A 50746-nucleotide genomic window follows, 5' to 3' on the forward strand; every position below is an offset into this window, starting at 1 on the left:
GGCAGGTGCCATCGGCGCCGGTGGACTCGGCGACTTCGCAATCAAGTACGGCTACCAACGATTCAACACCCCGGTGCTGTTCGTCGCTGTCGTGATCTTGATCGTGCTGGTGCAGGCAATCCAGTCGACCGGCGATCTCGTGGTTCGTTCAATGGCGCACAAGCGGTAACTGATCAGCTCGAGACCATCGCGATCGCTGTTCGCAGTCCGCGCCGCTTACCGGTCTGCGGATCGACGCCGAACACTTCCTTGATTCCGCCTCGGATGCGGAACTTCAACTCCGAGTGCGTCTCCGGAGCGTCGTCCTGGGAAGCGGAGAGAAACCTGTTGGGCAGCGACAACTTCCAGATGGTGCGCAGAGTCAATCCGTACTGCTTCCACAGCGGCCCGGTGGTGTACGGGAGGTCGTACTTGTCACACAGGTCGCGCAGCGGCACCGCGATTTCGGAGTACCGATTGCTTGGTAGGTCCGGGAAGCAGTGATGCTCGATCTGGTAGCAGAGGTTGCCGCTCATGAAGGCCATGACGGGACCGGCGTGAAAGTTGGCGGAGCCCAGCATCTGTCGTAGGTACCACTGAGCGCGGGATTCGTTCTCGAATTCCTCGAGCGTGAACTTCTCTGCACCGTCGGGAAAGTGCCCGCAGAAGATGACAGCGTAACTCCAGTAGTTTCGGATGAGGTTCGCAACGGCGTTGGCCGTCAACGTGGTCTTCCACGCCGGGCCGGTCAGGGCGGGGAACAGGATGTAATCCTTCGCCACCTGACGCGCGATCTTCTTACCGACGTCCTTGGCCATCTCCGATTTCTCGGACCACTTCACCTCACCCTTACGGAGTTTGTCCGTTTCGAGGTGATGCAGTGCCACTCCCCACTCGAAGAGGGTCGCGAGCACAAAATTCGTGATCGGTTGAAAGAGGTAGTCGGCGTGCCACTTTTGATCGCGCGTGACGCGCATGATTCCGTAGCCCACGTCGTTGTCCAGTCCGACGATGTTGGTGAACTTGTGATGGGTGAAGTTGTGCGAGTGCTTCCATCCCGAGGACGGGCAGGTGTTGTCCCACTCCCAGTTGCTCGAGTGAATCTCGGGATCGTTCATCCAGTCCCACTGGCCGTGGATGATGTTGTGGCCGAGTTCCATGTTCTCGATGATCTTGCCGACCCCCAGGAGCGCAGTCCCCAGAATCCAGGCAGGCTTCTTCTTGCTGGCGAACAAGACGATGCGGCCGGCCACCATCAGAGAGCGCTGAAACGCGATCGTCCGCTGGATGTATCGAGCATCGTGCGCGCCGCGCTTCTCTTCGATGTCGAGCCGAATGGCATCCAGCTCGCGCCCGAGTGCCTCGACGTCTTCCTCGGTGAGATGGGCATATTCCTTGATGTCGGTGATCGCCACAGTGTTTCTCCGTATCGGTTTTCTCCGTGCCGCAGGACTGGTCCGTCGGGCGGTACCCCTGGGAGCCGGTGCGGAAACGTCAGCCCCGATATTCATGTGCGTCTTCGTGCAATCTATGCCAGAGTCGATACACGTGAGCCCCGAAAACAAGATCACCATCCGCACCGCAACCGAGAGTGACTGGCCGGCTCTCCAACTACTCGACTCGGTGGGGTTCGGTTTTCACCCGTCTCCCGCGGTCAGCGAACTGACGAAGGCGCTCTACAAGCCCGAGGACATCATCCTTGCCGTCGACGGTGACCTACCCGTCGGCGTGGCCATCGAAATCGACATGGAATTCACCGTGCCCGGCGGACGCCAACTCCCCACGCGCGGAATCACCTGGGTATCCGTCGCCCCGACTCACCGTCGTCGTGGCGTCCTACGCTCGATGTTCACTGCGCTTCATGCCCACATCGAGTCGACCGGAGCACCGCTTGCCGCCCTGACGGCCAGCGAGGCCGGCATCTACAACCGCTTCGGATACGGCCCGGCCACCTTCAGCGAAGGCATCACCCTCGATCGCCGCTTCGCACGATTCCGCCCCGAGGTGCCCGACAATGGTGGCGTGTCCATCGTCGACATCAAAGCTGCCTCGACGCTTCTTCCCGAGATCTACGACCGCTGGCGACTGCAGACTCCCGGCGCGCAGGTCCGTCCGCAACCACTCTGGGACCACATGTTCGCCGACCCGTCCGAGGATCGTGACGGCGCCTCCGGACTGTTCTTTCTGACACACGCGGACGGATACATCGCTTACCGGCACACGAGCGAGGGCCGCGACAGCATCGCCCGGATCGACGAGTTCGTGACGATCACCGAAGATGCGCACGCGGCGCTGTGGCGCACGATCTGCGGCCTCGACCTCGTCACCCGGATCGAGACACGCCAGCATCCTGCCGATCCACTCCGGCTGATGCTCACGGACTACCGCCTTGCCCGGACGACGACGCGCTCCGATCGACTGTGGCTGCGCATCATGGACGTTCCCGCGGCTCTCGAGGCTCGTGAATATGCTGCTGACCTGGACACAGTCATCAAGGTCGAAGATCCGTTCCTGAAGGCCGGCGGAACTTTCGCACTTCAGGTCAAGGGCGGCAAGGCCACCTGTACGGCCACTGACGCGGTGCCTGCGATCACGATGCCCTCTGACGTCCTGAGCAGCTTGTACCTGGGCGAGCACCAGGCCAAGACCTTCGCGGCGGCGCACCGACTCCACGCGTCCGATCCGCGGGAGATCCGGAATTTCGACTTCGCTTTCAACGCAGAGAAGCCCGCAATTCTCGGGTACGGATTCTGATGATCTTGCCGACACGGGCATCGACGATTTGTGCCGTCGGTCGTATTCAGGGTTAGCCTCGAACAATGGCGTTTGTCGAAAAGATGGTCAATAGGCTTCCTGAGCGGGTTCTCGTGCGCGTCCTGCCGCACGCAGAAATGCTCAAGTTCCTGGTGGTCGGCGGCATCGCCTTCATCGTCACCACGGTGCTGTTCTTCGGCATCAAGTGGACGGTTCTGCCTCAGCACCCGGTGACGGCCAACATCCTTGCGGTCCTGATCGCGACGGTTCTGTCCTACGTCCTCAACCGCGAATGGTCGTTTGCTCAGCGCGGTGGTCGACAGCGCCATCACGAGGCCGCTCTGTTCTTCATCGTCGCGGGTATCGGTTTGGCCATCAACCAGGTACCACTCTGGACCTCCCGGTACGTGTTCCATCTGCGTCAACCCGAGGTGTCGGTGTTGATGGAAAACTTCGCGGACTTCATCAGCGGATCGATCATCGGGACCCTGCTGGCGACGGCCTTCCGCTGGTGGGCCATGCGTCGGTACGTCTTCCCCGAAGAAGCCACCGACAGCCAGGTCGTTCTCGACATCGAAGCGACTCCCGGCACCAAGACGCCGACAACCGACGCCACCGCCCTCGACTGACTTCCCGGATCGACGCACCCGATCGCTCGCGCTTCGATCAGAGTTCGTCGATTGCGATCAACCCGTCCTGCAGTGCCCGCGCAAGCAGTGCCATCTTTGTCGGGGCTGTCCGGCCCACTCCGTCGTACTTCCCTCGAATACGAGCGAGGTGCGTATTCACCGTTCCCTCCGCGATGTACAACTCACGCGAGACTTCAGCTTTCGAGTCGCATCGAATCCAGGTCAACAGCACCTGTACTTCACGCCTACTGAGGCTCGGTGATTCAGTAGTCTTCATCGCTCGTGTCCTTTACTTCCAGGCCTTGTTTGGCGCGGTCGAATTCCATGAAAACGGAGCGAGGTCGCCGGGTCACTCCATTTGTTGACTGGGGAAACTCTCGCGCGAGAGCAAACACTCTCAGAACAGCACCCACGCAGGCCTTGACCTCGATAAAGTCTTGTTTGCCCGTTATATGCGGGCGAGACTGCCGATCGACCGAAGGACTGACGATGACTGATCGCGACGCCACCACCGTGCTGCTCATCGACGCCGGCGTGACGTCGCTCGTCGAGGCCCCTCAGGACATTCTCGAACGCGGACTTCGGAGCGAACAGGTCGTCAACCAAGCCGGAGCGTCGCAGGCTACGTTCTTCCGCAAGTTCCGCACCAAATCCGAATTCATCGAGGCCGTGATCGCCAGCCTCACCGAATCGACCTTGCACAGCGCAGACACGGTGAAGCAGACCGTGCGCGCACAGCTGGCCGCAAACGACGACGCGCTTCGTCCGACGGTCACCACTCTCGTCAAAGAGGCATTCGACGCAATCGTCAGCGACGCGTCGACTACAAGAAGCCTTCTCTCGCACATTTTTGCGGGCTCACACCGGCGAACCTCCACCGCTCTGGAAAACGAATATCGTCGACGCGACGAGCTCGTGTCCGCTGCCTACGAGGCCCTTTTCGAGAAAACCGACGCAACACTCCGAAGGCCGTTCACCACCAAGACCTTCGCTGTCACCTTCAACGCGGTGATCGACGGTTTCCGCATTCGTAGCCGCATCGATTCCCGCTCCATCTCACCCGACATGATGTCCGACGCGCTGCTCGCCATGTTGGGCGCCGTCGTCGATATGTCTGGCCTTCACCAACACCTCGATGACGTTGTCGGTCCCATCGACCAGCCCGCTGAGCCACGTCCGCTGCCGCGTGATCCGCGAGCGGCGTTTCTCGCCGCTGCCCGTAGCGAATTCGGCAAGCGCGGATACTTCATGACGCAGATCAACGACATCGCCGACACTGCAGCAGTTCCCCGCACCGCCGCGAACAAACTGTTTCCCACCAAGCCCCACATCCTGGTGGCAGCCCTTCAGAGCCGCGTGGACTCGCTGCGAGAAACCGTTGCCGACGACATCCTGATCGGTCTCGGTGACGTCGCGATCATCGAGAACTTCCTACTCCGCTGCGCTCAACTAGCCTCAGACGAAACAGAGTTCATGGATGCACTGCTGGTTGCCGTTGCCCACGACACCTACGGCGAGCCCGAGAGCCTGCTGTCGCTCAAAGAGAAACTCAACATTCCCTCGATCATCGCGCCGATTGTGCAGCGGGGCCAGGACAACGGAGTCTTGTCGACCATCAGTGCTCCGATGGACATCGCCGCGGGAATCACCAACACCCTCCTATTGCGGTGCTTCACCCGCCGAGCCGACAGCCCGGCCGACAACGCAGCCTTCGTCGGCGCGATGCTCCTGAACGGGCTGGCCCATCCCTGATCAGACGGGGCGAATTACGCTACGAGCCCCAGCCGCTTCGAGCATTCGGCCATCTCGTCGATGATCAGTTCCAGCGACGTGCCACGACGACTGGCGGACAGCACGATTCGATCGGCTCCCAAGCCGCGTGCCCACTCGAGTTTCGCTTCGTCGAGCCTGGGCAGTGTCGCACCGAGTACCAGCGAGACGTCGGCAGGATCTCGATCTGCCTTCACCGCAGCAGCTTTCATCGCTGCTACGGCCTTGTCGAGATCTTCACCGGCCAGTCCCAGCGGCTGGAAACCGTCACCCAATCGGCCTGCTCGCCGAGCAGCAGCGAGACTGTGTCCACCGATGTAGAGCGGAACTCCCGACTCGCGGTGCGGCTTCGGCCAGCTGTATGCACCCTTGAACGAGAAGTAATCGCCGTCGAAATCGACCGCTTCCTTGCCCGCCCAGAGTGAGCGCATCACCGCGATGGCCTCATCGGCTACCTTGCCGCGGCGCTCGAAGTCACCGCCGCACGCCTCGATCTCTTCCTTCATCCACCCCAGGCCGAGGCAGATGCGCAATCGCCCACCGGAAAGGCGATCGAGCGTCGCCAATCGTTTGGCGAGCACTACCGGATTGTGATTGGGCAGCACCAGAACTCCAGTGGACAAGCCCAAGGTGGTTGTGGCACCCGCCACGAACGAAAGCAGTTCGAGCGGATCCGGGATGTCGCAGTCATCGGGAAGATGCGATTTGCCGGTCGGAGAATAGGGGTACTCGCTCTCGGTGTCGGCGATGACCACCGAGTGCTCCACTGCCGAGATCTCGTCGAAACCCAGCGACTCGGCCGCACGGGCGAATTGCAGAATCCAATCAGGGTCTCCGCTTCGACCCAGTTCGACCGGAACGACCACGCCGAGCTTCATACCGTTTCCTCCAGTGTCGCCATCAATTTCGGACCATCCACGACTCGACCGAGGTACCGGTCCGCATCGGGATCTGTTGCAAGCCACACCGCCGCTGCAGCGGGTACGGATGCCGGTGTGGCCGCAAATCCGGCGTCCACGATTGCGTCCGCGCCACCACGGGCTTTCCCTGATTCCGTGATGACAAATCCCGGACTCAGGTTGAACGCTTTGATTCCGGCGTCTCGGTACTCGGAGTTGATCGCTCCGGCAATACGTCCGAACGACGCCTTCGACGCGGCATACGACAGACCCCAACCACCCTCGCCGGGAGGCGCAGGCGGATCCATGGTCGCCGAGCCCGATGCCAGATTGACCACTACGCCGTTGCCGCTCTTGATCATCGACGGGAGTATCACCTGGACCAGAGCGAGTTGGTGCAGATAATTCCCGATCGCCATCGCCTGAGCGTCGTCGATCTCGATGTCGAGCACCCGGTCCATGTTTCCGACTGTCTGCGCATAGGCGTTGTTCACCAGCACGTCGACACGTCCCCACTCGGCCAGCACCCGTTCACCGGCGCCGCGGACGGACGCCAGATCGAGCAGGTTCATCGGAACCGCCAATGCGCGCACACCGAAGGACTCGATCTCGGCAACCGTCGTCTCCAGGCTGCCGGGCACCGGAATCACTTGCTCGCCTTGCCTCGTTCGCGGGGCTGCCCGTCCCTCTCCTTCACGAACGGTGCGAGCAGTGATTGCAACGTCGAATCCGGCGCGCGCGAATGCCAGCGCGCACTCTCGGCCGATCCCCCGGGAAGCGCCGGTGACCAGCGCAACTCCACTCACAGGAACCGCGTGCGGCCGTGCGTCTCGAACTCCTTCTCCAGGTTCACCACGTCAGCTTCGGTCATCAATGTGTATTCGGGAGTGCCTCGGCCCACCCAGTGGAACACTGGTTCGTCGGTCCGCCAGCGATCGGCTTGAAGTTCACGTTTGAGTACCTTGTTGGAGCCCGTGACGGGCAGATCGGTCGAAACGCGAACAAATCGTGGCGCTGCCTTGGTACCCAGATCCGCCTGCGCGGCAAGGTAGTCGGCGAACTCGACCGGATCGAAATCGGCGAGATCGGCGACCTCGATCGCAGCCATGACCTGATCACCCGAACGCGGATCCGGCACCGCGAAGACACCCGTGGCGATCACCTTGGGGTGCCGACGCAGGATGTGCTCGATCATCAAAGCCGAGGTGTTCTCACCGTCGACCCGGATCCAGTCGCCCTTGCGTCCCGCGAAGTAGATGAAGCCGGCCTCGTCGACGTAGCCGAGATCGCCTGTCCAGTACCAACCGTGGCGAATCTTCTCGGCAATTGCGTCTTCGTTCTTGTAGTACCCCTCGAACTTCTTCGATCCGGCCTTGTCGACCATCTCGCCAATGGATTCGTCGGGGTTCAGCACGTGACCGTGCTCGTCGAGAATTGCGCGGGGTCGCTCTTCGCGGGTATCGGGATCGACGATGACGATGTTCTCGCTCGCGGGACGGCCAAGCGCGCCGGCAGGTTGGTTCGGATCGAGCACCACCGAACCGGCACCTTCACTCGAACCGTATCCCTCGAAAAGCTGTGCACCGAAACGACGGATGAACTCTGCCTTGTCCCCCGGCGACGCCTCGGTCCCGAAGCCGTGGGTGAGGGTGTTCTCGATGTCGTCGGGCAGTTCCGGCGTCGCCATGAGATACCCCAAGGCCTTACCGACGTAGGTGAAATATGTTGCGCCGTAAAACCGAACGTCCGGCATGAATCCCGATGCGGTGAACTTACGAACGAGGCAGACCGTAGCTCCCTGCGAAAGGGCCGGCGCCCACAGAGCCATCAACGCGTTGCCGTGGAAGAGCGGCATGCAGCAGTAGCAGACGTCGTCGCGGTCGATGTCGTACTTGGCGCAGTTCGCGTAGGCCAACCGCGTCAGACGCCCCTGGCTGCACCGCACTGCCTTGGACATTCCGGTGGTGCCCGAGGTGAAGAGAAGCAAGAACAGCGTCGACGCGTCGACACCGAGGTCGATCTGAGGCGACTCGACGTGATGTGCTGCAATCTTGTCCGGGTACGACGCGTCGTCGACCAGGACGAAACGATCTTCGGTCAGCCCGAGGTCCAGGCCGGCAAGCTTCTCGTAGCCTGCTTTGTCGGTGACGATCAGCTGGCAGTCGACGTACCGGACCTCAGCCTCGAGTTCAGCTCCACGCCTGGTCGGATTGATGCCGACGATCGTGGCCCCGGTCAGGGCCGCGCCGCCGAGCCAGAACAGGAACTCCGGATCGTTCTCGAGAAGAACTCCGATGTGAAACGGTCCGGGCGCGCGAAGCGACTTCGCCAGCGAGCCGCGCGCTGCGCTCTCGCGCACCACCTCGTCCCAGCTCCAGTCCTGCGTCCGCGTCCGCAGACCCAGGTGCTGATCACCGAGACGGTCGATCAACATCTGCGCGACGTCCTCGCGCTGAGGAGCTGCAAGAGCTGCATTCGAAGATGCTTCGGTGGCGGTGTTCGTCATCGTGTCCTGTGTCCTAGTCGATATCGGAATGTCGATTACTCCAACTGCGATACGACTCGAACGTATCGACGCCTCAGAGCCGGAACGGTCCCAGTCTCGCTCAGTGGTAACCGCCGCCACAGATATGATTTTCTCGTGAGATTTTGTGACGTGAAAAGCGCCACAATACGAAAGGCCATTCCATGACTGCCCCCGCAGATCCGCAGTTGCTTCTGGACCAGGCGGTCTCACGCCTCACCGGTCCAGGTGGGCCATTCGAGATCGTCGAAGAAGAGGTTCTCGGCACCGTCATGCCTGTGATGAAGAACCGCGGTCACGCCATCGGTGAACTGATCTCGGCATCTCGCGCCTGGGGCGACGGCGACTATCTCGTCACCAGCGATCGTCGAATCTCGTTCACCGAGCATGCCGATTCCGTTGCCGCGCTGGCAACTGCTCTGCGGGACAAGTACGGAGTCCGCAAGGGCGACCGTGTGGGCATCCTCGCTGCCAACACTCCCGAATGGGTCATGACGTTCTTCGCGACGCAGGCGCTCGGCGCGATCGCAGTCGGTCTCAACGGTTGGTGGGTTCCGCGCGAGGTCACCCACGGGATCGAGCTCTCACGTCCGAAGGTTCTGGTCGTGGACGCCAAGCGCGGCGCCGCCCTCCCCGAACTACCGGCAGACATCACGGTCCTCTCCATGGAAGAGGATCTGCCCGCGCTCATCGCGGAATATGCAGGCTCCGACGTGCCGAGCACCGACATCGACGAGGACGACCCTGCCGTCATCTTGTTCACCAGTGGTACCAGCGGCCGCCCCAAGGGCGCACTCCATTCGCACCGCAACGTGATGGCCGTCGTCGACTACCACAAGTACAGCGACGCGATCGGCGCTGCATTCACCGGCCGCGAGTACGACGCTTCCAAGCCGAGCCCACTGCGTTATCTACTCACCTCCCCGCTCTTCCACATCGCCAGCCTGCACAATCTGGTGGTCCCCCGTCTCGCGACGGGCAGTGCCGTCATCCTGACCGAGGGCGGCTTCGACGTCGACAAGGTGCTCGGGTTGGTCGAACGCGAGCGCGTCACCAACTGGGGTGCTGTCCCCACGATGGCATCGCGGCTACTCGAGCACGGCAACATCGCCAAGTACGACGTCTCTTCGTTGACTGCATTCTCACTGGCATCCGCGCCGTCGTCGCCCGCGTTCAAGGAACGCCTCAAGGAGCAGGTGCCGTTCGCACGCAATGCTCTGGTCGACAGCTACGGCCTCACCGAATGCAGCACCGCCATTGCGGTCGCCGTCGGCGCCGAACTCGAAGAGTTCCCAGGCACTCTCGGGCGTCCGATCATCACCGTCTCGATGGAGATTCGCGATCCCTTCGGCGAATGGCTGCCGGACGGCATCGAAGGTGAAGTGTGCGTACGCAGCCCCTTCGTCATGCTCGGATACTGGGAGAACGACGAGGCGACCGAGTCGGCAATTGCACCCGGACGCTGGCTCCGCACCGGCGATTTCGGCGTCATCGAGAACGGGCGTCTCCGTCTCACCGGTCGCCGTTCCGACCTGATCCTGCGCGGCGGCGAGAACGTCTACCCCACCGAGATCGAGCAGACGCTCGACGAACACCCCGACGTGATCGAGTGCGCTGTCATCGGCATGCCGCACCCCGACCTCGGCCAGGAAGTGTCCGCCGTGGTCGTCCTGCGTCCCGGAGCCGCCACAACGGAGGCGGAGCTGCGTGATTACGCCGCCGAGCGACTGTCCTATTTCAAGGTGCCGTCGAAGTGGCGCATCACCAGCGATCTGCTGCCTCGCAATGCAACCGGCAAGATGGTTCGGCGCGAGATCACCGTATGACCGCGGAGCTGTCACGGATCGTCGCCGAGTCGGCGATCCGTGACCTGCTCTGCGAGTACACGCATCTGATCGATCAGGGCCGATTGCGTGAAGTCGCTGCATTGTTCGCCTCGTCCGACTACGGGCAGTGCGGGCCGGACGGGGTTGCCACCACGCTCATTTCGTCCGACGCCGACGCAGTGTTCGCAGCCTGCAGCGGCTTCATTCGAATGTACGGAGATCCGCCGGTTCCACGCACCAAACATCTGCTGACCAACACGCGAATCTCGGTCGACGGTGAATCAGCGACGGCGCTCTCGTACGTCACGGTCATACAAGGTACCGAAGATCTTGCTCTGCAACCTATTTTGTCGGGGCGCTACTTCGATCGCTTCAAGTGCATCGACGGGTCCTGGCAGTTCAGATCGAGGCTCTTCTGTCTGGACAACATGGGCGACATGTCCGCTCATGCCAAGCGGGCACTGTAGAGGAACGACTGTGGAAATCGGCGTCAACGTTTTGGGTCTCGAGGCCCTGTTCGACGGCAAGGTCCGCCCGGTCCTGGACTTCGCCGCGCGTGCTGACAGTGCCGGGATCGATCTGATCTGCACCGGCGACCACCTCGGCTTCAATGCCGACGCTCACGCTCAGCGGGTAGCCGAACACAACTTTCTGTTCCCGTTGGATCACCCTTGGTACGAACCGATTTCATTTCTGTCTTCGATCGCCGCGGTGACGGAACGAGCTCGCCTCGGAGTATCGGTTCTGATCGCCACTGTTCGCCCGGCGGCCCTGCTTGCAAAGCAGGTTGCCACTCTCGACTCATTGTCCGAAGGTCGAACTGTCATGGGTTTCGGCGTTGGATGGCAAGAAGCTGAATACACCGCCACCAACATGCCTTTCGACGCGCGATTCGGGCGCATGGAAGAGACCGTCGCAGCCTGCCGCGAACTGTGGACCAATGCACCGGCCACCTTCAAGGGACGCGACTTCGCTTTCGAGAACTACCACAGCCTCCCGCTGCCGATCCAAAATCGCGTACCGGTGCTCTTCGGTTTCGGACCAAGCCAGCGGAACTTCGACCGCATAGCACGCGTCGCCGACGGCTGGACCGTGAACCCGACCGACCTGGGAACGTTCACCGACAGTGTCACATTGCTGCGCAACACGTTCGAAGCCCACGACCGCGAGCCGGATACCGCACGTGTGCAAGTGTCTGCGGCGCCGGTTCGGCGCGACAATCGGTCCGTCGACCTCTCGGCAACCGTTGACAAGGTCCTGGACTGGTCCGACCGCGGCGCGTCTGCCGTGGTGCTTCGGCCTGCCGTATTCGATTGCGCTGCCGAAGAACTACCGGAATTACTCGACTGGATGACCAGCATCAAGGAGGCGTGACATGGACCAGGCACTGCAGGATCTCATCGACAAGCAGGCAATTCGTGAGGTGGTTCTGACGTACTGCCGCGGCATCGATCGCCTCGACTTCGATCTCGTCCGCAGCGCCTACCACCCGGACGCGATCGACCATCACACCGGATTCGACGGCACCATCGACGAGTACATCGCCTGGGCCACAACAAAACTCTCCGCGATCGGCGGCACGATGCACCACATCGGCAACCACCTGGTCGAACTGCACGGCGACCACGCGATCAGCGAGGCATACTCGATGTCCACACACTGGGGCGGGCCCGAAGACATCGGAATGATCAACTTCACCAGTGGTGCGCGGTTCATCGACCACATGGAGCGGCGCGACGGCCGTTGGGCGATCAAGGAGAGATGGGCCGTACGCGAGTGGACTCGCTCGGACGAGGGCCGCTTCGTCAACCCCGAAGGGCCTGGTCCGCGTGGGCGTCGAGATGCCTCGGATCCGCTCACCGCACTACGAAGGTCCCTTGAATAACTTGGGGTTCAGTCTTCGAGGTCGAATTCAACTCGCGCTCTCGCGAACAACATGCGGATATCCTTCCCGAACGTGACTGCTGCCGTTCCCAATGCATTGACCGCTGCGGTCAACGGGTCCGATTCGATCGCGTCGAAAATCGCATTGAGAGCGTAGGACGGGACATGAATATTCCCGTGATCGAACGGATTGGACTCCGGTTGCGGCGAATGGTCCACTATCTCGATCTTGACTTCCAACTCCACATTCTCGGTCCCCGCACCGAATTCCTCCTCGTGTAGGTGCTCGAATGCCGCTGTGCGATTTCCGAAGGGTTCCGGAAGTTGTTGTCCCACATGCATAGCGTTGAGGGCCGGACGAACCCAATCCCTGTCGGCTAATCCCGCATGCTCATACGCCTGCACAGCGGCCCAAAACGCGAGTCGACGAAGAGTCGCGACGTTCATGCGGACGACCGCTTCGACAAGTGGTCGGTCCATACGAGCTAGTTCTTTGCCGGACTGGAATCGTTCGAGTTCAGGCATCGGATCTCCTCCCCACTCCTGCCGCTCTCGTTCAGCAGCTTCGGCGCGGAGGTCACTGATTTGCACAACCCTGGACGGCTCGCCGTTCTCGCCGTAAATCGTTATCCATTTCGACTCGATGTCCCGTTGTGGACGAGGAATCGGTTCAGGTATCGGTTCGTCCACAGGAACGCCATATCCCGGCATGTCCCACTGCAGCGATGGCCGCACCTCGTCACCACCTGCAGGCCACATACGCACCCGCCAAACATCTCCGGGTTCCGTCGATCCGGGCCAGCCGTAGTTTACAAAACCGCGGCCGGCAATCTCGACCAGATATGACCCCTCGGGTACATCACAGACGATGAACTCCCCACCCGGAGGTGAATCAAAGCTGATTGACCCCTGCGGACCAACCGTCAGAAACGACTCACTGACCTGCTGCCATTTCTCGCGATCGGATGTGGGTCGGGAGGACCAGACTTCGACCGTTGTATGCATGTTGAAGTTGTTCTGGTGCGGGCTCAGGACAATCACAACTGTGCCGTCACTGTACGCAGGGCGCGAAGCCATCGCGAGTTCGAGCAGGTCCGTTTCCCTCCCGAAACCGTCATCGTCGCCGTATATGTAAAACTGTCCATAGTCCATGAAGAGCACAAGCGACTGTTCACTGAGTTTCACCGCGTTGTCTGCCACAAGCCGATACTTACACAGTGGCACGACAATCACGTTCGAGTTTCGAATGAACAGGATCCAAAACGCAAGCACAATAAGCATTTCGGCTGATTCGGACTATTCCGACTGATTTGAGGATTCAGTTCGCATCGAACACACATTCGAATAGAATGGATGCATGTTCAACCCGACAACAGAGCTCTTCGGTATCTCAGCACAGCTGACCGGTACCGAAACTGATTGTGCGCTGGTTGATCTCATGACCGATCTGCACGCATGCGAGGCGATGCTGGTCGAACGCAAGCTCGCTGTGATTGCCGAGTTCTTTTCGCGGCGAAGCTCGGAGCATGTCGCCAGTGGTGCGTGGTCGTCGACCGCACACGAGTTGGCGGAGTCGGAAGTCGGTGCGTCACTGACGATGGGTCGCGCGGCTGCCGGCAAGCTGATCGGGTTGGGGTTCTCGTTAAAGACTCGTCTGCATCGCACTCGAGCGGCGATGGCCCGTGGCGAGTTGGATCTGTACCGAGTTGGTTTGATCGATTCCGCGACCGCGAACGTGAAAGACGAATTGATCGACGAGGTGGAACGACTACTGCTCGAGCAGGTTCTCTCCCCACCAGTAGCAGGCGGAACGGGCTTGACGGGAAGGCGACTGACAGCGGCGATCGATCGGATCGTGGCGATGGTGGACCCGGAAGGTATGCGAGAACGCCGACGCCGTGCTCTCACCGATCGCTTCGTCGGGGTCAGCGCTGCCGAGGACGGGATGGCAAAGATCTTGGGAAGCGTTCCGGCAGAACAGGCTCGGGCATTCGACGGCCGACTACGCGAGTTGGCAATGTCGGTATGCCGAAACGACTCTCGAACGTACGAGCAGCGACGAGCCGACGCGCTCTTCGAGTTGACCAACGGATCACAATTCTTGCCGTGCAACTGTGGCCGAGCTGATTGCCCGCAGGATCGTAGCGGTGGTGTTGTCGTTCGTCGGCCCGTGGTTCACGTCGTGATGACTGATTCCACTCTGCACGGTGGCGGCGAGCCCGCCCACCTCGACGGGTACGGGGTGATCAGCGCTGAGCATGCTCGCGATATCGCCCGTGACGCCGTAATTCGAAACGTCCGAGCACCTGCTGATGACGTCGCAGAGCCGGTGCCTGCTTCGGCGCGCGTCTACCGACCGGGCGCCGTTCTCGATACCTGGTTACGGATCATCGCGGGCAGCTGCCAATGGCTGCATTGTGATGTCCCGGCCTGGAATTCCGATCTGGACCACAATGAACCGTTCCATCACGGCGACCCCGAATGCGGCGGTAAAACGGTCGCGTCGAATATGAGTGCGTTCTGCCGCAACCATCATCGCCTCAAGCATTCCGACCGGTGGCGGTTCACGTCGAACGTGGATCGGACCATGTCGCTGACGTCGCCGACCGGGCATTGTTACCGAACGCGACCCGCAGGATTGATGGCTGGATCGCACGAACCGACACCGCCCCAGGGCGGTCGAAATCGGCGGACCCAGGCGGAGAACAAAGCTGCCCGTATCCAGAGTGAACGCAATCGCCAGCGCCGACGGATACAGAAACGAGCAGAGGAGCACGTTCAATACAAGCGGCGGAAATCACCGCGAGCCCGCCGAGAACCCATCGACTACGGGGACGACCCGCCACCGTTCTGAGATACCGAGCGGTGTCGAGGCGCGCCGACGGGTCGCAGGATCAGTCTGACGTCGGCTTGGTGCCGTCTTCTGGTGCCGGATCGTCGTCGGCAAGCGGATCTATGGTGTCGACACCTTCGAGGACGGTCAGCTCTTCTTCCGCCTCGGCGAGGAGCCCTTTGGCTTCAGCTTCGACCTTCTTCACCCAATCGGACATCCCGAGCCTCTTCTCTTCCGAAGCGAGTTCCCGCTGTAACTGAACTCAGACTACGTCGCCGGCGACGAATTTCGCCGTCCCCTCGGGTCAGTACTCATGACCGAGTAGTCATGATTCACGACGGACGGAGCACGCATGCCCGGACAGTTGGAAGGCAAAACCGCACTGATCACCGGGGCCGCCCGAGGTCAGGGCAGGAGCCACGCCGTGCGATTGGCGCAGGAGGGCGCGAACATCATTGCGCTCGACATCTGCCGTCAGATCGAATCGGTGGCCTACCCGATGGGAACCGCCGACGATTTGCGGCAGACAACAGCAGCGGTCGAGAACCTGGGACAAAGTATCGTCGCGCGAGAAGTGGATGTTCGCGATCTGTCCGCACTGCGAACTGCGGTATCCGAAGGAATTGCGGAGCTGGGCAGCGTCGACATCGTCCTGGCCAACGCCGGTATCGGCATGATGTCCCCGGATATCGACGATGCTCGCGCCTTCCGCGACCAGATGGAGGTCAACCTATTCGGCGTCTGGAATACCGTCCAGGCCGCAGCGCCCGCGATGATCGAACAAGGTACAGGTGGCGCAATAGTCCTTACCGGATCAACTCTGGGACTTGTCGGTCGTGGAGGTGACGGCACCGGCGGATCCGACGGCTACTGCGCGAGTAAACACGCCATCGTGGGGCTTGGGCGCACGTGGTCGCACTGGCTTGCTCCCCACAATATTCGTGTCAACTCCGTGCACCCGACTGGCGCGAATACACCGATGGTCGTCAACGACGCGGTCGCGAAGCTGTTTGCGGACTCCCCGACATCGAGCGGAGCCGACGTGGGCAACCTCTTGAATGTCGAGTTGATCGAAGCTGCCGACGTCAGCAACGCGATAGCCTGGCTGGTTTCGGATCAGGCTCGATACGTCACAGGTATCGCGTTGCCGGTCGACGCCGGGTTCACGGCCAAATAGACGCCGGATACACCGGCCGAGTCGCCGTCGATCAGTCGACGGTCGGCGCCCACTGCACGCCGTTGATGTGCCCACCACCGTCGACGAAGAGGGTGTTGCCGGTGACGTAACGGCTGTCGTCACTTGCCAGGAAGGCCGCAACGGGGCCGATGTCGTCGAGGGGATCGCCGATCCGCCCCATCGGGTTCTGTGCGGCCATCACTGCCACGTTCTCCGGATTGGCTTCGGCGACACGCTTGTACGCCGCACTCTGCGCACCGGGACAGATGACGTTGCAGTTCACCTGCTTGGGAGCCCACTCGCGGGCAGCAGTGCGAGTCAGGGTTCGCAATGCTTCCTTCGCCGCGTTGTACTGCACCGAGTACATGTGAGCATTCACGCCGTTGAGGCTGCACATGTTGATCACGCGACCCGTGCCGTGTCGCTCCAGTTCCGGCAGGGCAGCCTGCATCGCCCAGAATGCCGCCATCACTGCCATGTCGAAACCGCCGCGCAATTGCTCGTCGGTCATCTTCTCGAGCCGCGCGAAACCGAAAGTCCGCCAAGCATTGTTGACCAGGATGTCGAGGCGTCCGAACCGCTCGACGGACTTGTCGACCATGGCAACAACCTGAGCTTTGTCAGTGACGTCGGTCCGGACGAATTCCGCCTCCGCGCCCCATTCGTCCCGCAACCACTGGGTGGTTTCGAGCCCCGCCGCCTCGTCGATCTCGGCAACCAACACCGACGCGCCTTCACGCGCGAACGCGCCCGCCACTCCACGCCCGATGCCCATACCGGCACCGGTGACCACTGCTACACGTCCGTCGAGCTTGCCCACTGGGCCCTCCTTCGTCAGAACCCCTGTGCGCCTTTTTGGTAGTTCCCACTACCAAAAAGGCGCACGGGGGCGAAGCCCCTACCTGGGGCGCGGCACGGTCTTGTCGATGAACAGTCCCTCTACCGACACACACAATTCGCCGTCCGCAGTTTTGATCTCACCGACGGTGTGAATCTTGCGGCCGTCCTTGGACAGGAATTTGCCGCTGATCGTGAGGGGCTCGAACAGCGGAGTCGGGCGATGGTACCGAGTGCTCAATTGTGCTGTCATGCCGGAAGTTCCACCCCAGGCGTTCGCGACGCCGAGAACGTGATCGAGCAGCAGCGCCGAAACACCGCCGTGCACATGGCCGGGAGGGCCCTGGTACGGCAGCGTCAACGTGACCACTCCCTGCACCGACCCGTCAGCGAGCCCTTCCAGAACGAGCGGCGGCGCAATGGCGTTCTCGGGGCCGGTCACGGGGTCGTGACGAGTCACGCCCTCACCGTTCCACATGTCGATCAAGCGCTCGGCCACCTCGGGTGAGTGCTGCTCGAGGTGCTCGGCAATGCTGTTGAGCTCCTCCGCAACCCGGTCCAGATTGGCGTTTCCGCGGTCGGTGCGCAGCATCGCGTCGACAACGCGACGCGCTGCTGCCGTGGCCCGGTCGACCGGGGCGTCCTGCGGCGGCGACGTCAGAATCGTGCCGCCCGGATGTGTCGCTGCTGTGGGGTGCGAACCGAGGTCCATCAGTTGATCTCCATTGTTGCGTGCGTGAGAACCGGGGAGTTCTCGCGTTCGGGGCACGTCGCCGCCAACGTCAGTGTGTTGCCGTCCTGCCATACCGAGGTGGTGATGGATTCGCCGGGGAAGAGCGAACCGGCAAACCGCACCGAGTAGTTCTTCACCCGCGTCGGATCTCCGTCGAGAATCCCGTCTACCACGGCCTTGCAGACGATGCCGTACGACGCGAGGCCGTGCAGAATCGGTGCATCGAAGCCCGCCATCTTCGCGAAGGAGGGATCAGCGTGCAGCGGGTTCATGTCTCCACTGAGTCGGTACACCAGCGCCTGTGAGGGACTCGTGCTCGACGTCAGTACCTTGTCGGGCGCTCGATCAGGCACCCCGGCAACAACTTCGGGTCCGGCGTTGCCGCCGAATCCACCTTCGCCGCGCGCCCAGATCTGCATTCCGGTGGTCCATAACGGATTCCCGTCCAGGTCCTCGGCCGCCGTCTCGAGAACGATCACAGCTGCCTTACCCTTGTCCCAGACATCGGCGACCCGAGAGGAAATACGGGCAGCACCCGTCGACGGGATGGGCGCGTGAAGTGCCAGCGACTGCCCACCGTGCAGGATCTTTCGCAGATCGATGTCGATTCCCGGCATACTCATCGACGGTGCGGGCAGTACACCCGCCGAAACTCCCTGGCCTGCAACCATTGCAAACGTCGGGAGTACCTTCAGCCCCTTTTCGTACACCCAGGTCAGTTCGACGGGATCGAGAGCATTCACCCCTGCCCCGAGTCCCAATTGGTAGAGCATGACGTCGCGATCGGTCCACGACGCCTCGCGCACAGTCGGTTCGGCGGCCAACGCCACCTCGAGATCGATAGCCATCAGTTCTCCAAAGTTCCGGCTCGGTAGACCGTCACGACGCACGCGCCGCCCAGTCCGAGGTTGTGTTGCAAGCCAATACGAGCGCCTTCGACCTGCCGCGCATCCGCGGTCCCGCGGAGCTGCCACGTGAGTTCGGCGCACTGCGCCAAGCCCGTCGCGCCCAGCGGGTGTCCCTTCGAGATCAAACCACCCGACGGGTTGACGACCCACTGGCCGCCGTACGTGGTCGCGCCGGATTCGACGAGCTTTCCGCCTTCTCCGACCGCGCACATCCCCAGGCCCTCGTAGGTGATGATCTCGTTGATCGCGAAGCAGTCGTGCAGTTCGATGACGTCGACGTCATCGATGGTGATCCCGGCCTGCGCGAAGACCTGCTCTGCCGCAGCTGCCGTCATCGGCGCGCCGACCACGTCGATCATCGACTTCTCGGCGAACGCTGCCTCGGTGTCAGTGGTCAACGCCTGTGCGACGATTTCGATCGCCCGGTCTTCGAGGCCGTGCTCACGCACGAACTTCTCGCTCACGACGATCGCGGCTCCGGCGCCGTCCGAGGTCGGCGAGCACTGCGAACGTGTCAGCGGCTCGTGAATCATCTTGTCGCCGAGTACCTGTTCGAGGGTGTACTCGTCACGGAACTGTGCGTACGGATTGTTCACCGAATGCTTGTGATTCTTGACCGCCACCGCTGCGATCTGCTCGACCGTGGTGCCGTACTTCTTCATGTGCTCGACGGCAGCGTTACCGAACAGCTGAGCTGTCATCGGCGATCGGGCGAACCCGTAATCCTCGACCATGATCTTCAGCTGAGAGTCCAAGGTCGTGACCTTGGGCATCTCACCGTTACCGGTCAACGCCGTTTTGGTCATCTTCTCGAAGCCGACGGCCAAGGCGCACTCGGCTTGTCCGGCCTGGACCCACTCGCGCGCCATCATCAGCGCCGTCGAGCCGGTCGCGCAGTTGTTGTTGACGTTGAAGATCGGAATGCCGGTCAGACCGGTCTCGTAGAGAGCTCGCTGTCCTGCTGTCGACGCGTTGAACACGTAACCGACCGCAGCACGCTGAATCTGGCCGTAGCCGATCCCGGCATCGGTCAGGGCATTCGAGACGGCTTCGGTCACCATGTCCGGGTATTCCCAGTCGCGGGTCTCGATCTTCTCGAACTTGGTCATGCCGACGCCGATGACGAAGGTGCGATTGCTCATGTGCAGGTCACTTTCCCGGTTCAGGGTCGCGAGGCAGACCCAGGATTCGCTCACCGATGATGTTGAGCTGAACATTGGTTGTACCACCCGCGATGGACATGCACTGCGAGTTCAAGAACATCTGGGTTGCAGACATCCGATGCTGTTCGCCCAGAAGTGAACTCGGTCCGGCCCACTCCATTGCCACGTCCCAGACCTGCTGGATGTGCTCGACACCGATCAGCTTCGCCACCGAGGATTCGGCACCCGGCTGCGCGCCGGTGAGCGAGCGCAGCGTGGTGCGCAGACCGAGCAGACCACCGGATTGCGCGTCGCACAGCACCTTTCCGAGCACGGTCAGCTGCTCGTCGTCGATGCCACCGGGCAGTCCGTCGACCAGGCTCAGAAGAGCCTCGCCACCCGATCCGAGCGACGAGTCGTTGGACAGCGAGACACGCTCGTTGGCCAGCGTGGTGCGAGCGAGCTTCCAGCCGTCGCCTGGCTCGCCGACCAGGCACTCGTCGGGAACGAAGACGTCGTCGAAGAAGACTTCGTTGAACAGTGCTTCACCGGTGATCTCGCGAAGCGGGCGAATGTCGAGGCCGCTGTTCTTGATGTCGATCAGGAAGTAGGACAGACCCTTGTGCTTGGGGGCGTCGGCGTCGGTGCGCGCGAGGCAGATTCCCCAGTGCGCGTCGCGTGCCATCGACGTCCACACCTTCTGGCCCTGCAACTTCCAGCCACCGTCGACCTTGGTGGCCTTTGTACTCAGCGCGGCGAGGTCGGAACCTGCGCCGGGCTCGGAGAAGAGCTGACACCAGACGATGTCGCCGCGCAGTGACGGCGGGACGAACTTGGCGAGCTGCTCTTCGTTGCCGTGCGCGATGAGCGTCGGGATGACCCAGTTGCCGATGATCATGTCGTGCGGCTTGATCTTCGCAGCGCGCAGTTCTTCGGCGATGACCAGCTGGCTGACGGCATCGGCGGATTTGCCCCACGGAGCCGTGAAGTGCGGTGCGGTGTATCCCTTTTCCGCGAGATACGTTTTCTGGGCGGCGCCTTCGAGTTCGAGTGCAGGAGCGAGCTCGGCTCGGACGTCGGCTCGGATCGCCTCGGCCTCGGGCGGCAGCTCGACGCTGAGCACGCGACGGGTTCCGGCAATGGTCAGCTCGGCAACGCGACGACGCCAGGATGCCGTGGAACCCAGCAGAATTCGCAGGGACTGCGCGCGGCGCAGGTACAGGTGCGCGTCGTGCTCCCACGTGTAGCCGATTCCGCCGAGCACCTGGATGCAGTCACGCGTGACGGAGAAGCCAGCCTCGAGGGCCGTGGCTCCGGCGACGGCTGCTGCGAGAGAAGCCTCTTCGGCACCGACGCCGTTGGCGGGAGTCAGCGCACGCGCAGCGTCCCAAGCGCAGACGCGTGCCTGCTCGGCAAGCGCGAGCATACGTGCAGCCTTGTGCTTGACACCCTGGAACTGGCCGATCGGGCGACCGAACTGCTGACGCACCTTCGCGTAGTCGGCCGACGTCGTGACTGCCCAGTCGGCCAAGCCTGATGCCTCGGCCGCGAACAGTGTTGCGGCAATGTCCAGTACACGCTGGGTATCGATGGTGAGGATCTCGGAATCGGTGAGCACCAAACCGTCGACGGTGACCTCGGAGTTACGACGCACGACGTCGTAGCTGGCCAAGTCCGTGACCTCGAGGCGGTCACGTCCGAGCAGAACGAATCCGCTGTCCGTCGCGAGGAGGAACAGGTCAGCGACATGGCCGCCGAGAATAAGGCTGGACGTTCCGCTGAGGGTGGTGTTGTCGCCGTCGCGGGTGATCTTCAGCGAACCCGGCTGTAGTGCAACAGCTCCGAGCGTGCTGCCATCCACGAGCGTCGGCAGTCTGTCCGTTTCTCCGGCATCACTGAGAACAGCGCTGACCACTACCGTCGGCAGGAACGGTCCGGGAACCATCGAGCGTCCAAGTTCCTCGACGACGATGGCGAGTTCGACCAATCCGTATCCTGCGCCGCCGAATTCCTCGGCTACGTGTAGTCCGAGAAGCCCCTGCTCGGCAAGCCCGTTCCAGAGTTGGGGGCGAGTTTCGACCTTCGCCTCGACGGCTTCACGGACGACGGTGGGTGTTGCGTGACGCGCCGCCCAGCCCCGTACGGAGTCGCGGAGGTCACGATCTTCTTCACTCAATCCAATAGTCATGTCTACCTCGTCAATTCGACAGTGTCAGTACGGGTCAGATGCGTTCGATAATGGTGGCGGTCGAGAGAGCGCCACCGGCGCACATCGTGACCAGAGCCGTCGACTTGTTCGAGCGCTCGAGTTCGTGCAGCGCAGTGGTGATCAGACGAGCGCCCGTGGAACCGACGGGATGTCCGAGCGCGATCGCACCACCGTTGACGTTGACCTTGGACAGGTCTGCGCCGTGAACCTGCGCCCAGGAGAGCACGACCGAGGCAAAGGCTTCGTTGATTTCGACGAGATCGATGTCGTCCAAGGTCATTTTGGCCTTGTCGAGCACCATCTGGGTGGACTCGATCGGTCCGTCCAGATGATAGAAGGGATCGGATCCGACCATGCCGGACGCGACGATCCGCGCGCGGGGCTTCAATCCCAGTTCCTGTGCGCGCTCTTCGCTCATCAGCAGTACCGCAGCCGCGCCATCACTGATCTGCGACGAGTTGCCGGCGGTGTGGATATGGCCTTCGATGACCGGCTTGAGCCCAGCCAGCGCTTCTGCCGTCGTCTCACGCAGTCCCCCGTCCCGAGTGACAGTGGCGATCTCACCGGTAGGCACGCCTTCCTTGTCCACCACGGGAGCCTTGACGGGCACGATCTCGCGGTCGAAGCGTCCTTCTGCCCAAGCCTGAGCTGCGCGGCGCTGCGATTCCAGACCGAACGCGTCGACGTCGGCGCGCGTGATCCCACGCTTCTCGGCAATTCGCTGCGCGGAGGTGAACTGGTCACCCATGTCGATGGTCCAGTCGTCCGGGTACGGGTTTCCCGTTCCCGGTGCGTTTGCCTGACCCAGGAACACACGGCTCATGGCCTCGACGCCGCAGCCGATACCGGCCGAGATCTGACCAGAAGAAATCAGGCCGGAAATCAAATGCACTGCCTGCTGGGCGGATCCACAGGCGCAGTCGATAGTGGTTGCCGCGGTGCTGTACGGCAATCCGGCGTGCAGCCACGCCTGCCGCGTGACGTTGTTGGACTGCTCACCTGCCTGGGTGACACAGCCGCCGATGATCTGTCCGATGTCTTCCGGTGCGACGCCTGCCCGTTCGAGAACGCCGAGCTGCGCTGCTCCCAGAATCTCGGCGGGGTGCAGTCCCGCCAGGGCGCCGCGACGACGGCCGATCGGTGTCCGAGCGGCCTCGACGATGACTGCATGACCCATGATGTTCGCTCCTTCGTGGAGTTTTCGGTCGGTGAGCTGGCTCACCGTCTAATTTTCTGTAATTTATTCTATTAATGATGTCAGGGCAATGTCCGGATTGACATCAACTCTCAACTGATGCGGATTCAAAAATAGAATTGATTTCAATTTTGCGAACATGACGAACCCTCCCCAGAGAGGGGCGAAGTCACGTCAGTGCCGTGAGAGATTCACCAGAAGCAGGTCGCATCCCTTGCGGATGTCGTACTCCGCATCGGGGATGGAGATTCGACCGTTGAGGCACGATTGGATGACCCCGAACCACAGCTGCATCAGCAGACGCAACCCGGTGTTGTCTTCCTCGGTGGGGTTCTCGATCCCGGCCGCATCGAGAATGATCTGCCGGAAGCCGCGATCGATCTTTCCCACGTCCGGCACCGTCGCGACGTTGGCGGTACTGGACGACTGCAGCATCGCAGTCGAGAGAGCCGGCCGACGCAGTAACCCGCGAGTCGCGCGAACCAATACCTCGTACACCGCATCCTGCGGATTGTCCGACTGAACCTGATGCCTGACAAAGCTGGCACCGATCTGGTCGATCTGCTCGACCATCACAGCGACGAAGAGGTGCGTCTTCGAGGGGAAATAGCGATAAAGAGTGCCGATGGCCACGCCCGCCCGCTTGGCGACCTCGTGCATCTGTACCCGTGAGAGTTCCTTCTCGGTCCCCAATTCGGCTGCCGCTTCCAGCATCCGCACATGGCGCGCCCGCTGCTCGTCCGAACTGGGCTCTGCAGCGTCCCTGACCTCGGCAATTCTCGGCAACGTCGCCCCCATCATCGATTCTGTGTCCCGGTCGCGAACGACCTCGCCAATTCTCTCATCTCGACCACCCATCTCGGCATATTGCCCGCTCAGTGGGACCTGGCATGGCCTTCTCTCCCCGTGCGGTATTCCGTGGACACCCCACCCTCTTGGAGTAAGGACGCAATGATGCAGGACTGGACCACCGAGTGCGACGTGTTGGTAGTCGGCTCCGGCGGCGGCGCGCTGACCGGCGCATACACCGCGGCAGCTCGAGGATTGACGACGATCGTCCTCGAGAAAACCGATCGCTTCGGCGGAACTTCCGCGTACTCGGGCGCATCCATCTGGCTGCCGGGAACCCAAGTACAGGAACGTGCGGGACTCCCCGACTCAACGGAGAACGCACGCACCTATCTGCGCGCATTGCTCGGCGACGCCGAGTCCGAGCGCCAGGATGCCTATGTCGAGACCGCTCCCGATGTCGTCGCACTACTCGAGCAGAACCCGCACATCGAATTCGAGTTCCGTGCGTTCCCCGACTACTACAAGGCCGAAGGCCGGATGGACACGGGACGCTCCATCAACCCTCTCGATCTCGATCCCGCCGACATCGGTGACCTCGCCGGCAAGGTGCGTCCGGAACTCGACCAAGACCGCACCGGTCAGGATCATGCTCCCGGCCCGATGATCGGTGGGCGCGCACTGATCGGCCGACTGCTGGCCGCAGTCCAGAGCACCGGTAACGCAGAACTTCGTACCGAATCCATCCTCACCTCCCTGATCGTGGAAGACGGTCGGGTTGTCGGCGCCGAGGTCGAATCCGGCGGCGAAACCCAGCGAATCAAGGCGAACCGCGGTGTGCTGATGGCAGCGGGCGGCATCGAAGGCAACGCCGAGATGCGTGAGCAGGCCGGCACCCCCGGCAAAGCGATCTGGAGTATGGGTCCCTTCGGCGCCAACACCGGTGACGCGATCTCCGCCGGAATTGCTGTCGGTGGCGCAACCGCTTTGCTCGATCAGGCGTGGTTCTGCCCCGGCGTCGAGCAGCCGGACGGCAGCGCCGCATTCATGGTCGGCGTTCGCGGCGGACTCGTCGTCGACAACGCGGGCGAGCGTTACCTCAACGAGTCTCTCCCGTACGACCAGTTCGGCCGGGCCATGGATGCGCACGACGACAACGGTTCTGCAGTGCCGTCGTTCATGATCTTCGACTCGCGCGAGGGTGGCGGACTACCTGCCATCTGCATCCCGAACACGGCGCCCGCCAAGCACCTCGAGGCCGGAACCTGGGTCGCCGCCGACACTCTCGAAGAACTCGCCGCCAAGACCGGACTGCCGGCCGACGCATTGCGCAGCACTGTCGAAAAGTTCAACGATGCCGCAAAGCTGGGAGTCGACGAAGAGTTCCATCGCGGCGAAGACCCGTACGACGCATTCTTCTGCCCACCCAACGGCGGCGCGAATGCGGCACTGACGGCGATCGAGAACGGTCCGTTCTACGCGGCCCGCATCGTCCTCAGTGACCTCGGCACCAAGGGCGGATTGGTCACCGACGTCAACGGTCGAGTCCTGCGTGCCGACGGCAGCGCCATCGACGGCCTGTACGCCGCCGGCAATACGAGCGCGTCACTGAGCGGCCGCTTCTACCCCGGTCCTGGCGTTCCGCTCGGCACGGCCATGGTCTTCTCGTACCGAGCAGCCCAGGACATGGCGAAGTAACCAGCACAACGAGGACGTGGGGCAGGCAATGTCAGAATCACCTGCCCCACACTCTTTCGCACGGCGACGCGATTTTGTATCACTCCAGGTCGATACCGGGCAACCCGTCCACACTCTTCGCGTTCTTCTCGGCGCGATAGGCGATGAGCCGCTCCGGCCCCCTCTTCTCCGCTACGCGGTCGAGCACGTCACGATCGGATTGGTAGTCCATCAGCGGTACTGCGTATCCGCACGAATCCGAAATGCGCGTCAGATCGACCACGACGATCGACCGCAGCCCCGGGTGCTCAGGGAACCTACCGACAAGCTCGTTGAACGGTTCCGACCCTGCAAGCAGAACGTGTCCGTGACCGTGCAGTCGTACGATCTTCGGTGGTCCGTCAAACGCCATGAACATCAGTGTTATTCGGGAGTTCTCGCGCACGTGCGCGATGGTTTCCACACCGCTGCCGGTGAGGTCGAGGTACGCCACCCGGTTGGATGTCAGCACCACAAACGATCCGACTCCCCCTTTGGGTGAGCAATTGACCAACCCGTCAGCAGACAACGGTGCGGTGGCAACGACGAACAGCGGTTGAGCCTGCAACCACGTGGTGAGCTTTTCATCGATGCCTTCGTAGACGCGCCCCATGTCGAGAGTGTAGTTCGCGCCGACTGGACGTCACGGGGCAGACGCTGCGGCGGCTCGAATCTCCTCACACATCGCTGCGAAGACGCGGTCGTCGGCGGGATTCGCCGGCACCGCCAGTGCAATGCCGTCGCAGAGACTCGCGTATTTCGAACTCAGCACCTCGGGGAGTTCGGCGTAGGTGCATTGCGTGACCAGCCTGTCGAGAACATCGTCGGTGAGGACGTCAGGTAGTCGAGCCCAATCACCTGCCCGCGCCATCACTGTCAGTTCTTCCCCGACCTCGGATAATCCGAGGACCTCCAGCGCGACTCGGTACGCCGGAGTGGAGTAGAGAAAGGCAAGTTCACTGCGCACCGCTTCTCGTTGAGCAAGTATCGCGGCAGGATCTTTGCCGGTGATCATCTTCGGAACGGCAATCAGTCGCGGCTTCCTTCCTCCTGCCGTCAACGATGGAATGATCCTCTCCGCGAGCACCTTCGGATGGGAGCTGGTGGGGTGAGAAACAAAACCGTCGGCGACGGCTCCCGCCAGTGAGCACATGCGAGAGTTCACTCCCCCGGTCCAGATCTCCGGAGCCGGAACATCGAGCGGCCCCGGATTGAAGTAGGGCTGCAGCCGGTCGAAGGTATAGTGCGTTCCCGCATGGTCGAGTTCACCGCCCTCCTGAAACACTCGGAAGATCTCGCGTACAGCGCTGACGTAATCACGCAGTTGCGCAACAGGATCCGTCCACGGCATCGAGTACCGCCCGACGATGTTCCCACGCACCTGCGTCGCAAGCCCCAGTTGAAATCGCCCACCCGAGAAACCCGCAAGATCCCAGGCAGCCAAAGCCGTCACCATGGGACTGCGCGCAAACGCGACAACCATCGACGTCCGGACAGTGAGAGTACTGCTGTGCTCGACGGCCAGGGCCGCCACCGCAAACGGATCACGAATGGTTTCGGAGATGTGCACCGTGTCGAAACCAAGGTTCTCGATGCGTCGGACGTGCTGAGCTACCTGCCGCAGCGGAGTGTCGGCAGGTAGCGAGGTCACCAATTCCATATCAGATCAAAGGCTCCAGGCGAATCGACAGCAGCTTTCCTTCGGTAGCCACCTTGCGAGCGTGTTCATTGAAATCCGGGGCGGCACAAACGAACAGGGTACGACCGTCGGAACCGCCGAGTCCGCAAGCGAAGACACCGCTGTCGAAGGCAATTTCGTCGACTATCTCCCCGCTGGCGCCCACATGAAGAACACGGCTTCCGAGGGCATCGGCCACCCACATCGAATCGTCTCCGTCGATACAACACCCGTCCGCCGCAACGACGATCTGAGCGAGGGTGGTCTCCATCTCGGCTCCACCAGGCACCGGCCCGAACGACGCCCAGTCGCGGCGTTCACCCAGAGAGCCGTCGGCCTGGACGGCAAACGCACTGATTCGATTTCCCAGCGTTTCGTCCACGAGCAGATCTCCGGTCGACGTCAGAGCCATTCCGTTGGGGAAGTGGAGATCTCGCGCGACGACGTGCACCGATCCGTCCGGGTCGACGCGGAGGAGATCTGCCGTCTCGACGGGGGCCAGGTTCATCAGATCGAACCCGAAGTTGCCCACGTACGCTCGTCCCTGTGCGTCGACCAGCATGTCGTTGACGTTGGCACTGACGTACCCGGACAAGTCTGCGTGCACCACCAACTCGCCATCGGATTCTCGCCGCAGAATCTTCTGGTCCCGCATGGAGACGACCAGTAATCTGCCGTCCGGAAGCCACCCCAGCCCGGACGGCTGCCCTGGAACCTCCGCCTCGACGCGTATGTCTGTCCCGTCCTCGCAGGCCGAAATCACCTGGTAGGTGTAGAAGTCCGATACCCAGATCCGGTTCTCGTGCCAGCGCGGGCATTCGAAGTAGGTGTATCCCTCGAGAACTACCGCAACTTCTGGTGCCATCAGGCTCTCCTGCGTCGGTGAAGAATGGACTATCAGCCCCATTCAATCACCGGCACCGCTGTCGCGGTGTCCGATTCCCGACTAGTCGCCGGCGCGAACTTCGTCCAACACGTCGAAAGCGGATTCCCATCCGTCGTACACATTCCCGTCACCCTTGAATCCCGGAATTCCTACCAGGTGGAAGGTCATTTCGGTTTTGTCACCCCGTTCTGCGAGCGTGACCGTTATCCGAGGTGCGGCATCCACCGGATCACTCGGATTTCCCCAGGTGAAGACCAGCCTCTTCGGCTCGTCGACCTCGAGATAGGTTCCGCCGGTGGGGTACTCGGCTCCGTTCTCGTCGTTGATCATCAGGTAGCGGTACGTTCCGCCAACTCTGGGATCGATCGTGACATGCTCACGGGGACTGCTGACACCCTTCGGATGCCACCAGCGCGCCGCCTCGTCGGGGTCGGTCCACGCCTGCCAGACAAGGTCGCGCGGCTCGTCGAAGATCCGGGTGATGGTGAATTCTGCAGTGGCATCGGCATTCCGGTCACTCATTGTCCTTCTCCTTCTTCGGTCGACGTTGCTTCAGCTCACGTAGACGCTCGTCGAGGAGGTCGAAGCGTTCGTTCCAGCCTCGCCGGTGTTCGTCGACCCAGGCGCTGGCGTCGTCGAGACCCTCTGCGCGAAGGGTGCACGTGCGCCATTGCGCGGTGGCGGTTCGTTCGATGAGACCGGCTCGCTCGAGCACCTTCAGATGCTGAGAGATGGCGGGTCGACTCATTTCGAACGGCTCCGCCAACTCACCGACGGTCATCGAACCATCAGTGAGGCGAGAGAGCATTTCACGCCTCGTCGGGTCGGCCAATGCGCTGAACACTGCATCGAGTCGGCCACTTCGCTCGTCCATGTAAGCAACTCCTTAATTAAGGAATAGCTTAAACATAGGACTCGACATCTTGCGCGTCAACCCTTTCAGCTCCAGGTATATCGAAGCCGCTCGACGGTTGTCGCCTCGTCCATCTGGGAGAAAGTCTCGCGCTCAACTCCCTTCACTGACACCATCGCTTCGATGATCGACTCCCCGAAGATTTCCTTCGCCACCGAGGAGGAGTTGAACTTCTGCACTATCTCGCGCAGATCGGTGGGGACTCGGGTCACCCCGCGCTCATCACGTTCCGCCTCCGTGAGAGTCGACGGGTTCACCACAATTTCCGGCGCCAATGGCGAGGCATTGCCGATACCGATATGCGAAAGGCCAAGTATCGCAGCGGTCGCCAGATACGGGTTGGCCGATGGATCGACGATTTTCACTTCGGCGTTGGCGCCGTGTGGATTCGACGGTGACTCTGCGCAGAACCTCAGTGCCGCTTCCCGGTTCTCGAGCCCCCAACAGACGTAGGCCCCCGACCAGTTGTCCGGTCGCAGCCTGACCCCGGAGAGCGGTGAGGACGCAAAGACGGCCGTGAATTCCGTGAGGTGAGAGAGGATTCCACCCAAAGCTGATGATCCTTTGTCGGTCATCCCGTACTCCTGCCCGCCACCGGAGAAGACGGGCCGCCCACCTGAGTTCAACGAAAAGTGCTGGTGTGCACCGTTCCCTGCACCTCCGACCGTAGGTATCGGTGAAAACGAGGCCGCCAATCCGTGGGCTCTGGCAGTGCGGGTGATCAAGATCCGGGCCAGTATCACCAGGTCGGCAGCCTGAACAGGAGTTGCCGGAGCGATGGAGATCTCGAATTGATCCGGTCCGTACTCTGCATGAACTTGCTCGATATGAAGTTGTGCGCGTTCGGCATTGCGCAGAAGGTCCTTGAGGAAGCCCTCGCGGCGCAGAACTGCACCTAACCCGTACGCCGACCACGCTCCGTCGCACGCATCACCGAAAAGAGTGAACTCGATCTCGTGACCCACCCGAGCTTCCAGTCCGTCGGCGGCAAGCCGCGCCACGACGGCAGTGAGTGCGGACCGAGTACACACGGCAGCCGTCGCACCGTCTTGCTCGTGCAACGTCGCCGGCGCCCACGACACGCCCCCGCCGAGATCACGGAGGTCGGAGCGGTCGATACGCAACCGGAGATCACCCACGACGGAAAAGGAATCGGTGAAGGCAATCCGATCGTCGCTACAGAAGACGTTCCAGCTCGGTGAGACTCCCGCACCGGCTTTCTCGAAGACACCGGTTCGGCCGGCCGGCATCACCTTCGCGCGCGCGACACCCGCCATGTCGACGATCGAGCCGATGGTCAGAGCCGGTACTTCCCTCATCCAAAGGCAAATACCCCACCCGGTGACGCGCCAACCCGTCAGATCAGGTTGTCCTCCACCGGCAGTCCGAACGCCGCCCGGCCGTAGAGCGCCAACGCGCGCTCGGGTTCGTTGGCAACGTGAACGCTGCCCGCATGAACGTCACGCCACGCACGCTCGATCGGGTTTCCGCGAGAGAGGGAATTCCCGCCTGCCGTCTTGAAAAGCATGTCGATCGCTTCCACCGAGCGTTCCGTCGCACGAACCTGATCACGACGCGCACGCAGCCTCATCGAGAGTGGGAGCTCCTGACCGGCCACAGCAAGTTCGTACATCTCCCGGATATTGCGATCCATCTGCAGAATCGCAGCATCGATCTCCGACGACGCACGTGCGACGGCGACCTGAGCGAACTGATCCTCACTGAACCGTCCACCACCCAAACTCAGACGGACGCGCTCACGCATCACGTCCAGGTACCCCTCGTAACAACCGGCGACGATGCCCACACACGGAGCGGCAACCGTCGAGGTGAAGATACTCCCGAACGGAAGTTTGTACAGCGGGCCAGGATTGACCGCTTGGCCAGGACCACGCAGTTGTGCGGTCTCGTAGTTGCGCTTCAATCGGTGCTCGGGAACGAAGGCCTTCTCGACCACGATCTCGTTGCTCGCGGTGCCCCGCATACCCACGACATCCCACACGTCACGGATTTCGTAATCGGTGCGCGGCACCAACACCGTCATGAAATCGACGGGACGACCATCCATGCCGACCACCATCGCTCCCAGCAACGCCCAACTCGCGTGGTCGCAACCGGAGGAGAAACCCCACTGGCCCGATAGCTCGTAGCCTCCGTCCACCGCCGTCAGTCGACCGACCGGCGCATAGGCGGACGAAATGAGCGTCGTCTGATCCTCTCCCCACACGTCGGCCTGCGCTCGGTCGTCGAAAAGTGCAAGATGCCACGGGTGCACCCCCACCACCGACGCGACCCAACCGGTCGAGCCGCAGGCAGCCGAGATGGCCCTGACCACTTCGTAGAACTGAACCGGGTCGCTCTCGGCACCTCCGTATCTTTTCGGCGCCAGCATGGAGAAGACGCCGGCTTCGGACAGCTCCCGGATGGTCCGTTCGGAGATCTTGCGCGAATCGTCGACCTTCTGAGCGCGGGCCGCGATCTTCGGGAGCAGATCACGGACTGAACTCAGAACCTTGTTGACCATGGGAGACACTCCTCGCACCGAACCGTGAGGGAGCGGATCGGCAGATAGACATAACGGCTGCCCCGTCACGATATGTCGGTCACGCGTTCCGGTGATCGGAAGTCCCGGAGGCCGGGATCAGCCGCCGGATCCTCGCGCTCGCCGCTGGTCCCGGCCAGTGAGACGAGACCCCAGAGGCAATTCACGCTCCCCTAGCGTCGGGCGTCGACACTGCCCCTGGAAAGGACGGGACTCATCGTGACGATCACTCAGTCCGACAACGACGAGGTTCGCGAGATCCAAGCTGGAACCGCGCCTACACGCTTTGCGCGTGGATGGCACTGCATTGGACTCACGGAGTCCTTCAAGGACGGCCAGCCGCACTCCATCGAGGCGTTCGGCACCAAACTGGTCGTCTTCGCCGACAGTGAAGGCAACGTCAAGATCCTCGACGCGTACTGCCGTCACATGGGTGGCGACTTGAGCCAGGGCACCATCAAGGGCGACGCCATTGCCTGTCCGTTCCACGATTGGCGCTGGGGCGGCAACGGCAAGTGCCAGAAGATTCCGTACGCACGCCGCGTCCCCCCGCTGGCCAAGACGCGCGCCTGGCAAACCCTCGACCAGGACGGCATGCTCTTCGTCTGGCATGACCCCGAGGGCAACCCGCCGACCGACGACGTGGCTATCCCCCGCATCGAAGGCGCGCTCAGCGACGAGTGGAGCGACTGGGTCTGGTACACCACGACCGTCGACACCAACTGCCGTGAAATCGTCGACAACATCGTCGACATGGCGCACTTCTTCTACGTGCACTACTCCTTCCCGACGTACTTCAAGAACGTCTTCGAAGGCCACGCCGCAACGCAGTACATGCGCGGCGTCGCTCGCTCGGACATGCGTCCCCACGCAGCAGGCACCCCGAAGATGGTCGGCAGCAACTCGGTTGCCACGTACTTCGGCCCCTCCTTCATGGTCGACGACCTGACCTACGAGTACGAGGACTACAACGTCGACTCTGTGCTCATCAACTGCCACTACCCGGTCAGCGCTGACAAGTTCGTGCTCCAGTACGGCATCATCGTCAAGAAGTCGGATCGCTTCCAGGGTGAAGCCGCCGACGCGATGGCCGCGAACTTCGGCACGTTCATCGCCAAGGGCTTCGAGCAGGACGTCGAGATCTGGAAGAACAAGACTCGCATCGAGAACCCGCTCCTGTGCGAAGAAGACGGCCCGGTCTACCAGCTCCGTCGCTGGTACGAACAGTTCTACGTCGATGTCGCGGACATCGCTCCCGAGATGACCGAGCGCTTCGAATTCGAACTCGACACCGCGCGACCCGTCGCCGCCTGGCAGAAGGAAGTCGAAGACAACCTCGCTGCAAAGAAGGCAGACGAAGATGCAGCCTCTTCAGTGCGCTGAGTGCAAGGCTCAGGTCCTGGTCCAGAAGAACAGTTGGGAACACACCACCGTTCAGTGGAGTGACCAGGCCCGCGCCCAGTGCCTCGAAATCGCCGACGACCGTGAATTCGGGCAGCGAGAGGGACGACCCGGTGCCCCTCGCAAGCAGTGCGGCGCCTTGATCGCGTCCATCGTGAACGCTGCAACAGCGGGCGAACTCGAGATCCTCAACGACGAGCCGGTGCCTCAGCCGATCGTCGACGACAGCGAACCCGTACCGACTCCGTTTCACTAGTCAAGCCAACATCTTTCGAAGAAGGTAGTAATGATCGATCCTCAGTACTACGGCCCGTGGGCAGTCATCGCCGGCGGTTCAGAAGGTGTCGGCGCAGGGTTCGCCGACGAGCTCAGCAAGATCGGCATCAACCTCGTTCTCATCGCCCGCAAGCCGGGCCCGCTCGAGGAGACCGCGGCCAAGGCACGCGCCAACGGCGTCGAAGTACGCACTCTCGCATTGGATCTGCTCGTTCCGGACGCGCTCGATCAGATCAAGGCTGTCACCGACGACGTCGAGGTTGGTCTCCTCATTTTCAACGCCGGCGCCAACAGCTACGGCCACGAGTTCGTCACCGGAGATCTGACGGGATTTGCCGGAGTCATCGAGCTGAACATCAACAAGCAGCTCGAACTCTCGCACCACTTCGGCGGATTGATGAAGGATCGCGGACGCGGCGGCATCATGCTGCTCGGTTCGCTGGCCGGATTCATGGGCTCCGAGCACCAGAGCATCTACGCGGCGTCCAAGGCATTCGGGCGCATCTTCGCCGAAAGCCTGTGGCTCGAACTCCAGCCGTACGGCGTTCACGTCGTCGAGTTCATTCTCGGTGTCACTCGCACACCCGCTATGATTCGCGCGGGACTGAACTTCGACATCCCGGGCATGAACGTCGCAGAGCCCGAAGATGTTGCACGTGAAGGTCTCGAACACCTTGCCGACGGCCCGATCTGGGTGGCTGCAGGAAACTACGAAGGCGCCAAGAAGCGCAGTGGCTTCCCCCGAGACAAGATGGTCAAGGGTGCTGCCGAAGCGATGCGCAAGCTGCTCAACCGCTGACATCTGCTGTGCGCCTTTATTAACCCCCCGACGTTAAGAAAGGCGCACAGCATGAGCATCGACATCACCACTCTTCTCGACGAACGCGAAATCACCCGCTCCATCTTCGAGTTCGCCCGAGCCATGGATGCGCGAGAGTGGGATGAACTCCACCGGATCATGACGCCGGACGCTACGGCAGAATTGGGCACCGGAACTCTGCGCGGACCCGCCGAGGTAGTGGCGTCCATCCGCTCGTTCCTCGACGAGTGCGGTCCCACCCAACATCTGATCGGTAACGTGCTGGTCGAGGTGGTCGGCGATCTCGCCACCAGCCGCTCCTATGTCAGCGACATGCATGTGGGCACCGGGAGCAAGGCTCACCTGAACTTCTTCACCCTCGGCGACTACCACGACTCATGGGCGCGGATCGACGGAAGGTGGCGAATGACGCACCGCACCAAGCATTCACACGCCAGTCAGGGATCCATCGAGGTTCTGGGCGCCGGCCCCAGCGGTTGGCGGAGCTGATTCAGCTCAACAAGGACGAACGGCCGGTCGCGAGCGGACTCTTGCTGGTGAGTCCGCCGTCGACCACCAGGGTCTGCCCCGTCATGTAGCGAGATTCGTCCGAAGCCAGGTAGACCATGGCATGCGCGATGTCTTCGGGTTCGCCGAGGTAAGGCAGGGCGTTTGCCTGCTTCATGCCGTCGATGACATCAGCGGGGATGTTGTCCACGAGAGCGGGTGTCATGATCGCGCCCGGCGCTACGGCATTGCACCGAACACCGTTTGCTCCGTACTGGACTGCGATGTACTGCGTCAGACGAATGACTGCCGCTTTGGCGGACCCGTAGGCAGACTGCAAGGAATCGCCGATCAATCCACCTACCGAGGCCGTGTTGACGATCGATCCTCCACCGGCACTGTTCATGTGCGGAATGGCAAGTCGTGAAGCGACGACAGTGCTGCGGACGTTGAGCGACATCACGCGATCCCACTCGTCCAAGTCCATCCGGAGCAGGTCGAGATCCTTGCGCGGGTTACTACCGCCCACGTGATTACACAGGACGTTGATGCCGCCGAATTCGGCGACCGCCTTTTCGATCATCGCTGCCAGAGAGTCCTCGTTCATGACATCGACGCCGAAACCCAGTGCATTGCCACCGGTCTCGCGAATCGCCACCGCCGCTTCCTCTGCACGCGCAGGATCGAGGTCGGCGACCAGCACCTTGGCGCCCTCTGCCGCCATGAGTTGTGCTGCTGCACGCCCGATTCCACTGGCGGCGCCTGTGATCACTACACTCTTGCTTTCGAGCCTGTTCATATCTGTTCCTTTCGCGGAGAATCGCCATACCCGGATCTCACGTGCCCGGAGTTGACAGCTCGGCGATTGCCCGATCACTACCAGTCAACGCAGGATCGACAGCCTCGTCCAACTTTCTTGAATGAACTCACAAGTACGTGACCACGGCCCGCGCACCTGCTACACCGCCGAAATCGAGTGGCGACGGAAGACCTCACTGTGCTGAAGTGGCACTATGCAGAATTCTGTTCGACCGCTGTCCATCGACGATCTCGACCGTGCCGCCGAGGTTCTCGGCGAGGCGTTTGCCGACTACCCCTGGACGAACTGGTGCGTCGCCGAAGACTCCCACGTGGAACGCGTCGCGACTCTGCAACGGATCTATCTCGAACACCTGGCACTACCGTTCGGGCGTTCCTACATCGACGATTCCGGCAACGGCGTCATCGCAGTCCTGCCGCCGGACACTCCAGAGCCTGATGAAGCGACCGTCGAGAAGATCGTCGAACTGCACGGAGATCGGTTCGAGCGCGTTCTTCAGGCTGACCAACAACTGTCTGCGCTTCCCGTCCCCGACAACGCGTGGTCGTTGGCAACGATCGGTACGATGCCGCGTTCACGCGGAACCGGATTGGGTTCTGCGCTACTGAAACATGCTTTGGCGGAACTGGATCGAACCGAACAGAATTGCTGGCTCGATACGTCGACCGAACGAAATCTACCGCTGTACCAACGGTTCGGTTTCACGATAGCAGGCGAAATCTCACTGACTGACGGACCGACGGTATGGCGGATGCATCGACTTCAGGGCTGATTGTTCGACTTCAGCACTCGCCGAATCATTTTCGACAACGACGCGTATTGGGTGATCGTGTTGACGGCGATCCACCTCGAGACCGGCCACGTCCGGGTCCACGAGAAAACCCCGACCGACAGCAGTTGATCGTCGTCAAGGGTCTCGATGTAGTTGCGCAACATCGCAACAGCAGCTCCCAAGCGGTCACGAAGCTCCTGAGCCGGAATGTCGATGCTCGCGTCGACAACCGACTGGTTCAGTGCGGGTGTTTGCGTCCATTTGTAACCCGCCGCCGGCGTCTGCGGAGCCTCGTCTCGCAGCCCGGCACCTATCCACTCTGCGACGGCCTCTGCCCACCAGACACGCACAGCGAGTACGTCGTGCACCGTCCACGCGTCGACGGCAACGGCGTCGAACGCATCGGCCTCGGCGACGCCGTCGAGTAACGCTTCGAGTTTCGAATACGCCGAGTCCAGCTCGCTCACCAGTTCTTCGCGTGACCAGGTCTGCGCCACAATGCCTCCGAACGATCAGTGGAGAAGAAAGAAGCGGGACCATCTCGACTCGATGGCCCCGCCTCCAACTTTAACGTCCTCCCGGATTCAGTTCAGCTCACCCAAGAACCTTCCGAGGTTCTCGGCGATTTCCTTCGACCTGGTGTGGTGCAGGTAGTGGTCTCCGTCCAGCAAGATCACCTCTCCGTGATCGACGGAGGCTGCCTGCCCTTCGTGCAGCTCTGTCCAGCCCTGAACTTCTGAATTGTTCACGGCGAACAACAGAATCGGAAGATCGGCTGGGAACGTCTTGCCGATTGCTTCAGCAAAGTTACTCGAAAGATGATCCATCTCGTTGAGATAGGTATCGCTGAAGTTGTTCTTCGCAGTCAACTGTCGCATCTCGTCCTTTGCGGCGGGATCGAGGTACTCGTCCGAGGCTTCACCACCGACGACCTTGGACAGCAATTCCGCCAAGCCCAATTGCCTTCCAACTCGGAGTGCGTCGATCGGGAATTTGGTATCCATGTTCGGCTGCCCTGGAACACTGCTGTCGATACCCACGAATGCGGTGACCTCGTCACGGTACTTCGCGGTGTAGTCCAGCGCATAGAGACCAGTGATCGAGTGCCCCATGAGGATGTATTCGTCAATTCCCAGCGACTGTACTGCCGTATGAATCTCTTCGACGATGTTCGCAGTCGTGCGGTCCTTGTCCGTTCCGTCACTGTAGCCGTAACCGAAGGGCTCGATCGTGACGACGCGGTAGTCGGGTGCGAGCTCGTTGACAAGCGGTGTGAAGTCGAGAATCGGTGCGGACGTTCCGAACCCGGGTAACAGCACTATGGTCTGATCGCCGTTGCCGCGGATCGAGTAGCTCATGTTCTTTCCGTCGACGGACACGAACTGGTTGCCCGTCTCCCCGGCCGGAACGCTCGCTTTGCTGGAGCCGACATTGAATACGAGCGCTATCGATACCAGCACAACCAGAACTACGGACACCGAAGCAACCAGCTTCAGTGCAACGGTACGAATCTTCTTCATTCTCATCCTCATCTTCTCGGGCGTCGATACGGCTAGGAAAGGCTCGACATCGAGGCCGCACTGGTCTCGTCGAGCACACGCAACACGTTGTTGCCCATCAGCTTTGCCAAGTCCTCCGCGGACCAACCGCGTTCCGCCAGACGGTCTATCAACACCGCGAAACCGGATACGTCCTGCATACCGTCCGGAAAGTCGTCGAACCCATCGTAGTCACTGCCCAAACCGATGTGGTCGATGCCCGCGACGTCTCGGGCATGCTCGACGTGGTCGGCGAGATGGTCCACTGTCATCCCCGGTCGTGGGCCGACTCGCCCGCCTTTGAACCACTCGTTGTACTCGGCAGAAAGGAACATGGGTACAAAGGCGATCATGATGACCCCGCCGTTGTCCCCGAGCAGTCGCATGACGTCGTCGGGAACATTACGGGGGTGACCGCATAGCTGAGAGCACGACGAATGGCTGAAAATCACCGGCGCCGACGACGTCTCGATGGCATCTCTCATCGTTTCCACCGAGACGTGCGACAGGTCGACGAGTACGCCGAGCCGATTCATTTCGCGCACGATCTCGCGACCGAAGTCGGTGAGGCCGCCATGCGCTCGCGTATCCGTCGCGGAGTCCGCCCACCCGGTGTTGTCGTTGTGCGTCAGCGTCATGTACCGAAGACCAAGGCGCGCCATCATTCTCAGGACACCGAGCGAGCTGCCGATGCTGTGACCGCCCTCCGCGCCCAACAAGGACGCGACCTTGCCCTCGCTCCAGATGCGACGCACGTCGTCACCTGTACGCGCGAATTCGAAAGTATCCGGGTATCGCTCGATCATCCGGTACACGTAGTCGATCTGTTCGAGTGTGTACTGAACCGCCTCTGGCTCCGTCCGGTCACACGGGGTGTAGACCGACCAGAACTGCGCACCGACGCCGCCGCGACCGAGTTTGTCGATGTCGGTTTGGAAGATGGAATCCTTCTCGAGATTCTCCACCGAGTATGCGGCAGTTTCGCGAGCCGTCCAGGCCAGATCGTTGTGACCGTCGATGACCGGCGCAAGGCCGTAAGCATCGAGTGCCGCGGGGTGATTCACGTCCGGAAAAGGAGCGAGAGGTTTCATCATGAGTTTTCCTCGAAAAGTAGTGCGGGCAGGTCGAGGGCCCTCATCGCCTTCGACCTGCCCGAGATTTCATTCAGCGGAGAGAATCATCTCGCCGCGACTAGTCGGAAATCTTCTTGAAAAGCCTTGTCATGTAAAGATATTGCTCGCCATGGATCGTGAGATGAGCCATCTCACCCGAAGCGCTCTCGTTACTGATCGAGAACCGGGAGGCAGACAGAGGCACGACCTTGGTGGGCGGAGCCGGCGGCTCGCCGTCGATCTCGACCTTGGCGAAGTTCTGCACCTGGAATCCGCCGTCCTCGCCGCGCGTGAGTTCGATTCGCACGGTTGTCGATTCATAGGTTCCGAGAATGTGCGACAGGTCGATGTCTTCCGCATTCGGCTCGGACTTCGGCTCCGGCAGAACGAGATCGAGCTCCTGGGCGATCTCCTTCTCGATGTCGTGGGCCAGGGCGCCGCCGCCACGCGAGTTGGTCACCACGGCCATGGCGAGACCGAGCTCGGGGAAGGTGTGAAAACGAGTGATCTGGCCGATCGTCGCACCACCGTGCTGCGCGGACGTCACGCCACCCCAGTCGGACAGGATCCAGCCGAGACCCCAGGCCTGATCGACGCTCGAGACCGCGGTCAGGTCGAATTGCGGAGTGCGCATCAGGCGCGCGGATTCTTCGGACAGAATGCGTTCACCCGTCAATGCGAGTCCGTCACGCATGTGTGCAGCACCGAAGGTCAGGAGCGAGCTGACCGATCCGGTGATGATCCCGGCCGGACCGATACCGCGCGGAAGCAGCCACTGCTTGGTCGGAATCACCTTGTCCGGCGACGTCCGATCCGGGTTGGCCACGTGGCCGACGGCCGTGCGGAACAGCGGCGCGTCCTTGGCCTTGGTGATGATGTGCGTCAATCCGAGTGGCTTCCAGAGATATTCGACCAACGCCTCGTCCCACGTCATCTCACGAAGGACCTCGACGATGCGGCCGGCAACGGCAAACCCGCGTTGCTGTAACTCAGATGCCCGCCGGGCTCGGTGACGCTGATCGCGGTCGCGAGTTCGTCGACGTACTTCTCGACGCAGTCGTCACCGTCACCGGTGTCGTTGAACAGGTCTCCGTCGATACCGCTTGTGTGCGTGAGCAACTGGCGGATCGTGATTTCCTTCGTGTTGGAAGGATCCGCGATCGTGAACTCCGGAAGCACCTCCACCACCAGGGTGTCCAGCGTCAGCTTGCCCTCGTCGACGAGCTGCATGATCAGCGTCGTCGTCCAGATCTTGCTCGCGGATCCGTACTGGAACAGGGTGTCTGCATCGACGTCGACGCGCGTGTTCAGGCTCGTCACTCCGGTGGTGATGACACGGATGTCCGCTGCGCCGTCTTCGCCCAGCGCGATCACACCGACCTGCGCGCCCGGTACCGAATGCTTGGCTGCCAGTTCGTCGAGGCGTTCCTGCCACTTCGGGGCGACAAGTAGGTCCTTGGGCAAGTCGGTCACAGGTCGAACTCCTTCGATCATGGAAGCGAGCGGCGTAGACGGCGTTGCTGGGATCCGCTCAGGTCTCACTCGTCGGGAAGTGAAGTTGCGGAAGCAATAACCGTCCACCCATGATCTCAGTGTGCTGGCAGTCACGTCCTGGTCGATTGCACCGAAGTCGGCCCCGAAAATGGTGCAATCGGACGAGCGAGTGTTCAGGATTCGCCATTCGAAACGATCAGCGCTCGAAGGTTCCTTCCAAGCGATTGCGTGAACCCGGATGGATCAAGCGCGCCGCGCTGACCAATCCGTTAGCCGACCAGGTGCGGCGGCGAATCAGCAGGCACGGTTCCCCGCGATCGATGCGCAACAGCTCGCATTCGTCCGGGCTACCCAACACCGCTTCCACAACATGCTCGCCGCGAACCAGAGGCGCAACGTCACTCAAGTAGTTGTTGGGGGTGATCGCGGTGAAGTCCTGGCGCAGATAGTCTGGCGCCTCGTTCGGATTCACGAATCGGTCTTCCACCTGAATCGGAGTTTCGTCCTCGAAGTGCACCATCAGCGAATGGAACACCCGTTTGCCCACCGATTCACGAAGGAACGTCTGCCCGTGGTCGGTTTCTTCCTCACGAACGAAGACGACCTCGGTTCGATGACGGTGGCCGCGGCGCTGAATCTCGTCGGCGATGTTCTTGACTTCGAACAGCGGGGACGCGGTCTTCGTGGCGGCGACAAAAGTACCGACCCCCATCATCCGCACGATCAGACCGTCGCTGGTGAGTTCGCGAAGCGCTCGATTGATCGTCATTCGTGACAACCCCAGCGCACTGACCAGTTGATTCTCCGAAGGCAGCTGATCGCCTTCGGTCCACCGACCCGAGTTGATCTGCGAGACCACGAGGTTCTTGACCCGTTCGTAGGCAGGGGCGGACTCGCCGCCTGCCTCGTTGAACAGCACGGCGAGTTCTGCGTCCACTTCGGCAATCGCCATCGCCACCACCCGTTCGTCGAAAACCACCGAGTCGGTTCTCCCGTTCGGCCTCCGAAGTCTATCCGCCTCGTGCACCTTTCCGATCCATCCGCGAGCGTCCGCGCCGGACCTAACCCACCATGCGCCGCAATTGGCTCGTCGCAACCGAAAGCGCAGCAAGATCGTGTTGCCCGGACGCCTCGATCTCTGCGAGCGCGAGAGTGGACCTCTCGATTCTCGACGCATTCCTTTCTTCCCACCTCGAGAGTTTTTCCGCTGTCGTGTCACCCGCTTCCGCGTCGGCCAAGACGTCGAGGGTCAGGGCCCGCACCGTCGAGTACAACTCGTCCCGCAACGACAACCTCGCCAACGCGTTCCATTTTCCGTCCTTGCTCAATGCCGACACTCGATTGAGCATCGGGACGAGCCCAACATGCTCACCGAGCCGGAAATAGAGTTCGCCGGTCTCCGAGATCGTCCGATCGGCGAGGTCCGCGATCTCCACCACGTCGAGCAGTCCGAACTGATCGAGCAATATCTCCACTCGCCTGACCAGGTTCTCCGGCGCGCCTTTGTCCGTGATGAGGACCGTTCGCGCAGCCAGGTTCCGCTGATCTGCGCCTACCAGCCAGCCATCGAGCTCTGCCGACGCCTCCGCGATGCGATCACCGAATCTGCTGATCTCGGCCCCGACGGCCAGCGGTTGCGGACGACGTGTCAGCATCCACCGTGACGCCCGGTCGAGCAGTCGCCTGGTGAGCAGGATCAACTCGTCGGACACTGCGGTCGAGATCGAGGCTTCGCTGATGTCGTGCCACAACCCCCACAGTCCGAACACCTCGGAGACCACCGTGAAGGCACGTACTGCGTCTTCCGGATCAGCGCCGACTTCTTCACCGAGCCGATACGCATAGGTGATGCCGCCTCGATCGATGACGTTGTTCGTCAGCACTGTCGCGACGATCTCGCGACGAAGTGGGTGCCGGTCGAGGGCGTCACCCCCTGCAACTCGAACGCCCTCCGGAAAATAGTTCGCCAGCACCTGGCGGTAGATCTGGTTGTCGATCGAGCTTCCTTCCAACAAGGTGGATTTCAGATCGAGCTTGACGTGGGCCATCAGTGTGGCGAGTTCCGGCGACGTCAGCCCCGTTCCCGACTTCTCGGCCGCGGCGAACTGCTTCTTGGTCGGAAACCCTTCGATGACGCGGTCGACGATTCCGCGAGATTCGAGGTTCGAAATCACTCTGCCGTGCACACCGATCATCGCCCCCGCATCCGCACGCGTGGTACCCATCAGTTCGTTCTGTGAACGGTTGTCTGCAAGAACGAGTTCGGCGACCTGATCGGTCAACGTTTCGAGCAGTGCGTCGCGATGTGAGTCCGCGACGACGCCTGAGCTGATCAGGGAGTCGAGAAGGATCTTGATGTTCACCTCGTGATCGGAGCAATCGACTCCCGCGGAATTATCGAGGGCGTCTGTATTGATCCGCCCACCGATGCGCGCGTATTCGATTCGTCCGGCCTGGGTGAGGCCGAGATTGCCTCCTTCACCGATCACTCGGGCACGCACTTCGTTGCCGTTCACCCGAACGGCGTCGTTGCTCTTGTCGCCGACTTCGAGGTCGGACTCACCGGAGGCCTTGACGTACGTTCCGATGCCGCCGTTCCACAACAGATCTGCCGGGGACCGCAGAATCGCCCGAACCAGTTGCGGTGGAGTCAGTTCGGTGACGTCGCCCTCGAGGCCCAGGGTTTCTCGCATCTCGTCACTGATCGGAACGCGCTTCGCCGAGCGTTCCCACACTCCGCCGCCCGCGCTGATCAAGGTCGGATCGTAGTCGGCCCACGAGGATCGTGGGAGTGCAAAGAGACGTGATCGCTCGTCGTACGAGCGCTCAGGCGACGGGTCCGGATCGACGAACACGTGCCGATGATCGAACGCCGCGATCAGGCGAATGTGCTTGCTGCACAACATACCGTTGCCGAAGACGTCGCCACTCATGTCTCCGATCCCCACCGCGGTGAAGTCATCGTGCTGGGTATCGAGGCCGAGCTCACGGAAGTGCCGCTTGACACTTTCCCAGGCGCCCTTCGCCGTGATACCCATGGCTTTGTGGTCGTAGCCGACCGACCCGCCGGACGCGAAGGCGTCGCCGAGCCAGAATCCGTACTCCGCGGCAACCTCGTTCGCGATGTCGGAGAACTTCGCAGTTCCCTTGTCCGCGGCGACAACAAGATACGTGTCGTCCCCGTCGTGGCGAACGACCCGCCGCGCCGCGACAACGGCCCCGCTCTGCTTGTCGACGTTGTCGGTCAGATCGAGTAGTCCGCGAATGAAGGATCGGTAGCAATCGATCCCGGCCGCCAACGCAGCTTCTCGGTCTGCGTCTGCGCCCAGCCCTGGAACCGGTGGGCGTTTGACGACAAATCCGCCCTTCGCTCCGACAGGCACGATGACTGCGTTCTTGACTGCCTGCGCCTTCACCAATCCCAGTACCTCGGTGCGAAAGTCCTCTTTCCGATCCGACCAGCGCAAGCCGCCGCGAGCCACCGTACCGAAGCGAAGGTGCACACCTGCTACATCGGGTGAGTACACGAATATCTCGAACTTCGGTCGAGGGAAGGGCAATACGGACAGCTTCTCCGAATCGAACTTCAACGAGAGCGCGCCGAGCGATTCAGTGGGATACACGAAATAGTTGGTACGCAACGTGTTACGGACCAGCTCGGACAACGCGCGCAGGATCCGATCGGCGTCGAGTCCTTGCACTTGTGCCACGGCCGTTTCCACGTCCGCTGCTGCACGTGCACCTCGATCTCCGTCGACGACGTCCGGATCGAAACGGCTCTCGAACAATTCGCACAATCTGCCGGCGATCTCGGGATGATCGGCAAGTACCTCGGCGACGCGACCGGTGCTGTAAGGAAATCCCGCTTGCTGCAAGAACTCCGCGTACGCCCGCAGCACCACTACCTGTTTCCAGCCGAGTCCCGCGATCGCGACCAATTCGTTGAACGAGTCCGGCTCGGCGTCACCGTTTCGAACCGCGGCAAACGTCGCCCCGAATCGCGCGGCAAAGTTGTCGAAGCCTTCGACCGGAGCACTCGGGTAGTAGAGCGTGAACTCGTAGATCCTGGACTGTTCGGTTCCCACCGGTGCGATCTCGTACGGACGTTCGTCGACCACTTCGACGCCCAGGCTCTGCAACACGGGCAGCACCTCGCCTAGCGAGAGCGGATCACCCGAGACGTACAGCCCGAGACGGTGAGTACCCGGTCCGTCGACAGATCGGGCCAACCGTGGACTTACTTCTCCGGGCGCGAGGCCCTCGAACACCGCCATGTCCTCGGCGGCTCGGACAGCGTCGAAATCCTGCTTGTATGCCACCGGAACTCGCTCGGCGAACCGAGCACGCCTGCGCCGCTCGTCGTAGTGCGAAGCATCCAGAACGAATCGTTCGTCCCACGTCAGGCACGCGTCGACGACGAGGTCCCGAATCTCCCGTGCTTGTCGCGCCGACGCGAAGTTCGCGCCGCCGCCGACTGTGGCCGTGAAATGTACGACGGCCAAGGGGGATTCCGAGACTCGACTGGAGAACTCGATATTGTGGGCACCGAGTGCGTCGGCGAGTACCGACTCGGCCGTTGTTCTGATCGTCGTACTGAATTTCTCGCGCGGAACGAAGAGCAAAGCCGACAACTCTTGATCTCGCCCTGTCGCCGGGGAACTTCCCACCGGTTGCAAGAACAGATGGATCGATGTGCGGCCGTCCACGGAAGTGAGTTCGTCCAGCGCGTCCGCGATTCGGGCCGGCTCGGCCGCCAGGAGCACTGTGACCGGAATCGACTGAATCACTGCCAGCATCGATTGTCCGACAAACGAATCGACGGTGGATCCTGAGGCCTCGAAGATGTCTGCGACGCGTCCTCGCACGAGCGGGGTTCGCCTGACGTCGGCGACGATACCGGTCGCGGTGAAGAACCCGACGAATCGGTACGCACGGTCGCCGACGGACACGTCGATCTCGGTGGCGTATTCGGATCCACCGAACCCTTGCCGGAGGTACACCACTGCGATCGCGAGGGGCGCCGCTTTCGAATCCGAAGAGCCGGTTGGATCGGGGAGCACGCCGATGGCGTACGGCTCGTCACTGTCGACAGTTCGCGCACCACCGATGACACTGAAGTTTCCGGCGCTGCACCACCGGAGAAAGTCAGCTTCTTCGGCGTAGCCGTTCGAGTCCAGTTGCTCGCGCGCCTCGTCGACGAGGTCCCGCAGGGGCACGGAATCGCGGAAGGCACGCGCGATACGGTCGAGGATTCCGGCGACGTCGTCCGCGATCACCTGCGCCTGCGCGTCCGAACAGTGTGCGGGTAGTCCTATGTGGATCCATGATTCGGTGCGCTCCCCGGCCCGGGCGTCTTCAGTGCTGTGCGCCGGTTGCACGGCTGTGCGAAGCACGGGGTGCACCACGAATTCCGGTTCCACGCGGGCACGGGCAAGTGTCGCCAAGACCGCTTCGACGAGCTGCGGCATGTCGTCGCCGACGTATTGAATCGCGGGGCCGTCCCCTAACTCCCCGGCCGGCGCGAGTCGCGAGATCGACGAGTTGTGTCCTCGTCGACGCGAAAGGTCCATGTGCGCGGCGACAATCGCCAGCTTGCGGTCTTCGGCGAGCGCAGCGTATCGATCCGCCGACAAGCCCTCGAAATACGTACTGGACACCCTCCTCACATTCTCGGAGTCCGGTGTCGTGTCGACTGAAACGAGGCTCATGTCAGCACCTTCCGTCGAAAGCCACGCTGCTTCCGACTTGTAGTGGGTTCGATCCGCAATCAACTTGTCTATACAGGCTCAGACAAGTTGATCATTGCAGAACGTGAGCCGCGACACAACAGCTTCACCCCTGGACAAATTCGCCACCCTCGGCCATAGTCAGTCCATGCCAACTAGTGGCAATTAGATTTCATTAGATGAAATTCTTAACTATCCCGCCTCGAAGGAGCCCCGTGACTACCCAGACCGCGCCCGACACCGACAGCGTTGATCTCGCAGAGTTCCGCAGCACTGTCCGAGCCTTCGCCAACGCCGAGATCCACCCAGGAGCCGCCGCACGCGACGAGTCCAAGGAGTTCCCGGCGCAGCTGGTCAAGCGCCTCGGGCAGCAGGACCTCATGGGCATTTCCGTGCCCGAGGAATTCGGCGGGCTGGGTCTGTCGACACGAACCCAACTGGTCGCCATCGAAGAAGTTGCACGCACCGACGCCGCGCTGGCATCGATCTACACCGCCCACTACCTGGGCCTCGAGCCGATTCTCGTCGGCGGCTCCGAAGAGCAGAAGCATCGCTGGTTGCCCCAGCTCGCGTCGGGCGAACTACTGGCCGGCTTTGCACTCACAGAACCCGATGCCGGCTCCGACATCGCCTCGATGCGTACCGTCGCCCGACGCGAGGACGACGGCTGGCATCTCTCCGGATCGAAGACGTACATCTCCAACGCCAAGGAAGCCGACCTGGTCGTGCTCTTCGCCAAGACGGACCCGAGCGCAGGATTCCGAGGCATCACCGCCTTCGTCGTCCCCAAGGGAACTCCGGGAATCAGCTACTCGGAGCCGCAGGACAAGATGGGAATTCGTTCGGCCCCGACGTACACCGTCTACCTCGACGACGTCGTTCTGCCGCTCGACTCCGTGATCGGCACCGAAGGTCGCGGCGGCAACATTGCCTTGACCGCCCTGAACCGAGCACGCATCGACGTAGCGGCAATGGCAAACGGCATCGCTCTGCGCGCTTGGGAACTGGGACGCGAGTACGCAACGGAGCGAAAGCAGTTCGGCACGCCGATCTTCGACTTCCAGGCAATCCAGCTACTCCTCGGTGGCTGCGACGCGCAACTTGTCGCATCACGCGTCACCGCAGACTGGGCCGCCGACGTCAAGGACGCCGGTCAGGACATCCGCCGCGCCGCATCGATTTCGAAGTACGTCGCCACCGAAGCCTGCTTCTCGATCGTCGATCAAACCGTACAGATCCACGGTGGCGCAGGTTTCATGCGCGAATCGGAAATCGAACGCCTGTACCGCGATTGCCGCATTCTCCGCATCTTCGAGGGCACCTCGCAGATCCAGTTGCTCACCATTGCCGGCAATGCTCCGTCGCCGCGTTCCACCGAGTTCTGAAAGGCGCGGACATGACTGCACTTCCCCCACTCGACGGCATCCGGGTCATCGACCTCTCGCGCGTCCTTGCCGGACCCTACTGCACCGCACTGCTTTCCGACGCCGGTGCGGACGTCGTCAAGATCGAATCCGAACACGGTGAAGACTCTCGGCACCTCGGCCCGTTCCGCGACGGCGAGAGCATCTACTTCAACGTGCTCAATCGTGGCAAGCGTTCGGTGGCACTCAACCTCAAGAACGACGAGGACCGTGAGGCGCTGCTGACGCTCATCGAGACCGCCGACGTCGTCGTCGAAAACTTTCGCCCCGGCGTCACCAAGCGCCTGGGAATCGACTACGAGGCTGCGCGGGCTCGCAATCCGCGGATCGTGTACGCGTCCATCTCCGGTTTCGGACAGGACGGGCCCATGTCCGGAGCCGCCGCCTACGACCTTGTAGTCCAGGCTCTTTCGGGAATCATGAGCATCACCGGTTCGGAGGAATCCGGGCCGACACGGTTGGGTGAGTCGTTCGGAGACCTGGTCGCCGGGCTGTTCGCCGCCTGGGGAATCAGTACCGCCCTGCTGAGTGCACGGGCGAGCGGACTCGGGCAGCACCTTGACGTCGCGATGTTCGACAGCATGCTCGCCATGCTGCCGACAGCACACAGCCAACTGCAATCCACCGGGCTCACTCCCCCACGCGTCGGCAACCGTCATCCGGTGTCAACACCGTTCGACACCTACAAGGCCGACGACGGACTCTTCGTCCTCGCGGTTGCGAGCCAGTCGGGTTTCGAGAAGCTGGCGCAGACGATGAATCGCGTCGACCTGATCGCAGATCCCCGATTTGCCGACGACACCGCCCGGACCGAGAACGAACCGGCACTGCGCAAGGAGATCGAAACCTGGGCTGCCGGAAAGACCGTCGCCGACGTGGTCGGTATTCTCGGCGACGCGGGCCTCGCCGGCTCGGAAATCTGGGACGTCCAGCAGGCACTCACCTCCGCGCAGGCCGAGTATCGCGGAGTCGTCGAATCGTTCGAGCACCCGGTAGCAGGAAAAATCTCCTACGTACGACAACCCGTCGTGTTCGGTGATAGCCGACGCCCCGATGTCCGCCGCAGTCCCCTGCTGGACGAGCACCACGGTGAGGTACTGCCGGGCTCGCGATAGATTCAGCGCAGACATCCCTCGGCACTTGGAGTAGGACATGGCCCCCGGCGACGTGACCCGCAGCGCGAATCGCACGTTCGAACTTCTCGGTGCGATCGTCGAGCACGGCGGGTTGACGCTCGGCGACGCCGCCAAGGCAACCGATCTGGCAACCAGTACCGCGCTTCGCCTGATCAGAAGCCTCGAACAAACCGAGTTCGTCGTCCGCGGCGAGGACAACGTCTATCGCGTCGGCCCGCGGCTACTACAGATCGGGGCTCGCGCTCTCGGTGACAATCAACTGTTGCCGAGAGCGCGGCCCGCGATGAAGGCCATCGCCGAAACCACGAGAGAGTCGACCTACCTGTCGACGAAGGGACCGAAAGACACTGCGCTGTATCTCGATCAGATCGAGGGCACGCACGCGATTCGCCACATGGGGTGGGTGGGCCAGAGCGTTCCCCTGGACGGCACCGCCGTCGGCGCAGCGTTGAGCGGCAAGGTAGGCGAGAGCGGGTACGCCATTGCGCACGACACCATCGAGGATCACTCGACCGGAGTTGCCGCGCCGATCTACAACGCGGTCGGTCAGATAGCCGGAGCGCTCAGCGTCGTGGGCCCGACCTTCCGTCTGACGGACGAGGTCTGCGCCAGCCACGGCCGCGTCTTGGTGGAGCACTGCGCCCGGTTGTCCGCGGAACTCGGCAGCCAGACACCCTGACCACCCCGAGCACTTGGCGATTCAGTCTCGTATCCGAGCACTTGGCGATTCAGTCTCGTATCCGAGACAATGTGGTTCCCCGCTCCCACCTCAGCCCTACCCGTAAGGACACACCCCACATGACGACGAGCCGCGTGAAATCTGCTGAGCGCGTGCTCGACGTGCTCGATCTCCTGGCTCGTCGGGGTGTGCCGCTGGCGACGGCGGAAATCTCGAGCGCCCTCGACCTGCCCAAGAGCACGACGCATCATCTTCTCAACGTCATGCGGGATCGACGGTTCGTCTCGTACTGGGCTGATCAACGCGCCTGGACCCTGGGTGTCTCGGCGTTCGAAGTCGGTGCGTCGTACATGCGGTCCGGCCCACTTCACCGTGAGGGCCAACGATTCATGCTGGCCCTTACCCAGTCGACGGACGAGACCTCCCACCTGGCGGTGCTACAGGGGTCTGACGTCATCTACCTCGACAAACGTGAACCGCTCAAGCCGGGCGTGCGGTTGGTGACCGAGATCGGGACCCGCCTTCCGGCGCATCTCACCGCAGTCGGGCGGGCGATTCTGAGCCGTCTGGATGCGGAACAGATCAGCGCGCTCTACGAGGGGTACACCTGGCCGACGCGGACCGGAACGGGTCCGTCGACGCTCGCCGAACTGCGAGAACTGCTCGCCGCAGCACGTGAGAGCGGATATGCGGTCGAAGAGAATGCGACGACATCCGGGATCAACTGCATCGCCAGCCCCGTGATCACACGGGACGGTCGTCCGGTCGCAGCTCTCGGCGTCACCTTCCTCTCCGGCTCCAAATCGGCCGAGGAGAGTGCCCTGATCGCCGACCGAGTGCGCGCCGTCAGCGCCGAGTTCTCCGCCGATCTCGGAGATCGAATGGTGGAGACCCCGACCGCAGACATGTAGCCAATTTCTCCGTTCCCTACTTTTCGGGCCTTGTTTTCGTCTCATATTCAAGACTAGAGTCTCGTATACAAGACTTGCTGGATCACCACCGCATCATCATTGGAGTCCCATGAACGCCACCCCTGCCACCCAGACAGCCACCCGAACCATCGAGGTCGGAATCGGCGCTGTCACCATCGCCGACGTCGTCGACGTCGCGCGCAACGGATACGGCGTTGCATTGACCGCGGAATCACTGGCCGCGATCGCCGAAAGTCGTGCACGCATCGAAGCGCTGGCCGCAGACCCCACACCGGTCTACGGAGTTTCCACCGGATTCGGCGCACTT

At 61.9% G+C, this 50746-nt stretch carries 47 protein-coding genes and 2 pseudogenes; 21 read left to right on the forward strand and 28 right to left on the reverse strand.

Annotation, left to right across the window (positions count from 1 at the left end; all coding sequences use genetic code 11):
- Positions 1 to 169, forward strand: a pseudogene (locus RWT78_RS07830) (metal ABC transporter permease); the annotation flags it as partial.
- A 4-nt stretch (positions 170 to 173) separates the two neighbouring features.
- On the opposite strand, the gene RWT78_RS07835 reads toward RWT78_RS07830, so the two are convergent.
- Entirely contained in the window at positions 174 to 1394 is a 1221-nt protein-coding gene (locus RWT78_RS07835; RefSeq protein ID WP_003939858.1) for a fatty acid desaturase, read from the reverse strand.
- 133 nt (positions 1395 to 1527) lie between these two features.
- Here RWT78_RS07835 and RWT78_RS07840 point away from each other — a divergent pair, with 133 nt between their 5' ends.
- The gene (locus RWT78_RS07840; RefSeq protein WP_399551498.1) at positions 1528 to 2733 is read left to right on the forward strand and encodes an enhanced intracellular survival protein Eis; all 1206 of its coding nucleotides are present in this window, start codon (positions 1528 to 1530) and stop codon (positions 2731 to 2733) included.
- A 65-nt stretch (positions 2734 to 2798) separates the two neighbouring features.
- Positions 2799 to 3362, forward strand: a complete 564-nt coding sequence (locus RWT78_RS07845; RefSeq protein ID WP_003939753.1) for a GtrA family protein — start codon at positions 2799 to 2801, stop codon at positions 3360 to 3362.
- A 37-nt stretch (positions 3363 to 3399) separates the two neighbouring features.
- Here the strand turns inward: RWT78_RS07845 and RWT78_RS07850 are convergent, their stop codons facing one another.
- On the reverse strand, positions 3400 to 3639 hold the full coding sequence (locus tag RWT78_RS07850; protein WP_037128651.1) for a LuxR C-terminal-related transcriptional regulator: 240 nt from the start codon (positions 3637 to 3639) through the stop codon (positions 3400 to 3402).
- A gap of 212 nt (positions 3640 to 3851) precedes the next feature.
- On the opposite strand from RWT78_RS07850, the gene RWT78_RS07855 reads away from it, so the two are divergent.
- Positions 3852 to 5114 (forward strand): TetR/AcrR family transcriptional regulator, encoded by a 1263-nt coding sequence (locus RWT78_RS07855; RefSeq protein WP_314675117.1) that lies wholly within the window; start codon positions 3852 to 3854, stop codon positions 5112 to 5114.
- A gap of 14 nt (positions 5115 to 5128) precedes the next feature.
- Here the strand turns inward: RWT78_RS07855 and RWT78_RS07860 are convergent, their stop codons facing one another.
- Genes RWT78_RS07860 through RWT78_RS07870 form a run of 3 tightly spaced genes read right to left on the reverse strand, consistent with a single transcriptional unit; the run spans position 5129 to position 8465 of the window.
- Positions 5129 to 6010, reverse strand: coding sequence for an LLM class F420-dependent oxidoreductase (locus tag RWT78_RS07860; RefSeq protein WP_003939701.1), 882 nt, complete (start codon positions 6008 to 6010; stop codon positions 5129 to 5131).
- The gene (locus RWT78_RS07865) at positions 6007 to 6837 is read right to left on the reverse strand and encodes an SDR family NAD(P)-dependent oxidoreductase (protein ID WP_054187455.1); all 831 of its coding nucleotides are present in this window, start codon (positions 6835 to 6837) and stop codon (positions 6007 to 6009) included. Before RWT78_RS07865 ends, RWT78_RS07860 begins: the two co-directional genes overlap by 4 nt.
- Positions 6834 to 8465 carry an AMP-binding protein gene (locus RWT78_RS07870; RefSeq protein WP_371684398.1) on the reverse strand — a complete coding sequence of 544 codons (1632 nt, stop codon included), beginning with the start codon at positions 8463 to 8465 and terminating at the stop codon, positions 6834 to 6836. Before RWT78_RS07870 ends, RWT78_RS07865 begins: the two co-directional genes overlap by 4 nt.
- Before the next feature lie 254 nt (positions 8466 to 8719).
- On the opposite strand from RWT78_RS07870, the gene RWT78_RS07875 reads away from it, so the two are divergent.
- Genes RWT78_RS07875 through RWT78_RS07890 form a run of 4 tightly spaced genes read left to right on the forward strand, consistent with a single transcriptional unit; the run spans position 8720 to position 12266 of the window.
- Entirely contained in the window at positions 8720 to 10381 is a 1662-nt protein-coding gene (locus tag RWT78_RS07875; protein WP_314675125.1) for a class I adenylate-forming enzyme family protein, read from the forward strand.
- Positions 10378 to 10848, forward strand: coding sequence for a nuclear transport factor 2 family protein (locus RWT78_RS07880; RefSeq protein WP_314675127.1), 471 nt, complete (start codon positions 10378 to 10380; stop codon positions 10846 to 10848). The genes RWT78_RS07875 and RWT78_RS07880 overlap by 4 nt, the downstream gene beginning before the upstream one ends.
- Positions 10849 to 10858: 10 nt before the next feature.
- On the forward strand, positions 10859 to 11755 hold the full coding sequence (locus RWT78_RS07885; protein WP_314675129.1) for a TIGR03619 family F420-dependent LLM class oxidoreductase: 897 nt from the start codon (positions 10859 to 10861) through the stop codon (positions 11753 to 11755).
- A gap of 1 nt (position 11756) precedes the next feature.
- Complete coding sequence (locus tag RWT78_RS07890; RefSeq protein WP_042924821.1) at positions 11757 to 12266, forward strand: nuclear transport factor 2 family protein; 510 nt, start codon at positions 11757 to 11759, stop codon at positions 12264 to 12266.
- 8 nt (positions 12267 to 12274) lie between these two features.
- On the opposite strand, the gene RWT78_RS07895 is transcribed toward RWT78_RS07890, so the two are convergent.
- On the reverse strand, positions 12275 to 12790 hold the full coding sequence (locus RWT78_RS07895; RefSeq protein ID WP_249342800.1) for a hypothetical protein: 516 nt from the start codon (positions 12788 to 12790) through the stop codon (positions 12275 to 12277).
- 832 nt (positions 12791 to 13622) lie between these two features.
- On the opposite strand from RWT78_RS07895, the gene RWT78_RS07900 reads away from it, so the two are divergent.
- Complete coding sequence (locus tag RWT78_RS07900; RefSeq protein ID WP_314675136.1) at positions 13623 to 15119, forward strand: DUF222 domain-containing protein; 1497 nt, start codon at positions 13623 to 13625, stop codon at positions 15117 to 15119.
- A gap of 40 nt (positions 15120 to 15159) precedes the next feature.
- On the opposite strand, the gene RWT78_RS07905 is transcribed toward RWT78_RS07900, so the two are convergent.
- Positions 15160 to 15315 (reverse strand): hypothetical protein, encoded by a 156-nt coding sequence (locus RWT78_RS07905; protein ID WP_003940615.1) that lies wholly within the window; start codon positions 15313 to 15315, stop codon positions 15160 to 15162.
- A 135-nt stretch (positions 15316 to 15450) separates the two neighbouring features.
- On the opposite strand from RWT78_RS07905, the gene RWT78_RS07910 reads away from it, so the two are divergent.
- The gene (locus tag RWT78_RS07910) at positions 15451 to 16275 is read left to right on the forward strand and encodes a mycofactocin-coupled SDR family oxidoreductase (protein WP_314675139.1); all 825 of its coding nucleotides are present in this window, start codon (positions 15451 to 15453) and stop codon (positions 16273 to 16275) included.
- A 31-nt stretch (positions 16276 to 16306) separates the two neighbouring features.
- Here RWT78_RS07910 and RWT78_RS07915 read toward each other — a convergent pair whose 3' ends face one another.
- The 7 genes from RWT78_RS07915 to RWT78_RS07945 all read right to left on the reverse strand — a co-directional run bounded on the left by RWT78_RS07915 (position 16307) and on the right by RWT78_RS07945 (position 24100).
- Complete coding sequence (locus tag RWT78_RS07915; RefSeq protein WP_007732675.1) at positions 16307 to 17095, reverse strand: SDR family NAD(P)-dependent oxidoreductase; 789 nt, start codon at positions 17093 to 17095, stop codon at positions 16307 to 16309.
- 78 nt (positions 17096 to 17173) lie between these two features.
- Positions 17174 to 17824 (reverse strand): PaaI family thioesterase, encoded by a 651-nt coding sequence (locus tag RWT78_RS07920; RefSeq protein WP_003940283.1) that lies wholly within the window; start codon positions 17822 to 17824, stop codon positions 17174 to 17176.
- On the reverse strand, positions 17824 to 18693 hold the full coding sequence (locus RWT78_RS07925; RefSeq protein WP_314675142.1) for a MaoC/PaaZ C-terminal domain-containing protein: 870 nt from the start codon (positions 18691 to 18693) through the stop codon (positions 17824 to 17826). Before RWT78_RS07925 ends, RWT78_RS07920 begins: the two co-directional genes overlap by 1 nt.
- Positions 18693 to 19895 (reverse strand): lipid-transfer protein, encoded by a 1203-nt coding sequence (locus tag RWT78_RS07930; protein WP_003940027.1) that lies wholly within the window; start codon positions 19893 to 19895, stop codon positions 18693 to 18695. Before RWT78_RS07930 ends, RWT78_RS07925 begins: the two co-directional genes overlap by 1 nt.
- A 7-nt stretch (positions 19896 to 19902) precedes the next feature.
- Positions 19903 to 22083: an acyl-CoA dehydrogenase gene (locus tag RWT78_RS07935; protein WP_007732680.1), complete on the reverse strand. Its 2181-nt coding sequence runs from the start codon at positions 22081 to 22083 to the stop codon at positions 19903 to 19905.
- 34 nt (positions 22084 to 22117) lie between these two features.
- On the reverse strand, positions 22118 to 23281 hold the full coding sequence (locus tag RWT78_RS07940) for a steroid 3-ketoacyl-CoA thiolase (protein WP_007732681.1): 1164 nt from the start codon (positions 23279 to 23281) through the stop codon (positions 22118 to 22120).
- Between the two features lie 192 nt (positions 23282 to 23473).
- Entirely contained in the window at positions 23474 to 24100 is a 627-nt protein-coding gene (locus tag RWT78_RS07945) for a TetR family transcriptional regulator (RefSeq protein ID WP_030536987.1), read from the reverse strand.
- Positions 24101 to 24253: 153 nt separating this feature from the next.
- On the opposite strand from RWT78_RS07945, the gene RWT78_RS07950 reads away from it, so the two are divergent.
- The gene (locus RWT78_RS07950) at positions 24254 to 25786 is read left to right on the forward strand and encodes an FAD-dependent oxidoreductase (RefSeq protein ID WP_037128865.1); all 1533 of its coding nucleotides are present in this window, start codon (positions 24254 to 24256) and stop codon (positions 25784 to 25786) included.
- Between the two features lie 79 nt (positions 25787 to 25865).
- Here RWT78_RS07950 and RWT78_RS07955 read toward each other — a convergent pair whose 3' ends face one another.
- From RWT78_RS07955 to hsaA, 7 genes are all read right to left on the reverse strand, one after another.
- Complete coding sequence (locus tag RWT78_RS07955) at positions 25866 to 26417, reverse strand: pyridoxamine 5'-phosphate oxidase family protein (RefSeq protein WP_007732686.1); 552 nt, start codon at positions 26415 to 26417, stop codon at positions 25866 to 25868.
- A gap of 30 nt (positions 26418 to 26447) precedes the next feature.
- On the reverse strand, positions 26448 to 27464 hold the full coding sequence (locus RWT78_RS07960; RefSeq protein WP_042924836.1) for a TIGR03617 family F420-dependent LLM class oxidoreductase: 1017 nt from the start codon (positions 27462 to 27464) through the stop codon (positions 26448 to 26450).
- A 1-nt stretch (position 27465) separates the two neighbouring features.
- A complete protein-coding gene (locus RWT78_RS07965) occupies positions 27466 to 28347 on the reverse strand; it encodes an SMP-30/gluconolactonase/LRE family protein (RefSeq protein WP_314675148.1) in 882 nt (293 codons plus the stop codon).
- Between the two features lie 81 nt (positions 28348 to 28428).
- Entirely contained in the window at positions 28429 to 28890 is a 462-nt protein-coding gene (locus tag RWT78_RS07970) for an SRPBCC domain-containing protein (RefSeq protein ID WP_314675150.1), read from the reverse strand.
- Positions 28883 to 29242 (reverse strand): helix-turn-helix transcriptional regulator, encoded by a 360-nt coding sequence (locus RWT78_RS07975; RefSeq protein ID WP_003940373.1) that lies wholly within the window; start codon positions 29240 to 29242, stop codon positions 28883 to 28885. The genes RWT78_RS07970 and RWT78_RS07975 overlap by 8 nt, the downstream gene beginning before the upstream one ends.
- A 65-nt stretch (positions 29243 to 29307) precedes the next feature.
- Positions 29308 to 30600 (reverse strand): glutamine synthetase family protein, encoded by a 1293-nt coding sequence (locus RWT78_RS07980; protein WP_314675151.1) that lies wholly within the window; start codon positions 30598 to 30600, stop codon positions 29308 to 29310.
- 38 nt (positions 30601 to 30638) lie between these two features.
- Positions 30639 to 31805, reverse strand: coding sequence for a 3-hydroxy-9,10-secoandrosta-1,3,5(10)-triene-9,17-dione monooxygenase oxygenase subunit (hsaA, locus tag RWT78_RS07985; protein WP_003940567.1), 1167 nt, complete (start codon positions 31803 to 31805; stop codon positions 30639 to 30641).
- A 237-nt stretch (positions 31806 to 32042) separates the two neighbouring features.
- Between hsaA and RWT78_RS07990 the strand changes: the two genes are divergently transcribed.
- Genes RWT78_RS07990 through RWT78_RS08005 form a run of 4 tightly spaced genes read left to right on the forward strand, consistent with a single transcriptional unit; the run spans position 32043 to position 34809 of the window.
- Positions 32043 to 33206: a Rieske 2Fe-2S domain-containing protein gene (locus RWT78_RS07990; protein ID WP_003940257.1), complete on the forward strand. Its 1164-nt coding sequence runs from the start codon at positions 32043 to 32045 to the stop codon at positions 33204 to 33206.
- The gene (locus tag RWT78_RS07995; protein ID WP_003940353.1) at positions 33184 to 33480 is read left to right on the forward strand and encodes a hypothetical protein; all 297 of its coding nucleotides are present in this window, start codon (positions 33184 to 33186) and stop codon (positions 33478 to 33480) included. Before RWT78_RS07990 ends, RWT78_RS07995 begins: the two co-directional genes overlap by 23 nt.
- Before the next feature lie 30 nt (positions 33481 to 33510).
- A complete protein-coding gene (locus tag RWT78_RS08000; protein WP_020909164.1) occupies positions 33511 to 34299 on the forward strand; it encodes an SDR family oxidoreductase in 789 nt (262 codons plus the stop codon).
- A gap of 51 nt (positions 34300 to 34350) precedes the next feature.
- Positions 34351 to 34809 carry a nuclear transport factor 2 family protein gene (locus tag RWT78_RS08005; RefSeq protein WP_314675159.1) on the forward strand — a complete coding sequence of 153 codons (459 nt, stop codon included), beginning with the start codon at positions 34351 to 34353 and terminating at the stop codon, positions 34807 to 34809.
- A 1-nt stretch (position 34810) separates the two neighbouring features.
- On the opposite strand, the gene RWT78_RS08010 is transcribed toward RWT78_RS08005, so the two are convergent.
- Positions 34811 to 35605: an SDR family NAD(P)-dependent oxidoreductase gene (locus tag RWT78_RS08010; RefSeq protein ID WP_314675161.1), complete on the reverse strand. Its 795-nt coding sequence runs from the start codon at positions 35603 to 35605 to the stop codon at positions 34811 to 34813.
- 214 nt (positions 35606 to 35819) lie between these two features.
- Here RWT78_RS08010 and RWT78_RS08015 point away from each other — a divergent pair, with 214 nt between their 5' ends.
- The gene (locus RWT78_RS08015) at positions 35820 to 36398 is read left to right on the forward strand and encodes a GNAT family N-acetyltransferase (RefSeq protein WP_314675163.1); all 579 of its coding nucleotides are present in this window, start codon (positions 35820 to 35822) and stop codon (positions 36396 to 36398) included.
- Here RWT78_RS08015 and RWT78_RS08020 read toward each other — a convergent pair.
- The 6 genes and pseudogenes from RWT78_RS08020 to RWT78_RS08050 all read right to left on the reverse strand — a co-directional run bounded on the left by RWT78_RS08020 (position 36389) and on the right by RWT78_RS08050 (position 46250).
- The gene (locus RWT78_RS08020; RefSeq protein WP_064443723.1) at positions 36389 to 36895 is read right to left on the reverse strand and encodes a ClbS/DfsB family four-helix bundle protein; all 507 of its coding nucleotides are present in this window, start codon (positions 36893 to 36895) and stop codon (positions 36389 to 36391) included. The two genes, RWT78_RS08015 and RWT78_RS08020, sit on opposite strands and share 10 nt — an antisense overlap.
- An 87-nt stretch (positions 36896 to 36982) precedes the next feature.
- A complete protein-coding gene (locus RWT78_RS08025; protein ID WP_007732711.1) occupies positions 36983 to 37918 on the reverse strand; it encodes an alpha/beta fold hydrolase in 936 nt (311 codons plus the stop codon).
- Positions 37919 to 37950: 32 nt separating this feature from the next.
- Positions 37951 to 39030, reverse strand: a complete 1080-nt coding sequence (locus tag RWT78_RS08030) for a dipeptidase (RefSeq protein ID WP_314675166.1) — start codon at positions 39028 to 39030, stop codon at positions 37951 to 37953.
- A 97-nt stretch (positions 39031 to 39127) separates the two neighbouring features.
- Positions 39128 to 40542 (reverse strand): annotated as a pseudogene (locus RWT78_RS29200) (serine hydrolase domain-containing protein).
- Positions 40543 to 40738: 196 nt separating this feature from the next.
- Positions 40739 to 41494, reverse strand: a complete 756-nt coding sequence (gene hutC, locus RWT78_RS08045) for a histidine utilization repressor (protein WP_024487384.1) — start codon at positions 41492 to 41494, stop codon at positions 40739 to 40741.
- 109 nt (positions 41495 to 41603) lie between these two features.
- Positions 41604 to 46250 carry an NAD-glutamate dehydrogenase domain-containing protein gene (locus RWT78_RS08050; protein WP_314675171.1) on the reverse strand — a complete coding sequence of 1549 codons (4647 nt, stop codon included), beginning with the start codon at positions 46248 to 46250 and terminating at the stop codon, positions 41604 to 41606.
- 233 nt (positions 46251 to 46483) lie between these two features.
- Here RWT78_RS08050 and RWT78_RS08055 point away from each other — a divergent pair, with 233 nt between their 5' ends.
- The 5 genes from RWT78_RS08055 to RWT78_RS08075 all read left to right on the forward strand — a co-directional run.
- Positions 46484 to 47653 (forward strand): acyl-CoA dehydrogenase family protein, encoded by a 1170-nt coding sequence (locus tag RWT78_RS08055; protein ID WP_007732726.1) that lies wholly within the window; start codon positions 46484 to 46486, stop codon positions 47651 to 47653.
- Between the two features lie 11 nt (positions 47654 to 47664).
- Positions 47665 to 48807: a CoA transferase gene (locus RWT78_RS08060; RefSeq protein WP_314675174.1), complete on the forward strand. Its 1143-nt coding sequence runs from the start codon at positions 47665 to 47667 to the stop codon at positions 48805 to 48807.
- Positions 48808 to 48844: 37 nt separating this feature from the next.
- Positions 48845 to 49507, forward strand: coding sequence for an IclR family transcriptional regulator (locus RWT78_RS08065; protein ID WP_003939923.1), 663 nt, complete (start codon positions 48845 to 48847; stop codon positions 49505 to 49507).
- Between the two features lie 119 nt (positions 49508 to 49626).
- The gene (locus tag RWT78_RS08070) at positions 49627 to 50418 is read left to right on the forward strand and encodes an IclR family transcriptional regulator (RefSeq protein ID WP_003939864.1); all 792 of its coding nucleotides are present in this window, start codon (positions 49627 to 49629) and stop codon (positions 50416 to 50418) included.
- A gap of 109 nt (positions 50419 to 50527) precedes the next feature.
- Positions 50528 to 50746, forward strand: a 219-nt coding sequence (locus RWT78_RS08075) for an aromatic amino acid lyase (RefSeq protein WP_314675176.1), incomplete at its 3' end; no start/stop codon positions are given.

Source organism: uncultured Rhodococcus sp. (genome assembly GCF_963525155.1).
GTDB lineage: Bacteria > Actinomycetota > Actinomycetes > Mycobacteriales > Mycobacteriaceae > Rhodococcus_F > Rhodococcus_F qingshengii.

Bases quoted from the DNA above. Each gene is read 5' to 3' on its own strand.
- RWT78_RS07845 (WP_003939753.1), top strand. From the start codon at position 2,799: ATGGCGTTTGTCGAAAAGATGGTCAATAGGCTTCCTGAGCGGGTTCTC.
- RWT78_RS07850 (WP_037128651.1), bottom strand. From the start codon at position 3,639: ATGAAGACTACTGAATCACCGAGCCTCAGTAGGCGTGAAGTACAGGTG.
- RWT78_RS07855 (WP_314675117.1), top strand. From the start codon at position 3,852: ATGACTGATCGCGACGCCACCACCGTGCTGCTCATCGACGCCGGCGTG.
- RWT78_RS07860 (WP_003939701.1), bottom strand. From the start codon at position 6,010: ATGAAGCTCGGCGTGGTCGTTCCGGTCGAACTGGGTCGAAGCGGAGAC.
- RWT78_RS07870 (WP_371684398.1), bottom strand. From the start codon at position 8,465: ATGTTGATCGACCGTCTCGGTGATCAGCACCTGGGTCTGCGGACGCGG.
- RWT78_RS07875 (WP_314675125.1), top strand. From the start codon at position 8,720: ATGACTGCCCCCGCAGATCCGCAGTTGCTTCTGGACCAGGCGGTCTCA.
- RWT78_RS07880 (WP_314675127.1), top strand. From the start codon at position 10,378: ATGACCGCGGAGCTGTCACGGATCGTCGCCGAGTCGGCGATCCGTGAC.
- RWT78_RS07890 (WP_042924821.1), top strand. From the start codon at position 11,757: ATGGACCAGGCACTGCAGGATCTCATCGACAAGCAGGCAATTCGTGAG.
- RWT78_RS07895 (WP_249342800.1), bottom strand. From the start codon at position 12,790: ATGCCTGAACTCGAACGATTCCAGTCCGGCAAAGAACTAGCTCGTATG.
- RWT78_RS07900 (WP_314675136.1), top strand. From the start codon at position 13,623: ATGTTCAACCCGACAACAGAGCTCTTCGGTATCTCAGCACAGCTGACC.
- RWT78_RS07905 (WP_003940615.1), bottom strand. From the start codon at position 15,315: ATGTCCGATTGGGTGAAGAAGGTCGAAGCTGAAGCCAAAGGGCTCCTC.
- RWT78_RS07910 (WP_314675139.1), top strand. From the start codon at position 15,451: ATGCCCGGACAGTTGGAAGGCAAAACCGCACTGATCACCGGGGCCGCC.
- RWT78_RS07920 (WP_003940283.1), bottom strand. From the start codon at position 17,824: ATGGACCTCGGTTCGCACCCCACAGCAGCGACACATCCGGGCGGCACG.
- RWT78_RS07925 (WP_314675142.1), bottom strand. From the start codon at position 18,693: ATGGCTATCGATCTCGAGGTGGCGTTGGCCGCCGAACCGACTGTGCGC.
- RWT78_RS07930 (WP_003940027.1), bottom strand. From the start codon at position 19,895: ATGAGCAATCGCACCTTCGTCATCGGCGTCGGCATGACCAAGTTCGAG.
- RWT78_RS07935 (WP_007732680.1), bottom strand. From the start codon at position 22,083: ATGACTATTGGATTGAGTGAAGAAGATCGTGACCTCCGCGACTCCGTA.
- RWT78_RS07940 (WP_007732681.1), bottom strand. From the start codon at position 23,281: ATGGGTCATGCAGTCATCGTCGAGGCCGCTCGGACACCGATCGGCCGT.
- RWT78_RS07945 (WP_030536987.1), bottom strand. From the start codon at position 24,100: ATGATGGGGGCGACGTTGCCGAGAATTGCCGAGGTCAGGGACGCTGCA.
- RWT78_RS07950 (WP_037128865.1), top strand. From the start codon at position 24,254: ATGCAGGACTGGACCACCGAGTGCGACGTGTTGGTAGTCGGCTCCGGC.
- RWT78_RS07955 (WP_007732686.1), bottom strand. From the start codon at position 26,417: ATGGGGCGCGTCTACGAAGGCATCGATGAAAAGCTCACCACGTGGTTG.
- RWT78_RS07960 (WP_042924836.1), bottom strand. From the start codon at position 27,464: ATGGAATTGGTGACCTCGCTACCTGCCGACACTCCGCTGCGGCAGGTA.
- RWT78_RS07965 (WP_314675148.1), bottom strand. From the start codon at position 28,347: ATGGCACCAGAAGTTGCGGTAGTTCTCGAGGGATACACCTACTTCGAA.
- RWT78_RS07970 (WP_314675150.1), bottom strand. From the start codon at position 28,890: ATGAGTGACCGGAATGCCGATGCCACTGCAGAATTCACCATCACCCGG.
- RWT78_RS07975 (WP_003940373.1), bottom strand. From the start codon at position 29,242: ATGGACGAGCGAAGTGGCCGACTCGATGCAGTGTTCAGCGCATTGGCC.
- RWT78_RS07980 (WP_314675151.1), bottom strand. From the start codon at position 30,600: ATGAGGGAAGTACCGGCTCTGACCATCGGCTCGATCGTCGACATGGCG.
- hsaA (WP_003940567.1), bottom strand. From the start codon at position 31,805: ATGGTCAACAAGGTTCTGAGTTCAGTCCGTGATCTGCTCCCGAAGATC.
- RWT78_RS07995 (WP_003940353.1), top strand. From the start codon at position 33,184: ATGCAGCCTCTTCAGTGCGCTGAGTGCAAGGCTCAGGTCCTGGTCCAG.
- RWT78_RS08000 (WP_020909164.1), top strand. From the start codon at position 33,511: ATGATCGATCCTCAGTACTACGGCCCGTGGGCAGTCATCGCCGGCGGT.
- RWT78_RS08005 (WP_314675159.1), top strand. From the start codon at position 34,351: ATGAGCATCGACATCACCACTCTTCTCGACGAACGCGAAATCACCCGC.
- RWT78_RS08010 (WP_314675161.1), bottom strand. From the start codon at position 35,605: ATGAACAGGCTCGAAAGCAAGAGTGTAGTGATCACAGGCGCCGCCAGT.
- RWT78_RS08015 (WP_314675163.1), top strand. From the start codon at position 35,820: ATGCAGAATTCTGTTCGACCGCTGTCCATCGACGATCTCGACCGTGCC.
- RWT78_RS08025 (WP_007732711.1), bottom strand. From the start codon at position 37,918: ATGAAGAAGATTCGTACCGTTGCACTGAAGCTGGTTGCTTCGGTGTCC.
- RWT78_RS08030 (WP_314675166.1), bottom strand. From the start codon at position 39,030: ATGATGAAACCTCTCGCTCCTTTTCCGGACGTGAATCACCCCGCGGCA.
- hutC (WP_024487384.1), bottom strand. From the start codon at position 41,494: ATGGCGATTGCCGAAGTGGACGCAGAACTCGCCGTGCTGTTCAACGAG.
- RWT78_RS08050 (WP_314675171.1), bottom strand. From the start codon at position 46,250: ATGAGCCTCGTTTCAGTCGACACGACACCGGACTCCGAGAATGTGAGG.
- RWT78_RS08060 (WP_314675174.1), top strand. From the start codon at position 47,665: ATGACTGCACTTCCCCCACTCGACGGCATCCGGGTCATCGACCTCTCG.
- RWT78_RS08065 (WP_003939923.1), top strand. From the start codon at position 48,845: ATGGCCCCCGGCGACGTGACCCGCAGCGCGAATCGCACGTTCGAACTT.
- RWT78_RS08070 (WP_003939864.1), top strand. From the start codon at position 49,627: ATGACGACGAGCCGCGTGAAATCTGCTGAGCGCGTGCTCGACGTGCTC.